The sequence below is a fragment of the Mesorhizobium sp. WSM4816 genome, from assembly GCF_055811535.1.
The window spans coordinates 1-56129 of the sequence record NZ_JBVVQR010000016.1 but is presented as its reverse complement, the minus strand read 5'-3'; the positions used below and the strand labels follow the sequence as shown (position 1 = coordinate 56129).

Here is a 56129-nt window from a genome sequence, read left to right as displayed (position 1 = left end):
ATCAGCGCGAGCGTGTACGCGCCGCGTTGTCGGGACTGGATGTGACTTTCGCTGATAATCCGGATTTCGCCGAGGGCCTGTCTTCATCGCTGAAGGCCGGCATCGCGCGGGTCAGCGGCGATGCTGCCGGCGCCATGATCGTGCTTGGCGACATGCCTGGCATCGCGTCAGCCGACCTCGACAGGCTGATCGATGCATTCCGCAAATTCGAGGGCCGATCGGTCGTGCGCGCGTCGCATGAGGGAAAGCGAGGCAACCCTGTGTTGCTGCCGCGTTCGCTGTTTGCGGCGATCGCTCATCTCGAAGGCGATACCGGCGCGCGCCATCTGGTCGAGGCCGAAGGGCTCGATGTCATCGATGTCGAGATCGGCAAGGCAGCGTCCATCGATGTCGACACCCCCGAGGCGCTGGCAGGCGCCGGCGGCGTGCTGCAGGATTGACAAACCGGGGCCGAAAAACGCATGCCTGAGGGATGGCTATTCGTACCGTCGCACCCCTTGGGGTATTCGTAAATCTCTACGCCCTTTTGACTGCAACGTTTGTTTTTTGTGCCGCCGCTTACGCCGATGCCGTCGAATTAAAGCCCTTCAAAGACGATCTGTTCGCCTATCCGGCCATCCTCTCTTCCGAGGGTGCCTATACAGTCGTCGACTATCGCGAGCTGCGCGATATCAACGCCCGCGACAAAGTGCCGGAGCGCCGCGCGCAGGCGCAGTATGTCGACACCGGTGTGCGCAAGGTGCAGCAGGATCTGCTGCTGAAGACCGACGCCGGCAATATCCGCCACGCCGCCGTCGGTCGCACACAAGGCGCCGGCATCATCGTGCTCTATCTCCACGGGCAGGGCGGCAGCCGTAAGCAGGGCGTCGACGATTTCACCTTCGGCGGCAATTTCAACCGCATCAAGAACCTGATGGCCGGCAATGGCGGCCTCTATCTGTCACCGGACTTTTCCGATTTCGGCGACACAGGTGCTGCCCAGATCGCCGCGCTGATCGGCCACTATGCCGAACGGTCGCCGGGCGCGAAGATCTTCGTCGCCTGCGGCTCGATGGGCGGCGCACTGTGCTGGAAGCTAGCCGTCCGCAAGGATACTGGCGGCCGCATCGGCGGGCTGCTGCTGCTCGGTTCGCTGTGGGATGAAAGTTTCTTCTCGAGCCCGGCCTTCAAGCGCCGTATTCCGGTCTTCTTTGGCCAAGGCAGCAAGGACCCAGTGTTTCCAGTCGAGAAACAGGAGGCCTTCTTCCGTGCGATCCTGGCCAAATCGAAGACCTATCCGGCCCACTTTGTCCGCTTCGAGACCGGCACGCACGGTACGCCGATCCGCATGACCGACTGGCGCGGCACGCTCAACTGGATGCTGTCGAAGGCCCCTTAAGGCGGTGTGTTGTAGTCCACGACCGTCTGCGGGTTGATCTCGCCGTCATAGGAGGCGTCGACATCGTACTGCACCAGCGAGAAATTGCCGTTGCGAAACAGATACGTGCCGGCCGACGCGGCATCGCCGACACCGCGCCACTTGTTGAGCGACGAGATCGTCTTGGTGGCGTCGTCATATCCGGAATTGACCAACTGGTCGTCGGTCTGGAAGCCGGTGACGTTGATCGCCTCGACCTTGCCTTCGCTATCGTTGTTCTCATAGTGGATATCGAGTTCCGGCAAGGCGAACTGCAGCTGCCGGACGCCTGACACATCGTCGTAGACATAGTAGACGGCACTCTCATTGTAGGCAGCCATCGAGCAGAAGAAACGAAACAGCCGCGTCTCGCGTTCGGGCTGATCGGCCTCGGCGCCCGCATCCTTGTAGCGCAGGGAGTAGGCGTCCGGCTCTGCCAAGGGCTCGCCGCCAGGCATTTCCTTGTCGCACTGGTCGCCATAAGCGGCCGCAAACGCCTTCTTGGCCTGCTCCAGCGCGGCATCCTTCTTCGGCGGCGGCGGTGCGTCGCCGCAGCTTGCCGGCACGGCGTCCTCGAATTCGGCCTTGGACGGTTTCAGCGCGCCCTTGTCGATGAAGATCGGGCGGAATGGCGGTTCCTGGATCGAGGCGTTGACCTGGCGCAGGGTGTAGCAGCCGGCAAAGACATTTTCGCTGCCGTCCTTGGCTGTCGCCCGGATGGCGACCGGAACATTGTAATAGATGCTGCCGGCCGCACCGTCTTCGGACACGCCACCGGTTTTGACCTCGACCCTTTCGGTGCCGTCATAGCCCTTGACGAAGGCGTCGAAATCCTGGACCGGCTTGGTTTCGCCGAAATAGTCCCAGGCGCGCGCGAATTCTTGCCGGTTGATGGCGCTGTAGAACGAGCGGATGACCGCTTCGGCGTCCGACCTGTCGTCGACATAAGGCGCTTCGGCGGCGAGCACCGGTTGGCCTGTCACGGCAAGGGAGAAAAAAGCGGTCGCTGCAAAAAGGGCGCTTCTCATCGGGAATCTCCACCGGATGGGAAATCCTATCATAGCGATTGCGGCGACGCGGTGACGCTTGAAGAATCGCTGGCGGAGGCGCTAGCTGCCGCCGTCGGCGTTCCCGCCGGGATAGGAGATTCACGTGACCATATCGATGTACGAAGCGTCCGTGCCGGTGTTCTCGGCCAGGTTGAAGGCGTTATCCAACGTGCTGAACATCGCCGAGCAGAATGCGCTCGACCGCAAGATCGATCCGCAGGTGTTTTTGACGTCGAGCCTGGCGCCGGACATGTATGCGTTGACCAGACAGGTGCAGATCGCCACCGACCACGCCAAAGGCGCGCCGTCGCGGCTTGCCGGTCGCGAGATGCCGAAATATGAAGACAACGAGGCGAGCTTTGCCGATCTCCAGGCGCGCATCGCCAAGACCGTCGACCTTCTGGCGACATTCTCGGCTGCCGATATGGACGGCTCCGATGACAGAATGATCGAGCTGAAGCTTGGCCAGCGCGAATTCTCGATGGCCGGCATGCAGTATCTGCTGCATCTCGCCATGCCCAATTTCTATTTCCACGTGACCACGGCTTACGACATCCTGCGCCACAATGGTGTGCCGCTGAGCAAGGCGATTTTCATGGGATCGCGTTGAAGAATGGCGAGGGAGATATCCCGGTCGAGCCGGGATATCCGTGACTAACGTGAGGACATTTCGCGGGCGACGCGCGGAAAATCGGCTGGTTTGATGCCGATGTCGGCACGGTCGGCATTGCTCATCGAATGAAGCAGCGCCAGAGCCGCGCGGTAGCGCAGACGTTCCTGCGGACGCGGACGGGCGAACATTTCAGTGAGGAAACCCATGATTCAAGCCCCTGTTGGTCCTCCCAAGCCCCAATATAGGCAAATCATGACAATTGTGCAGTGCACCATTTAGCATGGCAGCCATGCTGCACTGATCTTTGACTTCGCGAGCGCCATGCTTCGACCGTCCGGAAAAGTCGCTGGCCACTGTCGGCAGGGTTGGAGACTTCCGGCGCATTCCTGTATGCTGCGGCTTCCTTCCCGCGCAGCCGCGCAAAAGAGTTCCCGCCGGAGAAAACTCCATGCAAAAACGCCGCCTTGGTCGGACCGATCTTCTTGTTTCCCAGATTTGCCTGGGATCGATGACCTGGGGCCAGCAGAACACCCAAGCGGATGGCCACGCCCAGATGGATCTGGCATTTTCGCGCGGCGTCAACTTCATCGATACTGCCGAGCTCTACCCGATCCCGCCCAAGGCGGAGACGCAAGGCTGGACCGAAAAGATCATCGGCAGCTGGATGAGGGCAAAGGGCAACCGCGACCAAGTGATCCTCGCCTCGAAGGTGGTTGGCCGCACTGCCAACACATGGTTTCGCGGCGATCGCCCGTCGAAGCTGGTGCGCGCCGACATCTTCGATGCCGTCGAAAAATCGCTGACCAGGCTCAACACCGATTATCTCGACCTTTACCAGATCCATTGGCCGGAACGGGACGTGCCATGGGGCGCCAATCCGAACCGCGTCGGCGCCGTGCCGCTGCGCGCCGATTCCGCCGGTGCACCGGGCGGCGAGACGCCGATTTCCGAGACGCTCGCCGTCTTCGACGAATTGGTGAAGGCCGGAAAAATCCGCCATTTCGGCCTGTCGAACGAGAGTTCCTGGGGCGTCATGCGGTTTATCGGCGAAGCCGACAAAGGCGTCGGCCCGCGCCTGGCGTCGCTGCAGAACGCCTATAATTTCGTCAACCGCAGCTTCGAGGTGAACCTTGCCGAGGTCTGCGAGCGCGAACAGGTTTCCCTACTCGCCTATTCGCCGCTGGCGCAAGGCTACCTGACCGGCAAATACGATCATGGCGCGCGGCCGCAAGGCTCGCGTTCTCAGCTTTTCAACCGTGGCCAGCGCTACGAGACGCCCAATGCCGCGGAGGCGCAGCTCCAGTATAACGAACTGGCGCGCTCTTTCGGCATGGAGCCGGCATTGTTTGCCAACGCTTATGTCACGAGCCGGCCCTTCGTCACTTCGAGCATCATCGGCGCGACGACCCTTCCGCAACTCGAAATGGCGCTGTCTTCCGCCGATGTCGTCTGGACCGAGGATATGCAGAAGGCGGTCGATGCAATCCACCAGCGTGTCGGCAACCCGTGTCCGTGAGCTGCTTTCCGGCTCTGTAGGTGTGATTGCCAAACGATTTCAGTAGGGAGGGGGAAAAAGTGAATTTTCCGATTGAGGTCGTGCGCGAGAAATTTCCGGCACTGTCGCTGACCGACAAGGGCCGTCGCCGCATCTATTTCGATAACCCTGCCGGCACGCAGGTGCCGCAAGCGGTCGCAGACGCGGTGTCACGCTGCCTGCTGACAACAAACGCCAATCTCGGCGGCTTCTTCGAAACCACGATCATGGCGCAACAAATCGTCGATGACGCCCATGCGGCGATGGCCGATTTCCTCGGTGCTGCAAGCCCGCAGGAAATCATCATCGGCGCCAACATGACGACGCTGACTTACCACATGTCGCGCACCCTCGGCCGCACGATGAAACCCGGTGACGAGATCATCCTCACCCGTATGGACCACGAGGGCAACGTTTCGCCGTGGCTGCAGCTCGCCGAAGATCTTGGCCTTGTCGTGCGCTGGCTGGCTTTTGACCAGCAGAGCTGGCAGATCGAGGAGGCGGCGCTTGCTGCGCTGCTCACCGACAGGACGCGGCTTGTCGCCTTGAACTACGCCAGCAACCTGACCGGCTCGGTCAACCGGGTGAAGGCGCTGACCCGTATCGCCAGGCAGGCCGGCGCGCTGGTCTATGTCGACGCCGTGCAGTTCGCGCCGCACGGCCTGATCGACGTGCAGGACATTGGCTGCGATTTCCTGGCCTGCTCGGCCTATAAATTCTTCGGGCCGCACATGGGCATAGTGTGGGGCCGGCCGGATGTCATCGACGCGCTGAAACCCTACAAATGCCGCTGTTCGTCCAATGCTCTGCCGGAGCGGTTCGAGCTCGGCACGCCGCAGATCGAGCTGATGGCCGGACTGACAGCCGCGGTCGATTATTTTGCGGACTTGGGCGCCGCCGCCGGTAAGGATGGTTCGCGACGTGCTAGGATAGTCGAGGCGTTTGAAATTTCAATTGCTTACGAGAACAGGCTGACGCAAAAGCTGATCGACGGCCTGTCGGCCGTTTCGGGCCTGACCATCCACGGCATCACCGATCCGGCGCGGGTCGGCGAGCGCGTGCCGACGGTTTCGTTCACCGTCGACGGCATCGTGCCGGAGACGATCGTGCGGCAGATGAATGCGGAAAACATCTTCCTGTGGTCCGGCCACAACTACGCCTGGGAGATCGTCCATCAGCTCGGCATTCCAGCCGAGCACGGTGTCGTGCGCATCGGCATCGCCCATTACAATACGGCGGCCGAGATCGATGAGACGCTGGAGAGCGTGCATCGCGTTATCGCGATGCTGCGACAGGAGCGATCCTGAGGCATCCGGCTGATATTAGCGTTTCTTGCCGCCGCTGAACCCGGTGAGGAAGGCAGTAAGATTGTCGCCGAGTTCGTCGCAGAGATAGCCGCCTTCCTGGACGATGACCGTCGGCAGGCCGCGACCGGCGATAGCCTCGCCGATGCGCGAGAAGCCCTGCGTCGTCACCGATAGTCCGCCGAACGGATCGCCCTCGAAGGCGTCAAGCCCAAGCGCCACGACAAGCGCTTCCGGCGCAAAGGCGCGGATGAGCTGGAACGCCATGTCGAGTGCTTCGAGGAACCCAGCATCGCCGGATTTGCGCGCCAGCGGCAGGTTGAGATTGTAGCCGAGACCAGACCCTTCGCCGCGCTCGTCGGCATGACCCCAGAAGAACGGATAGAAGCGCACCGGATCGGCATGCAGCGAGACGGTGAGCACGTCCGGCCGGGCGTAGAAAATGCCTTGCGTGCCGTTGCCGTGATGCAGGTCGACGTCGAGGATCGCCACCCGTGCTGCATTCTTGCGCATCGTCTGCGCCGCGACCGCCGAGTTGTTGATGAAGCAGAAGCCGCCGGCGACGTCGGCAAAGGCGTGATGGCCGGGCGGACGGCACAGCGCATAGGCAGCCGGCGCGCCCGCCATCACCGCCTCGGCGGCCTCGACCGCGCTCCAGGCGCTCCACAGCGCGCTCGCCCAAGTCTCGGCGGAGATCGGGCAAGCGGTGTCGGCCATGTGGTAGCCGGCCTGGCCGACCGCCGAGGCCGGATAGGAGCCGCCCCGCGCGATCGGATGAATGTTGGGGATGACTTCGGCCGAAGCGCCTTCGATGCGCTGCCAGCGCGTAAAAATGTGCTTGAGAAAATCGAGGTATTCGGGCGTATGCACCGCGGCAACCGGACCAAGCCCGTGATCTCTCGGCCGTTCAATCGTGCAGCCGGCGGCCTTGGCGCCGGCGAGCAGCCGTTCGACGCGCTCCGGCTTTTCCGGATTGGGCTTTTGGGCGCCGCTGGAGAGGAACGCCTTGGGATCGTGGCGCTTCTGCTCTTCGGCATAAAAGGCTTTCATGATTTCCCTCATTCCTCTGGTGCATCGGCGAAGGCAAAGAACGCGTCGCCGACGATCTTCTGCACCTGCTCGTAGCTCGACCAGGCAATGCCCAGCCTTTCGTAAAAGGCCTTGGCGGTTTCATTGTCGCTGTCGACGGACAGTCTGAGATAGGCGCCGCCGTCCTCCCGGCATTCTCGGGCGACACGCCGCAGCAGGCGTTCGCCGATCCTGCGGCCGCGAAACCGATCTTCGACATAGAGATCCTGCACATAGACGCCGGGCCGCCCCATCCAGGTCGAGAAGATCGGGAAATGCAGGCACAGGCCGGCAAACTCGCCGCCGACTTCGGCAAGCAGAGTCGAGAAGGCAGGTTTTTCGCCAAAGCCATGGGTGCGCAGGTCTTCGGGCGTAGAAGTGATTTCCTGATGCGCGCCGGTATGGGCGCCGAGCCGCAGGATCGCGGCATGGATGGTTTCGACGTCCTCGATGCGGCCGGGGCGGATGATGACGTTTGTTGATGGCGTAGTCACGACAGGCAGGGCGCCCAGGCACCCCCCTCTGGCCTGCCGGCCATCTCCCCCTCAAGGGGGGAGATTGGCAGCTTCGGTCTTGTCGCCAATTCTGCAACGTCGGCATTTGGCGAAAGCCGCAGTGATGTCCAATCTCCCCCCTTGAGGGGGAGATGTCCGGCAGGACAGAGGGGGGTGCGGCGCATCAGGCCAATAACCATCAAAAAGCCACCCGGTCACCGCCCTTGAGCGCCAGCATCTCGCGCGCCTCGGTGGGCGTGGCGACGTCCAGCGACAGCCCGTCGAGCACGCTGCGGATGCGGCGCACCTGGTCGGCATTGGACTTTGCCAGCTGGCGGCCGTCGTAAAGGCTGTCCTCCAGCCCGACGCGGACATTGCCGCCCATCGCCGCCGCAATCGCAATCATCGGCATCTGGTGGCGCCCGGCGGCCAGCACCGAAAACTGGTAGCTATCGCCGAACAGTTTGTCGGCGATGCGCTTCATATGGACCAGATTGTCGGGATCGGCGCCGATACCGCCGAGAATGCCGAACACGAACTGGATGAACAGAGGTCCCGACACCAGACCTCGATCGCGAAAATGCGCCAGTGAATAGAGGTGGCCGACATCGTAGCATTCAAATTCGAAGCGTGTGCCGCAGCCCTTTCCAAGTCTTTCGAGCACGGTCTCCATATCGGCAAAGGTGTTTTTGAAGATCGTGTCGCGGGTCGCTTCCAGCAGTTTCGGCTCCCACTCGTGCTGCCACTCCCTTGACCGGTCGAGCATCGGGAACAGCGCGAAATTCATCGAGCCCATGTTGAGCGAGCACATTTCGGGCCCGGCCCTGAGTGGTGCGGCCAGCCGCTGGTCGAGCGTCATCAGCGAGGAGCCGCCGGTGGTGATGTTGATCACCGCTGATGTCGCCTGCTTGATGCGCGGCAGGAACTGCATGAACACATCAGGATCTGCGGTCGGCCGCCCGTCCTTCGGATCACGGGCGTGAAGATGCAGGATCGAGGCGCCGGCTTCGGCAGCCGCGATCGCCTCTGCGGCGATCTGGTCCGGCGTCACCGGCAGATGCGGCGACATCGACGGCGTGTGCACCGACCCGGTGACGGCGCAGGTGATGATGACTTTTCGCGGCGCCATGGCTCAGCCTTCGACCGGCAGGTCGAGTTCGCCGGCCAGCACCTGCAGCGAGTCACCGATGATGGCGACGATCTCGCCGATCTGCTCGGCCGTGACGATCATCGGCGGCGCCACCATGAAATTGTCGCCGTCGACCCCGCCCTTGACCTTTCGCCCATAGATGATCAGGCCGCGCTCATAGGCGAGGTCGAGCAGGCGCTGGGTGGCCTTCTTCGCCGGTGCGATCGGCCGCAGCGTATCGGGGTCGGCGACCATCTCGGCACCGAGCAGCAGTCCCTTGCCGCGCACGTCGGCGACGAACGGAAACCGTTTGGCCAGGCCCTTCAACTCAGCCATCAAAAAATCGCCCATGCCAGCCGCATTGGCGATCAGGTCGAGACGGTCCATTTCGCCAAGCACGGCGAGCCCGGCGGCGCAGGCGAGCGGATTGCCGGCATAGGTATGGCCATGCTGGAAGCCGCCGGAGGCGAGCAGCGGCTGCACCAGCCGCATGGATGCCGCCAGCGCGCCGAGCGGCGCATAGCCCGAGCCCAGCCCCTTCGACAGCGCGACGATGTCGGGCTTGCAGTCAAAATGGTCGCCGCCGAGGAATTTGCCGGTGCGGCCGGCACCGCTCATCACTTCGTCATGGATGAGCAGGATGCCGTAGCGGTCGCAGATTTCGCGGATGCGCGGATAATAGCTGTCCGGCGCCACCAGCGCCGCGGTGGCAGCGCCGCCGACCGGCTCCATGATGAAGGCGAGCACGCTTTGCGGCCCCTCGGCGAGGATCTTCTCCTCCAGCATGTCGGCGTAGCGGACGCCGCGCTGTTCCATCGAGAGATTGTCGCGGTCGCGCCAGGCGGCCGGCGCCGGCACGGTCGGCATGACCTGCATCATCGGCGCAAAGGTTTCGGCCAGCGCATCGTCGCCGGTGACGGCGAGCGCCCCGAGCGTGCCGCCATGATAGGATGGAAAGCGCGTGATCACCTTCCAGCGGCTGGCCTGTCCGGTGGCGACAGCCCATTGCCGCGCCAGCTTGACGCAGGATTCCGTCGCTTCCGAACCGCCCGAGACAAAGAAGATCCGGTCCAGGCCTTCGGGCAGCTTTCCCGCCAACTCCCGTGCCAGGTCCTCGGCCGGCTCGTTCTCGAAATGCAGCCGGTAGGCGAAGGTGGCGCGATCCATCTGCCGCTTCATCGCATCGAGCACGTTGCGGTTGGAATGACCGATATTGGCGACCATCGGTCCGCTCGACCCGTCGATGAAGCGGCGGCCGTCCTGCGTCCAGATGTAGATGCCTTCGGCGCGGTCGACCAGCGGCCGGCGCAGGCTGGACAGATAGAACAGATGCGACGGCAGGCGCGTCTCGGTATCCGGGGCAGGGGTCTGGGACTTCAGCATGTCAGGACTTTCCGAGATAGCGGTCGAGTACATTCCTGGTGACGCGCTCGACCATCGCGTCCTGCCTTAGCAGGCCGGCGACCCATTCGCAGCTTCCGGCGTGGAACACCTCGCCCTTGCCGCGCCGGAAATTGACGATCATGCCGTTGCCGCGCTTGACCTTGTCGAGATTGGCGTCGCTCGCCTCGCCGAACAGCGTTTCGGCGGTGAAGCGTCCATCCTCGTCGCCGAGAAACTGGTGTTCGAACGGGATGTCGGCGCTCTCCTCGACTTGCGCAGCCATGCCGACCGCAAGGATTTCCAGCCCATCCGGCGCGCCGCTGTCGGGCGTCGGGTAGGGCAGGCCGCCGTGGATCTCGTGGTCGAGCCCGTCGACCTCATAGCCATAGACATGGCTGTCGGCGCCGAGCAGGTCGCCGTAATAGATGCCTGTGCCGGTGAACGCCCAATGCTCAGGCCGGTAGACCGGAAAGCCGCGCACGCCGCGCGGTGCGCAACCGCCCCAGCCGGCGTAGATGCCCCTGGTCGCATTGAGCCCGAAGGTCGTCGCACCCGGCCGGCCGATTTCCGGTGCTTCCCAGGAGTTGGTGGCGCGGGTCACGTCGCCGCCGCGATAGACCGGATCCTCGGCGCGGGCGCGGTATTTGTAGCAGACCTGGCGGCGGCCCTCGTCCTCCAGTCTGGTCTGCCACATGAAATTGCCGGCGAAGCGCGCCGCATGGCCGCCGCGCTCGACATAGGCGTCGACAGCGTCGCGCATCTCCCAGGTCCAGTATTCGTCATGGCCGACGAAGACGACGCAGTCGTAGCCGTCGAGGATTTCGGGCGAGAAATGCAATTCGTGCTGGCTGGCAAGGTCGACCGCATAGCCGGCGCGTTCGGCAAAACGAAAGAAGTGGCTGTCATAGCTTGCCCAGCCGGACGAGGCGTATTTCTTCGAATGGCCGGTGGCGAAGGCCCATTCCATATGCGGATAGCGCGGCACGGTTTTGGGCGCCACGGCGACCTCGAGCGGCACGCGCGGCGCCTCCTTCGGCAGGACAACAAAGCCGCGGCACCATGGCCGCTGCGTCGACACCATTGGGGCATACTGGTCGCGGTTCGGGCCGGTGATGCCTTCGTAATGATTGGAGCCGCCCCAAGTGTTGTAGGCAAGCCAGGTGCCGGTGGCGGCGACCTGCAGCACACGACCCCGTTTCTTGCCGGGCTGCGGGGTAACGATGAAAAGATGGTGGCAGCGGACCGGCTTGCCATCGCGGCCATCCGCCGTCAGCGTGACGCGATGGGCCCCGGACGGCCAGTCGTCGCCGACGCGGAATTCAAACGACGCGTCCCAGCCGCAGCCTAGGACCGAACATTGGTCGGGTGTATCCTGCCAGCGTGCCGCGATCCCGGCCTTCTCGAACATTTTCGTCTCGATGCCGCCGTCGCGGACGATCGCCATGCTGAAGCTGGAGGCCGTCGAACTGACATGCAGCGTCACCGTCTCGCCCCGACGGTAGAAGAAACGGTCGCTGTAGCACCAGATCTCGCCATGTTCGCCGTCCATGCCCGGCCACTCCCAGTAGTGGCCGCGCACCGCTTGCCGGCGCTGGTGGGGCGTCAGTCCGAAATCGGGGAATTCGGTCGGCAAGTCAGTCATGGCTACCGGCATGATCGAAGATCGCCATTTCGGCCATCTGCTCGGCAAGCGTCAATCGGAAACGATCGGGCCAGCGATAGCTGACAGCCGGCCTTGGCCTTGCCGGTCAAACCGACTATCTCTCAAAAGGCGGCCTTTTCCGCCGCGGGAGCCGACATGCTGAGAGTGCAAAAGGTCAGGGTGGACGACATCTACGTGCCGACCGCGCGCAGGAAGACGCTGCATCCCGAGACCGTTCGGCATCTGGCCGAGGACATTCTGGAAAACGGCATGAAGACGCCGATCCAGGTGCGCCACGACGGCAAGCGCCATATCCTGGTTGAAGGCCTGCACCGGCTGGAAGCGGCGAAGTGGCTCGGCGAGACCGAGATCGACGCCTATCTGGTGCAAGCCAAGCGCCACTGACGGTCACGGAGCGATATGGTCCTCGCCGTGGAAGGCTTTGGTCGCGTGCTGATGTGACGCGCGCCTCGGCGATTAGCTGAAGCGTCCGTCATTTCGTCATCCTGGGGCGGTGCAAGGAGCGAAGCGACGCGGCGCAGACCCCAGAATCCATGCCGCGACTTCGGAGCGCTGCTACGGTGCTCATTTGCGCACCGCTGCATTCTTCGGCCGTGGTCACGGAATGGATCCCAGGGTCTCCGCGACGGAGCTTCGCTCCTGCTTCGCCCAGGGATGACGAAGTTGGAGGCTTGGCCAATCTAGAATGTTTATGATGGCCCACTGAAGTGAACGACGGAATACTTCCGACCCGTCAGATCCCTGCAGCGCCACTGGCAGATCGACGTAAAGTACGGATGTTGTCGACATTATTTCGTTGGCGGTGTCGGGCCGCGCTCTCGTGGCTCGTCCTTGGCACGAAGCCAATCAACTCTGAGGAGACCATCATGACGACCAAGCTCGACATCGCCCCCAGTTCCGACCGTGAACTGGTTCTCGCCCGCATCATCGATGCGCCGCGCGAGAACGTCTATCGCTGCTGGACCGAGCCGAAGCTCGTGACGCAATGGTTCGCGCCAAAGCCGTGGACGACGCCGCGCGCCGAAATGGACGTACGCACCGGCGGCTCCAGCCTGGTTGTGATGGCCGGTCCCGACGGCAACGAATTCCCGAACCCCGGGGTCTTCCTCGAAGTCGTGCCGGGCAAAAAGATCGTTCTCACCGACGCCTATACAAAGGCCTGGGAGCCTTCCGAAAAGCCGTTCATGACGGTCATGCTGACCTTTGAGGATGAGGGCGAGGGCAAGACCCGCTACATCGCCCGGGTTGCGCATTGGTCGGTCACTGACCGCGAAGAGCACGAGAAGATGGGCTTTCACGAGGGCTGGGGCCAGTGCGCCGACCAGCTCGAAGAAGTCGCCAGGCGGCTTTGATATCGGCGGGACGCAAGGAGACCGACATGTCCAGATCGATGTTTTTCGCCATTTTCGCCTCGGCTGCGGCGCTCTTCGCCGCGCCGGGCGCCAGCAAAGCCGAGGACGCAAAGCCGTCCATGACCAGCGAAACGAAAGCCATGCCCAAGCCGGCGAAATCCGGCCTGCTGCCGATCAACGGCCTGAATTATTATTACGCCGTCTATGGCCGGGGCGAGCCGCTGCTTCTGCTGCATGGTGGTCTCGGCACCACAGACATGTTCGCGCCGATCCTGCCGAAGCTTGCGGAGAACCGCACCGTCATCGGCGTCGACCTGCATGGTCACGGCCGCACCGCGCTCGGCGATCGGCCGTTGAGCCTTGAAACGATGGGCGACGACATGGCGGCGATCGTCAAGGCGCTCGGCTACGACAAAGTCGACGTCATGGGTTACTCGCTGGGCGGCGGCGTCGCCTTCCGCATGGCCGTCCAGCATCCCGAGACAGTGCGCCGGCTGGTGCTGGTCTCGACCGGCTATGCCTCGGACGGCTTCTATGCCGACATGCGTACTCAGCAGGCGCAGGTCGGCGCCGCGATGGCCGACATGATGAAGGACACGCCGATGTACAAATCCTACGTGGCGGTCGCGCCGCACCCGCAGGATTTTCCAAAACTGCTCGACCAGCTGGGCACCCATATGCGCAAGGACTACGACTACTCCGCCGACGTAGCGAAGCTGAAGATGCCGGTCATGCTGATATTTGGCGACAGCGACATGTACCGGCCCGAGCATGAGATCAAGTTCTATCAGATGCTCGGCGGCGGGCTGAAGGACGCCGGCTGGATGCGCGAGAACCTGTCGCAGAACCGCTTGGCCATCCTGCCGAACCGCACCCACTACGACGTGTTTTTCGCGCCGGAACTGGTGGCCGCCGCACTGCCCTTCCTCAATGGCGAGACCAAGGTCAAGACCTGGGACGAGATCGTCAGAGAAACGCACTGACCGCCTGACAACTGCCTGCCGGCCGTCCTCCCGCGAGATGGCCGGCGACGCTCGTTGCGCATCGCGCCTGATCGTACATTCGGCCTGCCGCATCACGCCAACAGATGGCGCCATCAAAGCTTTTCAATTGACGCTCCTATCCCGGCAGCTACCTTCCTGCCAATCTTCAGAAAGACGGGCTAAGGCAATGGCGAAATATCAGGGTGGCTGCCTGTGCGGGGCAGTGCGCTACCGCACTGAGGCCGCGCCGATCAACGAGCGCGTCTGCCATTGCCGGCTTTGCCAGAAGGCGCTGGGCGCGGCCTTCAACGCCCGCGTGCTGTTCCGTATCGACGATGTGACCATTGACGGGCCGGTGGCGACGGTGAATTCCTCGCCCGATCTCAAGCGCGGCTTCTGCCCGGGCTGCGGCACGACGATGTTTTCCCGACGCGACTCCGCCGGCATCATCGGCGTCACCTCCGGCTCGCTCGACGATCCTTCCATATTCAAGCCGCAGATGCATATCTGGACCGCCTCGAAGCAGCCTTGGGTGCAGTTCGATGACGGACTGCCGCAATATGAAGGCGCCCCGCCGCCCAACTGAGGCGCAGGGCGTGCCAAATTTTTTCGTCCGGGACACGAGATAGCCGGCAAAGCGTCATTGGCGAGCCATCATTGCCGCCTATCTATTGCCTGCGGGTCGGCAGTCGAAGGAGGCGACAGATGAACGACAGAATCAACACCCTGGATGAGCTTTTGAGCGATCCGATGGTCAAGCTGGTGATGGAGCGTGACCACGTGCAGCCGGCCGAGCTTCGCTCGCTGCTCGAAGAAAAGGTTCGCCGGGATGATGATGCGCCGGTCAATCCCGTCACCGATCGCCCCAACTCTGATCGCCTTGGCACCGACCGCTCCGTCCCGCCCGCTCATATGGTAGCCGAGAGCTGCCACAATCTATGGTTGTGCGGCTAGGCAGCGACCTGCTGGCGTCGCGATCCTTCGCGCCCTCTCGGTCCTGCAGCGTTTCCAGGCTCTCACCGCTACGGTAATAGAGCGAGCGCCTTGCCCAGCCCCTCTGCCCTAACAATTTGATTCAAACTTTGTTGGTAATTTCTTGTTAGTAATCCGGACTGGTTTGTCCGGCGGCGTTGTCTTGCCATCGGTCTGTTGTGTTCTGCGTACAGGTCCAGATGCGGTTATCAGGCGTCGTCATCTTCTCGATCGCGTCACTTTGCCTTGCCGGCTGCACGTCCACGTCCGGCGTCGACGCGCTGCAAGTGCCGTCCAGCGAGACGACCAGTTCGGTTGTGCGGCCGCCCGCGCCGGTGGCGTCGGTCGGCGCTGCCGATGTCGAACCCGACTTCGCGCCGGAGGAGGCGACGGAGCAGACTGTGGCCATGGCCACTCCGGAGCCTGCCGAAAGCATCGAGCCACCCGTCGAGCCGATTGCCCTGGTGGCGCCGAAGCGGCTGGCACGGGCAGCACCGATGCTCGCCGAGCCGGTCCAGCGCTATCGTTTCCGCGACGCCAAGCCGATCAATTTCGGCAGGGCATCGCCCAGGCACCTCGCCGTTCACGGCGTCGACGTCTCGCGCTGGCAAGGCAACGTGAACTGGGCGAAGCTGCGCGCGCAGGGCGCGAACTTCGCCTACATCAAGGCGACCGACGGCGGCGATCACCTCGACCCGATGTTCAGGAAGAACTGGCGCAATGCCGACGCCGCCGGCCTCAAGCGCGGCGCCTATCACTTCTTCTACTGGTGCCGCACCGCTGGTGAGCAGGCTGACTGGTTCATCCGCAACGTGCCGAGGGTCGAGGGCGCCTTGCCGCCGGTGATCGATGTCGAGTGGAACGGCGAATCCAGCTGCAAGCGGCGGCCGTCGCGGCAAAAGGTGCTGGAGAAGATGCAGGTGTTCATGGACAAGCTCGAGCGCCACTACGGCCAGCGGCCCATCATCTACACCGCGCCTGATTTCTACCGCGACAATCTCAGAGGCGCATTTCTGGACTATCCATTCTGGCTGCGCGCGGTGGCACAGCACCCGTCAAACGTCTATCCCCGCCGCAAATGGGTGTTCTGGCAGTATTCCGGCTCCGGTCTGTCGCATGGGGTGAGGGGCCGCATCGACCTCAACGTCTTCCACGGCGACGAGAGAGCCTGGCGGAACTGGGCTGGCGGGCGGCAGATGGTGGCCGAGGCGGAGTAGGCGGCCGAGGAAAGCGCCCATTCGCAGGCCAGCATGAGGTGAATATTGACGGACCTGACCGCCTGTCGCGGAAGTGTCATCGATCCGTCATCGCCTTGAAATGTCGTTCCCGCAAATCAGGTGGCTTCCATTCGAATAGGAGACGCCACCCGTGCCCCGCCATTCCGCGCTTTTCGTCCTGACGGCAGCGCTTGCTGCCTCGGTTTCGCTGCCGGCCCATGCCGACATGATGTTCAACCGGGTCGCGAGCTTCGCGGTGGCCGGAAACCTCCCGGCGGATGTCGAGAAGACCACGCCGACTTCGTCCGAGATCATCACGGCGAGCGAAGACGGCATGACGCTGGTTTATTCCGATAGCCCGCTCGGTGCGGTCGGCTTCATCGACATCGCCGATCCCAAGGCGCCCAAGGCCGGCGGCATCGTCAAGATAGCAGGCGAGCCGACCTCGGTTGTGGTCATCGGCGGCAAGGTGCTGGCCGGCGTCAACACGTCGGAAAGCAAAGCCAGGCCTTCGGGCAACCTCAGCGTTATCGATCTTGCCTCCAAGGCGATCGAAAGCACCTGCGACCTCGGCGGCCAGCCGGACTCGCTGGCGTTCAGCAAGGACGGCAAGTTTTTGGCCATCGCCATCGAGAACGAGCGCGACGAGGATCTGAACGACGGAGAAATTCCGCAGATGCCGGCCGGCGACCTCAGGATTTTCACGCTTGCCGAAGGCCAGCCTGATTGCGCGACGATGAAAACCGTCAACCTGGCGGGCATTGCCGAAGTCGCCGGGGAAGATCCCGAGCCGGAATTCGTCGCCTTCAACGAGGCCGGCGAGATCGCGGTCACGCTGCAGGAAAATAACCACATCGCCATCGTCAACGCCGAAACCGCCGCGATCGTCACGCACTTCTCCGCAGGCTCGGCCACTCTGGACAAGATCGACACCAGGAAGAACGGCGCCTTGTCCTTCGATGGCAAGATCGAAAACGTCGCGCGCGAGCCCGACGCCGTGAAATGGCTCGACAATGACCGCCTCGCCGTCGCCAACGAAGGCGACTACAAGGGCGGCTCGCGCGGTTTCACGATCTTCAGCAAGAAGGGCGAGGTGCTCTACGAATCCGGTCCGTCCTTCGAGTACCAGGTCGCCAATGCCGGCCATTATCCCGACGACCGCAACAAGAAGGGCGTCGAGCCGGAAGGTCTCGAGACCGGCACGTTCGGCGAGGACAGGCTGCTGTTCGTCGCTTCGGAGCGTGGCTCCGTTGTCGGCGTCTACAAGGACACCGGTGCGGAGCCAGGGTTTGCCCAGATCCTGCCGTCCGGCATCGGTCCGGAAGGCCTGGTCGCGATCCCGTCGCGCAATCTCCTGGTCACCGCCAACGAGGCCGACCTGGTCGAGGACGGGCTCGCCCGCTCGCACGTGATGATCTACGAGCGCTCCGAAGGCCCCGCCGCTTACCCGATGATCACGGCAAAGCTCACGGCAGACGGCACGCCGCTCGGCTGGGGCGCGCTTTCGGCGCTCGCCGCCGGCGACGCTGCCGGCAAGCTGTTCGCTGCCTCGGACTCGTTCTACGCCAACGCGCCCTCGATCTTCGAGATCGATGCCACCCAGACGCCGGCGCTGATCACCGGCAAGACCGTCGTCACGCGTGATGGCCATCCTGCACAGAAGCTCGACATCGAGGGTCTTGTCGCCGACGGTGAAGGCGGCTTCTGGCTGGCCAATGAAGGCGATCCGGCAAAGCTCGTCCCGCACGCCATCCTGCGCGTCGACGACAAGGGCGTGATCAAGCAGGAAATCGGCTTCCCGATGGAACTGCTCGCCCACCAGAGCCGCTTCGGTCTCGAAGGCATCACCGCGATCGGCGAAGGCGACGACCTGACGCTGGTGATGGCCGTGCAGCGCGAATGGGCCGACGACCCCAAGGGCCAGGTCAAGCTTTTGGCCTACAAGCCCAAGGCCAAGGAATGGTCGGCGGTGCGCTACCCGCTCGAAGCGACCGAAGCTGGCTGGATAGGGCTGTCGGAGATCACAACGCATGACGGCAAGCTCTACATCCTCGAACGCGACAACCAGATCGGCGACCTGGCCAAGGTGAAGCGCATCTATTCGGTGGCGCTCGACGCCTTCAAACCGGCCAAGCTCGGTGGCGACCTGCCGTTGGTCGAAAAGACGCTGGTGCGCGACATCGTCGGCGACCTGAAGTCAGCCACCAACGGCTATGTCGCCGACAAGGTCGAAGGTTTCACCATCGACAAGAACGGCGACATCTTCGTCGCCACCGACAATGACGGCGTCGACGATTCTTCCGGCGAAACGCTGTTTTTACGCTTGGGCAACGTAAGCGCCGTGAACTGAGGGTGGTTCTTGCCTTCTCCCCTTATGGGATCTTGTGGGAGAAGGTGGATCGGCGCGCAGCGCCGAGACGGTTGAGGGTGTTGGACGGAGTGCCGTCAGTGCCAAGCTGGAGCACCCCTCATCCGACCTCGCTTCGCGAGGCCACCTTCTCCCACAAGGGGAGAAGGGAGAGCGCGGTTTTTATGCTTCTACATATTCCGCCAGGCTGACACCTTTGGGCACATCCAGCCCATCGGCACGCAAGCCTTCGATATGAAAGCGTATTGCGTCGCGAATTTCGGTTTCCACCTCAGGCACAGTCGCGCCGGTCGCGATGCAGCCGGGTAGATCCGGCACGTAAGCGGAATAATTGTTTCCGGCTTTTTCGATCACCACCGCGTAACGCATGTCATCACTCCTTTAAACCGGACTGCTTGAGGATGCTGTTCAGTGTTCCCGGTGCAACCTCTTCAGACGGCTTGCCGGCCACGGTGACGCGGCCGGCTTTGATTTCATGCTTATATTGGCGATGACTGCCTTTGGTTGCAACCAGATACCAGCCGTCGGTTTCCAGCAGGCGAATGACTTCGCGGACCGTAAGCCGAGGTGGCATCAGGTCCTCAGCTACACCCGCTCGTCGCCCCACAAGTGTCGCACTTCTCGCACGTGCCGTTCCGCACCATCGTGAAATTGTGGCATTCGGAGCATTCGTTGCCAGTGTAGCCCTGCATCAGGGATTGCTGACGCCTTGTAGCGGCAAGCGCCTTGGCCTCGGCCGCTTCTTTTGCGGCATCGTCGGTGAACAGCCCAGTCGGGTCGGTTGCCTCCTCGTAGACGATATCCTCGACCAGTTCCTTCGCCCGCTCCTCGTAGTCTCGCTTATAGGCGATCGCTTCGTCGCTGGCCGGCTTCAGCGCCAGCACATTGGAGCCTGAGAACGCCGTCGGCGCCGAGCGAGTGGGAGCGGGAGAGGGACTTGAACCCCCGAACCCCTTGGGGTCGGCACCCATGCCCGACACCAGCTTGACCGGCGAGACGCCGCGGGTCAGTCCCTTCGAGAACGGCGTTGCCTTGCCTTCGTTGATGCCGCGGCCGAGCGCGGTCTTGTCGAAATCCGACTGGTCGACATGGGCGAGGTCGTGGCGGGCAAGATAGGAAACGGCAAGCTCGCGGAACACGTAGTCGAGGATCGACGTGGCGTTCTTGATCGCGTCGTTGCCCTGCACCATGCCGGCCGGCTCGAATTTGGTGAAGGTGAAGGCTTCGACATATTCCTCGAGCGGCACGCCATATTGCAGGCCGAGCGAGATGGCGATGGCGAAATTGTTCATCATCGCCCGGAAGGCCGCACCTTCCTTGTGCATGTCGATGAAGATCTCGCCGAGGCGACCGTCGTCGAATTCGCCGGTGCGCAGATAGACCTTGTGGCCGCCGACGACCGCTTTCTGGGTATAGCCCTTGCGGCGGTTCGGCAGCTTTTCGCGGTCGCGATAGAGGCGTTCCACGACGCGTTCGACGATCTTTTCGGTCACCTGCACGGCGCGCTGTGAAGCAGGTGCTGCGATCAACTGCTCGACGGCATCGTCCTCGTCGTCTTCGACGTCGGCAAGCAGCGAGGCATTGAGCGGCTGCGAGAGTTTCGAGCCGTCGCGATAGAGCGCATTGGCCTTCAGCGCCAGCTTCCACGACAGCATGTAGGCGCCCTTGGCGTCTTCCACCGTCGCGTCGTTCGGCATGTTGATGGTCTTGGAAATGGCGCCGGAGATGAAGGGCTGGGCTGCCGCCATCATCTGGATGTGGCTGTTGATCGACAGTGAACGCTTGCCGATCTTGCCGCACGGGCTGGCGCAGTCGAACACCGGCAGATGCTGGTCTTTCAGAAATGGTGCTCCCTCGAGGGTCATCGCCCCGCAGACATGGATGTTGGCGGCCTCGATGTCCTTCTTCGAGAAGCCGAGCGCCGGCAGCATCTCGAACGAGAAATCGTTGAGCTGCTCGTCCGTGAAGCCAAACGTCTCCTTCACCCAGTCGGCACCCAGCGTCCACTGGTTGAAGACGAACTTGATGTCGAAGGCCGACTTCAACGCTGCATTGAGCGCCGCGATCTTGTCGTCGGTAAAACCCTTTGCCCTGAGCGAGCCGGGGTTGATGGCAGGCGCCTGGTTGAGGTTGCCGTGGCCGACCGCATAGGCCTCGATCTCGGCGATCTGGCTTTCCGAATAGCCGAGCGTGCGCAGCGCTTCCGGGACGGCGCGGTTGATGATCTTGAAATAGCCGCCGCCGGCCAGCTTCTTGAATTTCACCAGCGCGAAGTCGGGCTCGATGCCGGTTGTGTCGCAATCCATGACCAGGCCGATCGTGCCGGTCGGCGCGATCACGGTCGCCTGCGCATTGCGGTAGCCATGCTCCTCGCCGAGCTCGATGGCGCGGTCCCAGGCAGCCCTGGCATGGGCGGCAAGCTCCGGCTGCTTCAGGTCGGAGGCGACCAGCGGCACCGGGTTGACGGCGAGTTTCTCGTAGCCGTCCCTGTCGCCATAGGCAGCACGGCGGTGATTGCGCATGACACGCAGCATGTTCTGGGCATTGCGGTCGTAGTCGGGAAAGGCGCCGAGCTCGGCGGCCATTTCGGCCGAGGTGGCATAGGCCGTGCCGGTCATGATGGCGGTGAGTGCTGCACAGATGGCGCGGCCCTCGTCGGAATCATAGGGAATGCCCGAGGTCATCAGCAGGCCGCCAATATTGGCGTAGCCGAGGCCGAGCGTGCGGTATTCGTAGGAGAGCTTGGCGATCTCCTTCGACGGGAACTGCGCCATCATGACGGAAATTTCCAGCACCATGGTCCACAGCCGAACCGTGTGCTCGTAGGCTGATATGTCGATGGTGCCGTCGGCGTTGCGATAGGGCAGCAGGTTGATCGAGGCCAGGTTGCAGGCGGTGTCGTCGAGGAACATGTATTCCGAGCACGGGTTGGACGCCCGGATTGCACCGGCCGCGGCGCAGGTGTGCCAGTCGTTCATCGTCGTGTTGAAGTGCAGGCCCGGGTCGGCCGACGCCCAGGCGGCATAGCCGATCTTCTCCCACAGATCCCTGGCCTTCAGCGTCTTCATCACCTTGCCGTCCTTGCGGGCGGTGAGATGCCAGTCGCCGTCCTGCTCTACGGCGCGCAGGAAATCGTCCTTCAGCGAGACCGAATTGTTGGAGTTCTGGCCCGAAACCGTGAGGTAGGCGTCCGAATCCCAGTCGGTGTCGTAGGTCTTGAACGACATCGAGGTGTAGCCCTGCCTGGCGAACTGGATGACGCGGTAGATATAATTCTCCGGCACCCCGTCCTTCTTGGCCAGCTTGATCTCACGCTTCAGCGCGGTGTTGATCGCCGGGTCGAAGCAATCGTCGTCCTGGCCTTCGCAGTTGATGCAGGCCTTCATGATCGCTTCGAGGTGCTTCTTGACGATCTTCGAGCCGGTGACCAGCGAGGCGACCTTCTGCTCTTCATTGACCTTCCAGTCGATGAATTCCTCGATATCGGGATGGTCGGCGTCGACGATGACCATCTTTGCAGCGCGGCGCGTCGTGCCGCCCGACTTGATGGCGCCCGCCGCGCGGTCGCCGATCTTGAGGAAGCTCATCAGGCCGGACGAACGGCCGCCGCCGGACAGTTTTTCGCCCTCGCCGCGCAGGAACGAGAAGTTGGAGCCGGTGCCGGAGCCGTATTTGAACAGGCGTGCTTCACGCACCCACAAATCCATGATGCCGCCTTCGTTGACGAGATCGTCCTGCACGCCCTGGATGAAGCAGGCATGCGGCTGCGGATGCTCGTAGGAAGACTTCGACTTGGTCAGCTTGCCGGTGAACGGGTCGACATAGAAGTGGCCCTGGCTCGGGCCGTCGATGCCATAGGCCCAGTGCAGGCCGGTGTTGAACCATTGCGGCGAGTTCGGCGCAACGCGCTGGGTGGCCAGCATGTAGGCGAGCTCGTCGCGGAAGGCGCGCGCGTCTTCCTCCGACTTGAAGTAGCCGCCCTTCCAGCCCCAATAGGTCCAGGTGCCGGCAAGACGGTCGAAGACCTGGCGGGCGTCGGTCTCGGAGCCGTAGCGCTCAGCCTCGGGCAGTTTTGCCAGTTCGGCCTCGTCGGCGACGGAGCGCCACAGGAAGGAGGGGACGTCATTCTCCTCGACCTTCTTCAGCCGTGCCGGCACGCCGGCCTTGCGGAAATATTTCTGCGCCAGGATGTCGGCGGCAACCTGGCTGAACTGCGCCGGCACATCGATATTGTCCAAGCGGAACACCACCGAGCCATCCGGATTCTTGATCTCCGAAAGCGCCTTGCGGAATTCGATCTCCGAATAAGCAGACTGCCCTTGCTTGGTGAAACGACGCTCGATGCGCATTGGTCCTATCCCTTTGTGTCTAGATATAGCGCCTTTCCCAAGGGATTTCTGCCCCCATTGCGAAACGCGCATGTCCGCCGTCTGCCGGCGTTCGAAAACGGCCGGCTCCTTTTCACAAGGCTCCGCCCGCCCTGCTGGTCGAACTCCTTGCGAAGTAGCCGTCCAACGCGCCGACAGACCCTGCGGGTCCCTCAAGACTGAAACTTTTTTGCGACTCCCTCGATGAGGGAATTTCACATTATCTAGCGTCGAACCTACCTGCAAACACTAAATATAGTATTAACAGACAATTTATTCCAGTCCGACATTTTTCCCTTTCGTCCCCAAAAAACCCCAAAATCCCGACGCCTCCGCCGACCCCGTAGCCAGGGCGGAAATGCGGCCAAACGCACATAATCCGGGAAAAAAGACCGGGCTCAAAACTTTCCGGTCGCGCTCTCAACAGGAGCGCATGGCCTATAAAAGGCGACTCGTTTTGCGCCGTCAAGGATTCGTTTGCGTAGCTTTTGTGACCAACATCTTGTGTGTCACATATGTGGATAACGGGGATAGAAGTGGCCGCAGGATTTCGATTTACCCACGTGCGGGCCATCAGCCGGACAACGCATGCCGAAGCTGGAGTGGCCGAATCGATTCCTTAGCCAAGAACATCGCCGGTGACGCGCGGCAGGTGCGCGGCTTGGCCGCCGCGTCTATGCTCGCTCAGGAGAATTGGTGCGGGTCGGCACAGAAATAGGCGATGATCTGGCCAAGATCCGGCTCGTTGACCATGCGCACGGCCTCGGCGGGGCTGACCCATTTTCGGATGCGCGACCGCTTTTCCTTCCACCGGTCGGCGATCTTGTCGACCCGCAGCGGAAACACCAGGACTTCGCAAGGCACTTCCTCGCCGGAAGCCAATGCCTTGGCATAGAAGTAGCGGCCGGCTTCGTGGTGGGACACCGTGCCGCGCAGCCCGGCTTCCTCGCCGGCCTCGCGCGCCGCCGCTTCGCAAAGCAGTTCCTTGGCCTCAGGCCAGCCCTTGGGAAGCACCCAGCGGCCGGTATCGCGGCTGGTGATCAGCATGATCTCGACGCCATGCCCGGTATCGCGCCAGGGCAATGCTGCAACCTGCAGGCGGCACGGCGCTGTGCCGAAGAGCCGCTGGACCCTTTCGGCCAAATGGTTGTGCGTTACTGGCCTCGTCAACATCGGAGAAGCTTGCCCCAGCCTCCAGAATCACTTGCCGTGTCGTGAATCCTACGGCTAATCATAAGCAATAAAAGTAAAAAACCTCATACGCACGAATTAACCACACACGAGACGTCGATTCAGGAATATCGTGCGCCGCTGCACTCTTTCAAGAAGTGCGCCGGCAAGAAGGCCGCGCCGGTATGTTCCGGGAGGAGAAAACGCAGCTGCCGCGAATCAGCCGGCGTGGTCGTCGGCGATCGGCTTCTGGTAGGTGAAGCCCATGTCCCACGGAAAATAGATCCAGGTGTCCTGGCTGACCTCGGTGACGAAGGTGTCGACCAGCGGCCTGCCTTTCGGCTTGGCGTAGACGGTGGCGAAATGCGCCTTGGGCATCATGGCGCGGACGATGCCCGCGGTCTTGCCGGTGTCGGTGAGGTCGTCGATGATCAATACGCCGGCCCCGTCATCGGCGAGCAGTGCCGGCGTGACCTCCTTCAGCACCTGCAACTGCCCCTGGCTGGCATAGTCGTGATAGGAGGCGACGCAAACCGTCTCGATCACCCGGATGCCGAGTTCACGCGAGATGATGGCGGCCGGCACCAGGCCGCCGCGGGTGATGCAGACGATCGCCTTCCATTGGCCTTTGTTGTCGCCGGCAAGCCGCCAGGCGAGCGCACGCGCGTCGCGGTGGAACTGATCCCAGGAGACGGGAAAGGCCTTTTCGGGAAGGGACATTTTTTTGCGCACTCCGCAGCGCGCGAAAAAAGCGCGCAGACACTTGAGGGAATGCGCGCGGAATTAACTGGAAAGCCTTGGTTTTGGCAAGGGGCGATGCAAGAACGGGGCGGCGGCAGGGCTTCAGGCAAAAGAGGGCCTTCGGCTCATGTCGGTGTGACCAGTCCTGGATGTTGGCGCCGCCCCTCATTGCCCTGCCGGGCATTTCTCCCCGTTAACGGGGAGAAAGAAGCTGGCCGCAACCTTGGCACCCATTCTGCAACGCTGGAGATTGGCGAAATCCCTTGCGAAGGCGTCTTTCTCCCCGTCACTATACGGGGAGAAATGCCCGGCAGGGCAATGAGGGGCGGCGCAACACTGAAGGATTGCCCTGCAAGCGATCCTTGCGGACCTACCGCGACAGGAAAGCTGCCACCGGCAGGGTGCGCAGCACCGTGCGGGTGACGCCGCCGAACAACAGCTGGCGCAGCCAGGAATGGCTGTAGGCGCCGAGCACGAGCAGGTCGGCGCCGGTTTCGGCAACCCTGGTGTGGAGCACCTCGTCGACCGAGTGGCCGGCCGATTGCAGCACCGAGACGCTGACCGTGGCGCCATGCCTGGACAGGGCGGCGGCGATTTCGGCGCCGGCCGCCTCCGGGGCCTCGTCGAGCGTGTCCGGCGGGTCGATAACGACAATATCGGTTCTTTCGGCCTCGATGATGAAGGGCAGGGCGTCGAAAGCGGCGCGCGCCGCCTCCTTGCTGCCGTTCCAGGCGAGCAGGACATGCTTGAAGCTGGTGATCAGCGGGCCTGAGTGCGGCACGACCAGCACCGGCCGGCCGGCGTCATAGACCAGTGTGTCGACATCGGCGTTTTGATCGCCGCCCGACTCGCGCTGCGCGGCGATGATCAGGTCCGCGGTGCGAACGGTCGGGATGCCGGTCAGCGCGCTGTCTCCGGAAAAGCTCTCAAGGCTGCGCCACTCGAATGACAGGCCGGACTCCTCGACATGCCGGAGGAAAACCGCCCGCAATTTCTCAGCGCGCTCCTTGTTCATGTCGGCCGAAACCTGCAGGAACTCGGTGTCGGGAAAGCCGGTGGCCGAGGTGTAGGGGACGGGAAGCGCTTCGGCATGAATGCCGACGAGATGGCTCTCGAACTTGTCGGCAAGCGGTATGGCGCATTCGAGCACGCGCTCCGCGTCCTGTTCGTTCTGCAGTATGGCGACGATGGTCTTGAATTGCATGGTAACCCCTCAATTTGCGGGCGAGCGAAACTCGCCCGCATGAAACGTTACAGCACTATGCTTGGTTCCTGCTAACCCGGATACGGGCTAATGCATGTCGCCCAAAAGCATACTTTGGGCACGACGGTGCGCAGCGGATTTGGGATCGCGCCGTGCATAAAGACAAGAAACCTAAAGCGCGTCGCATGAATCCTCTCGGACGCGAGGCGCTTTAGATCAACTGGCCGCGCTGGTGAGGCCTGCGACCATCGCTTCGACATCGGCGCGGGCGGCGTCCAGCGCTTGCTGGCTGCGGGCACGCACGACCAGCTCGGTCCAGAACTTGCCGTCGCCATATTTTGGATAGGAGCCGATGATCGTGTCCGGATGCGCCTTCTGGATGTCGCCCAGCGGTCCGCCGACCAGGCCTTCGCCGAACGGACAGTGCACCGTGGCCGACAGCATTTTGGTGCCGGCCTTCAGCGTCGGCACGACATTGTCGAGCATCGCCTGGAAAATCGCCGGCACGCCGGCCATGACATGGACGTTGCCGACGCGAAAGCCCGGCGCGATCGACACCGGATTGTCGATATGGTCGGCACCGCGCGGCATCCGCGCCATGCGCTTGCGCGCCTCGGTGTATTCGATGCCGCGCGCCGCGTAGTTCGCTTCCAGCATGGCATAGGCCTTGGCGTCGTAGTCGCAGGGCACGCCGAAGGCCTTGGCAATGGCATCCGCGGTGATGTCGTCATGCGTCGGGCCGATGCCGCCGGTGGTGAAGACATAGGTGTAGTGAGCACGCAGGGCGTTCACTGCGGCGACGATCTCGTCTTCCTCGTCGGCAACGATGCGCACCTCCTTCAGGTCGATGCCGATCGCCGTCATGATGTCGGCGAGGTGGCCGATATTCTTGTCCTTGGTGCGGCCGGACAGAATCTCGTCGCCGATGACGAGCATGGCGGCGGTGACGATTTCGGGCATTGGCAGGCTCCGGCAGAAGGTCGCGTTAGGCAGGCAGGTCGCCCGAGGCAGACAGGGTCGCCTGGGCAGACAAGGTCGCCTGGGCAGACAGGGTCGCCTGGGCAGACAGGGTCGCTTGAGATAACGCGGCGGATGGTTGGCGGCAATGCCCGTATTGATAGCGCTGCTGCAGCAGAGCAATCGCATTGCTTGGCGCCGCCCCTCATCCGCCTGCCAGCCCCTTCTCCCCGTATAGTGACGGGGAGAAGGGGCTGGCCGCGGCCTCGGCACCCATTCTGCAACGCTGGAGATTGGCGAAATCCTTTGCGAAGGCGTCTTTCTCCCCGTCACTATACGGGGAGAAATGCCCGGCAGGGCAATGAGGGGCGGCGCCGACTTCGACAATTGGCCGGTAGAGCGCCAACTGCGGCAGCCGCTATTCCTTCACCGCTCCGGTCATCGAGGAAACGTAGTGCTCGACGAAGAACGAATAAAGCACCACCACCGGCAGCGAGCCGATCAGGGCTCCGGCCATCAGCGCTCCCCACTCATAGACGTCAGAGCGGACAAGCTCCGTCAGCACCCCGACCGGCACCGTCTTGTTTTCGGACGACTGGATGAATGTCAGCGCATAGATGAATTCGTTCCATGACAGGGTGAATGCGAATATGCCGGCGGAAATCAGGCCGGGCACTGACAGCGGCAGCACGATCTTCATGAGGATTTGCCAGCGGCTCGCCCCGTCGATGAGCGCGCATTCCTCCAGTTCGAACGGGATCGAACGGAAGTAACCCATCAGCAGCCAGGTGCAGAAAGGCACCAGGAAGGTCGGGTAGGTGAGGATGAGCGCAAACGGGGTGTCGTAAAGCCCAAGGTTGAACACCATCACCGACAGCGGGATGAACAGGATCGACGGCGGCACGAGATAGGCGAGGAAGATCGCCAGCCCGACCTGCCGCGCCCCGGAAAACCGCAGCCGTTCGATCGCATAGGCCGCGAACACCGCAGCCAGCAGCGACAGGAACGTGGCGGCGGTGGAGATGATGATCGTGTTGAGCAGCCAGCCCGGATAGGACGTATCGAACAAGAGATAGCGGATGTGCTCGAAGGTCGGATGCACGACCCATAATGGATTGAAATTGGCGTAGTCGGTCATCTCGAGGTTGGGTTTGATCGCCGTGATCGTCATCCAGTAGAACGGGAACAACAGCACGATGACCAACACCAGCAACGGCAGATAGACCGTCACCACGCGCCGCGGCAGGCTCTGAAGGTAGCCCATGCCGCCTTCGTCGAGTTCCGGACGTTTCGTTTTTTTGATCGTGGCCATGTCAGTCTCCGCCGCCTTGCTGCCATTTGCGGCGTTGCAGGCCGAAATAGCTGAACAGGATCGCCGCAAGCAGGAACGGGATCATGGCGACCGCGATGGCGGCGCCCTCGCCAAGCTGGCCTCCCGAAATGCCGCGCTGAAACGACAATGTCGCCATCAGATGGGTGGCATTGACCGGTCCGCCGCGGGTCAGCACGTAGATCAGCTGGAAATCGGTGAAGGTGAACAGCACCGAGAACGTCATGGTGATGGCGATGATCGGCGTCAGCAGCGGCAGCGTCACAAAACGGAACAATTGCCAGCGACTGGCGCCGTCGAGCGTGGCGGCCTCGTAGAGCGACTGCGGTATAGTCTGCAAGCCGGCCAGCAGCGTGATCGCCACGAACGGAATGCCGCGCCAGACATTGGCGGCGATGACCGAAGCGCGCGCGTTCACAGGATCGCCGAGGAAATTGATGCGATGGTCGATCAGGCCCATTTCCATAAGTGCCCAGGACAGGATCGAGAACTGCGAATCGTAGATCCACCAGAAGGCGATTGCCGACAGCACCGTCGGCACCACCCACGGCAGCAGGACGATCGCGCGGAAGAACGATTTGAAGGGAAGGTTCTGATTGAGGATAAGCGCAAGCCAGAGGCCGAGCGCGAACTTCAGGATCGAGGCACTTATCGTGTAGAGCAAGGTGTTGAATACGGAGAGCCAGAAGACGGCGTCATCCGACAGATATTGGTAGTTTTCGATGCCTATGAAGATACCGGGGCGGCCGATGCGGGCATCGGTGAAGCCGAGCCAGATGCCGAGCCCGAGCGGATAGGTGAGGAAGACCAGCAGCAGCGCTGCCGCCGGCAGCATGAAGCCGAAGCCAAGCGCATTCCTGCTGTCGGCCAGGAGCGACAGGCTCCGCGACAGGATCGACGGACGCGGCTGAACGGCAGCGGACGACACGGCCATGGGACGGCTCCTCATAAGCTCTGCTGACACGGTGGCCTGAGTGGCCGCCACACGATTCTGGGAAACAGACCGGGCAGCGCGGTCGCGGCTGCCCGGCTGCGCTGCGATCAAACGCGATAGTAGCGGTTGGCGCGTTTCTCCGCCTCTTCCATCGCCTCCTGCGGCGTCGCCTGGCCGGTCACCGCCTTGGCGAACATGTCGACCAGGACGTAGTCGGCCATGGTCGCCGCCGAGGCGTAGCCGAGCGGCCCGGCATAGCCATTGGGACGCAGCGTCGCCGAGGCCTTGGCGTAAGCGGCATTGTTCGGGTCGGCCGTCCACACAGGATTGTTGTCGAAGGCCTTGAGTGTCTGGCAGCAATAGCCGGCCGAGGAGGTGATCCACTCCGCCATTTGCTGTTCCTCGAACATGAACTGCAGATAGGCCTTGGCCGCATTGGGGTAGGGTGTGTAGTCGAAGATCACCGCCGTGGTCACCTGGAACAGCTCGACCGATTTCCCGACAGGACCGATCGGCAGGTTGGTCGTGCGGATGTCCTTGGCGATTTCCGCCAGTTTCGGATCATTGTCCTTGTTGATCTTGGCCGTGTTGTAGGCCGAAATGCCGTTGGCGATGACGCTGAGCTCGCCGGCCAGGAAGGCGCGGTTGTTGTTCACGTCGAGCCAGCTTTCGGTGCCGGGAATGAAGGTCTTGTAGAGTTCCTGCGCGTACTCGATCGCCTTGAGCGTCTCGGGGCTGTTGATCGTCACCTTTCCGCTCTCGTCGACCATTTGGCCGCCATGGCTCCACAGCAGCCAGTGAGCGTAGTTGTTGCCGTCGCCGACGCCATGGCCGTGCGTGAAGCCGGCCGGGTGTCCTTTTGCCTGCAAGGCCTTGCAAAGCTCGAGCAGGCCTGCGGTGTCCTTCGGAAACCCCGAGAAGCCGGCCTCCTTCACCCAGCTTTCCCGATAGACGATGGCATTGCCGATGGTGGCCAGGGGCAGGCCGAGGAATTTTCCCTCCCGCGTCGCATATTGCTTTGGTCCGTCGTGCCAGCCGCCGTATTTCGTGCCGAGATACTCACCCAGTTCCGACACGTCGTGCAGCTTGTCGGGGTACTGGTGCGGGTCGTCGAACCAGACCAGCATCAGATCTGGACCGGAGCCGACATTGGCGGCAACCGCCGCCTTGGGGCGAATGTCCTCCCAGCTTTCCTTGTCGACGCGGACCTCGACGCCGGTCGCCTCGGTGAACCGCTTGGTGTTGGCCAGCCATTGGTCTTCATCGCCCTGAACGAATGGCGACCAGCGCAGCATGCGCAGCTTTGCGCCGTCTTCGGGCTTGTACGTCAACCCCTCCTGGGCAAAGGCGGAAGAGCCGACGAAGCGGCTTCCCAAGGCTCCCGCCGCCACGCCGGCGGTCGTGCGGATCACGTCACGTCTGGTGAATTTCATGCTCGTTTCCTCCTGTTTATTGTCTTGCCTTATGGTTCCTACTGCCGGGTGCGCAGTTCGAAGCGCTGCCCGGTTTCGCCATGAAAGAGATGGATGAGGCCCGGCTCGGCCGTGAGCCGTACGGTCTCGCCCGGCGTGAAGGAATGGCGCTCGCGGAAATTGGCGACGATCTCGTCACCGCCGGCCGTCCGGCCGATGAGCTGCACTTCCGACCCGGTCGGCTCGACCACCACGACAGTGACGGGAATGCCATCGTCTTGGGATAGCCGCAGATGCTCGGGGCGTATCCCCAGCACCACCTGCTCGCCGCTGCCGGTCGACGGTACTGCGGCCAGCGGCAGGGAAATCCCCCCGGAGCCGCGAAAAGACGGTGAGCCGCCGTCCGTCGCGATTTCGCCCCTCAGCATGTTCATGGCGGGCGAGCCGATAAAGCTGGCGACAAAAAGGTTGTTGGGCCGGTCGTAGAGTTCCAATGGCGGCCCGATCTGCTCGACGATGCCGTCATGCATGACGACGATCTTGTCGGCCATGGTCATGGCCTCGATCTGGTCGTGGGTGACATAGACCGTCGTGGTCTTCAGGCGCTGGTGCAGTTCCTTGATCTCGGCGCGCATCTGCACCCTGAGCTTGGCGTCGAGATTGGAAAGCGGCTCGTCGAACAGGAAGACCGCCGGATCGCGCACGATCGCCCGGCCCATGGCGACGCGCTGGCGCTGGCCGCCGGAAAGCTGCCTGGGATAGCGCTCCAGCAATGGCACCAGCCCCAGGATTTCGGCGGCGCGCTTGACGCTGGCAGCGCTTTCGGCTTTCGCAACACCCTTGAGCATCAGCGAGAACGCCATGTTCTCGGCCACGGTCATGTGCGGGTAGAGCGCATAGTTCTGGAACACCATGGCGACGTCGCGTTCTTTTGGCGCAACGTTGTTGACGACGCGCTCGCCAATCGCGATCTGGCCGCGCGAAATCTTTTCCAGGCCGGCGATCATCCTGAGAAGGGTCGATTTTCCGCAGCCCGACGGCCCGACCAGCGTGACGAACTCGCCATCCTCTATATCGACGCTGACACCGTGGAGAATCTCGACGGTTCCGAATGATTTGTAGACATCGCCAATCGCGACAGACGCCATCGATTTCCTCCCGAATGCTTCCTGCGACGTCTTCGAAGGAAACCGCTTTCCTGACTGGCCGCGGCAGTTCCCAAAGCTCCTCCCTGGTCACGCGCGATGATGAAACGGTAGCGCTACCAGACTGCCCTGTAAAGCGGCTGCGTGGCAAGCACGCTTCTTCGCCGCGCCTGATCGTGTTTGTCCCCAATGGGATTGGAGTTCGCCATATCCAGGGTCGCAGCAGGAGCATGATTTGCCCAGCACCAGCCCTTGAAACCGGAGGTGCGAGAAGCCATCAGCTACGACACCAGCCTAATCGGAAACTTCGGTTTGGGGCCGGTCGCGGCCGTCGGCGAGTTCGTCGTGCCATTTGCCTTCGGCGTCCTCGTACTGGATGCCGTCGGTGGTGCCGGCGACCTGCTGTTCGGCCGAAGCGATCTCGGCGGCGCGCAGCGCATCCTCGTGCGTAGGGAATGTCTCCGAAAATGTCTCGCCGACCTTATAGGCCCAGCCCCCGTCATGCTCGACGATCTTGTAGGTCAGCTTTGCCATGAAATCCTCCAGTGGAAAAAGCTCGGTTTGCTCAATGCAGTTTGCCTTGAGGCAGTTTGCGGTCGGGCAGTTTGCCTTGGGGCAATCTCTCGTCGGGAACCAGCACGTCCGATTCCTTCGCGGCCTCGACCAATGCCCGGCGCGCATCCGCTGTCGAACGATAACCTTCCAGCACTTTTAGGCAAGTGTCGAGAGCATCGCGATGCCGCGGGCCACGATTGAGCGGCCAGACGGTCATCAGGCACTCCGCAGCTTCCTGGGTGCTGCGGATCTCACGGTATTTGCCGACACGGCCAAGTTCGACCACGACCGGCTTTTCAAAAGGCTTGCTGTCCATCATCGCCGCCAACGCGGAGCCGCCGATTTGGTTGCACGCCCCTCGGCGTGGGTAAATGTCTCGGGGGTAGCGGTCGTTGCGGCGGCAGCCCTGCAATCGGGCCGGTCAGCCGGCCGCCTTCATCCAGTGCTGCATCGTCGTCACCGAGCGGGCAAGCTGCGGCGCCGGCTGGATTTTTTCGCCGAAGGTGGCCGCGGCGCGCCATGCCCAGCGCGGATCGGCGAGGAAGGCGCGGGCCAGGGCAACCATGTCGGCACGGCCCTCGGCAACGATCGCCTCGGCCTGCTTCGGATCGTCGATCAGGCCGACGGCCCGTGTCGGGATGCCGGCGCCGTTGCGAACGGCTTCCGCCAGGTGCACCTGGTAGCCGCGACCTGCCGGCAGCTTCTGCAGGGGCGAATTGCCGCCGCTCGAGCAGCAGAGATAGGCGACATCAGCCGATTTCAGCGCCTTGGCCACTTCGATTGCGTCGGCGACGTCGAAGCCGCCATCGACCCATTCCTTGACCGACAGACGCGCCCCGAGCATCAGCCCGGGCACTGCCTTTCTCACCGCCTTGGCGATCTCGACGACAAAACGCATGCGGTTTTCCAGCGAGCCGCCCCAGCGGTCGGTGCGCTGGTTGGAAAGCGGCGACAGGAACTGGAAGATCAGATAGCCGTGCGCGGCGTGCAATTCGATGAAGTCGAAGCCGGCACGCTCAGCCCGCCTTGCCGCATCAGCGAAGCGTTCGATGATCTGCAGGATCTCCTCATCCTCCAGCGCCCTCGGCACCTGCCAGCCGGTGTCGTAGGCGATGGCCGAGGCCGACACGATCGGCCAAGGGTCCTGATCGGCGTTCAGCGGCCCGCCGCCTTCCCAAGGTTTCTGGTTGGAGGCCTTGCGGCCGGCATGGGCAAGCTGCGTGCCGAACCTGGTGCCGGGAGCGGCGACGCGCCTGGCCGCATCGAGCGCGCGCCGGGCGGCCGCCTCGTTGTCGTCGGAATAAAGGCCGAGGCAACCATGCGAGATGCGGCCGCGCCGCTCGACGTCGGTCATCTCGACGGTGACCATGCCGGCGCCGGACATCGCCAGGTTCATCCAGTGGTACAGGTGCCAGTCGCTGGCCGAGCCGTCTTCGGCGGAATACTGGCACATCGGCGCCACCGCAATCCGGTTGGGAAAGGTGAGGCCGTCAAGCGTGATCGGCTGGAAAAGGGAAGGGGTCATCAGGAAACTCCGGGGAGGGGCTGTCGCTATTTAGGCAATGGTTTGCGCCTGCGCCATACACGAGGCGGTGAAGCGCTGCCCGTCTGCCCCTGCCGGGCACCTCAAACGTTCCGCAGCAGGCACCGTCGGCCAAGCTGCTGTCGGGATTGCGCACAGGCTGGATCACCGCTACGCCTCGCCGGCAACACGGAGTTCACCATGGAAGACCGCATTCGCATCCGTTCGGAGGAAGTCCTTTCCGACGACTGGGCAGTCCTGAAAAAGACCGTCCTCGATTATCGCCGGCGCGACGGGCAGTGGGAGACGCAGATCCGCCAGACTTACGATCGCGGCGACGGTGCGGTGATCCTGCCTTACGACCCGGAGCGCTCGACGGTTCTGCTGGTGCGGCAGTTCCGCTACGCGGCCTACGCCACCGGCCACCGCGAGCCGCTGATCGAGGCCTGCGCCGGCCTGCTCGATGAACACGATCCCGAAACCTGCATCCGCAAGGAGGCGGAAGAGGAACTCGGCTATAGGCTGAAGGACGTCGAACGGCTGTTTTCGCCATTCATGAGCCCTGGCAGCGTGACCGAGCGGCTCTGGTTCTTCGTCGCCCGCTATTCACCGACCGACCGCATCTCCGACGGCGGCGGCGCACCGGGAGAAGGCGAAGACATCGAGGTCCTGGAAATGCCGCTCGACGAGGCGCTGGCCGGCATCCACGACGGCAGCATCATCGACGCCAAGACGATTATCCTGATCCAGCATCTGAAGCTGAACCCGATCCGGGTGTGATCCAAGCCCGAACCTGGATGCGCCAGCGCAGTGGCGCCGGCGTTGCTGGTGCGGACGACGGGAATCGAACCCGTACGATCAGAGATCGAGGGATTTCAAGTCCGAGGTGAGGTGGTGCGAGCGACGGGGATCGAACCCGTAAGCCATTGTAGTGGCGGCAGATTTTAAGTCTGCTGAGTTTACCAGTTTCTCCACGCTCGCTGGCACAGTTGGCCCTGTTTGGCACAGCCGTGTCACTGTGTCACGAAGGTTTCTCAGCAGGATTGGCACGGGCAAACTTGGTGCGCTGCTGCGGTGCAGAACCTTTTGATGGCGGAGCGAGGCGCCCCCCTCTGTCCTGCCGGACATCTCCCCCACTTGGGGGGAGATCGGCAGCTTCGCGGACAGCGTCCTTTTTTGCCAGGTTGGTGCTGGCGAAATCAGTGATGAAGGCCGATCTCCCCCCTCGTGGGGGAGATGTCCGGCAGGACAGAGGGGGGCGCGAAGGATCGCTACGGAGCGCGTTTATTCTGAGCCGTTGCATTCTTCGGCGGATGTCACGGAATGGATCCCAGGGTCTGCGCCGCGTCGCTAGGATGACGAAGGCGCGGCGGCTTTCGGCCAATCGCAGACGTTGGAGAATTGGCGGCTGCAGGCCGGTCAGCAGCGACGGGCCATCCACTGATTCAAACTTGATCAAAATCATCCCGGAACCATTTCGGAGCGGCTGAGTTTCGGGCTAAAGCTACTGGAACCCCTAACATGGCAGAGTTTGACACAGGACAAGGGAAGTCTGTTGCCAACGCGGTACGGCAATTGCTGCGTTCCGAAGACTATCGCCGGCACTTGCACGGCGTGCTGAAACTTGCCGTCGATCCACGACTGCCCAGCACCTTTGTCCTATTGCTTGAGGCGCTTGGATCAGGCCGGGCGGGAACCGTTTTCGCATTCCCGGAGCCCAAACGAGCGATAACCGAGAAAACGCGCTGATCTTCTCCTGCACCCGCTAATCTCTCCTGCACCCCATGACTCAACGCTACGACACTGAGAAGACACCTGAAGGCACATGGGACATCATCGATGTGTTCACGGGGCAGCCGGTTGTCGAGGTCGGCGTCCCGTTGATCGACATGCCGATCGAAGAGGCCGACGATCTGGTCGAGCTTCTCAACTGCCGCGACAGGGAACAACGGGGCGATACTTGAGCGCCCGATTTCCTGATCGAAACTCCCGAACAAGCTGATTTCCCGCAACCGGACTCGTCTTCCGGTTGAGGCATTTTGTCGTGGATGGCGCCTCGCAGCGCCGCCGACGGCGCCTCCGGCAACGACAGGTGAAGACCGCGTAGCCGCACACGACCCACAAGTTCCCCGCTGGTCAAAATCCGCGCGGCTTGGCACAGTCGGGAAAACAGGAGTCTCCTCATGGCGAAGACCGCGCGTGCGACGAAACCAAAACCCTGGGCCGAGGCGGCGACGCATCTGGTCGACGTCGCCATGGGCAGGAGGCCCGCCGATCTCGTCATCCGCAACGGGCGCTGGGTCAACGTTCATTCCGGCGAGATCATCGCCGGCACCGACATTGCCATTGCCGGAGGCCGTTTCGCCTATTGCGGGCCGAATGCCGGCCATGCCATCGGCCCGGGCACCAAGGTGGTCGACGCCGGCGGGCGCTATCTGGTGCCGGGCCTTTGCGACGCGCACATGCATGTCGAGAGCGGCATGGTGACGGTGACGGAGTTTTGCCGCGCGGTCATCCCGCATGGCACCACCTCGATGTTCATCGACCCGCACGAGATCGCCAATGTGCTCGGCCTGCCGGGTGTGCGGCTGATGCATGACGAGGCCGTCGCCATGCCGATCAACGTGCTTGTGCAGATGCCGTCCTGCGTGCCTTCCGCACCTGGGCTGGAGCATGCCGGCGCCGAGCTGACGGTTGCCGATGTGACCGAGGCGATGGGCTGGGAGAACATCGTCGGACTTGGCGAGGTGATGAACTTTCCCGGTGTCGCTGCCAACGATCCAGTGATGGCCGGCGAGATCGCCGCGACGGTGAGGGCGGGCAAGACCGTCGGCGGCCATTATGCCTCGCGCGATCTCGGCCTGCCGTTCCATGGCTATGTCGCCGGCGGCCCCGAGGACGACCACGAAGGCACGCGCGCCGAGGACGCCATCGCTCGCGTCCGCCAGGGCATGAAGGCAATGCTGAGGCTGGGCTCGGCATGGTACGACGTCGCCTCGCAGATCAAGGCGGTGACGGAGAGCGGGCTCGATCCGCGCAACTTCATCCTGTGCACCGACGACAGCCATTCCGGGACGCTCGTCCATGAAGGCCATATGGACCGGGTGGTCCGCCACGCCATCGGCCAGGGGGTGAAGCCGGTGACCGCGATCCAGATGGCGACGCTCAACACCGCCCAGCATTTCAGGCTGGAGCGCGAGCTGGGGTCGATCGCGCCGGGGCGGCTCGCCGATCTGCTGATCGTCTCCGATCTCGCCGCAATGGCCATCGACGAGGTCTATGGCCGCGGCGTCAGGCTGGCCAAGGGCGGCAAGCTCGACATCGACATTCCGGCCTATGACTATCCGAAGACGGCAAAGAACACCGTCAAGCTCGGCAAGAAGCTCAAATCGGGGGATTTCGACATCGTGGCGCCTGTCGGCGCCAACGAAATTCGGGTGCGGGTCATCGGCGTGATCGAGAACCAGGCGCCGACGCGGGCGCTCGAGGCCGACCTTCCGGTGGAGGACGGGCTGGTCGCCATGGACCGTCGCAACGACGTCTGCCAGATCGCGCTGGTCGAGCGCCACCGCGGCACGGGCGGCGTCACCAACGCCTTCGTCTCCGGCTTCGGCTATATGAGCGACTGCGCCATGGCCTCCAGCGTGGCGCATGATGCGCACCACATCATCGTCGTCGGCACCAGCAAGCAGGACATGGCATTGGCGGTCAACCGGCTGGGCGAGGTCGGCGGCGGCGTCGTGCTGTTCTCCAGGGGCAAGGAACTGGCGCTGGTCGAAATGCCGATCGCCGGCCTGATGTCGGATGAGCGCGCCGAAATCGTCGCCGCCAAGGCCGACAAGCTGACCGAGGCAATGCGCCAGATGGGCTGTTCGCTGAACAACGCCTACATGCAGCACTCGCTGCTGGCGCTGGTCGTCATCCCGGAACTGAGGATTTCCGACGTCGGCCTGATCGACGTGACGACGTTCCAGAAAGTCGAACTGTTCGTCTGACAACGACCAAGGGCGTGTCCGCTCTCATCCGCCGGTGGCGATGGTCAGCACCTTGAACGGCGTGGTGATGACGATCTCGGCGACGGATCCGACGGCCTTGCCGATGCCCTGGCCGAGATTGTTGATCGGCTGCGCCGGATCGACCTCGTCCGATGCCAGGCCGGCCGGCGCGCGCAGCCGGTCGCCGAGCAGTTGCACCAGGAATGGGTTGTCAGCGAATTTGGCGTGGTTCAGGCGGTCGCCGCCTTTGGTCTTGCTCAAGTCGACCACCGACACGCCATAGCTGGCGAGGTCGGCCGCGTCGCCATAGTCGCCGACGCGCGGCTTGTCGCCCGAGATCAGCGAGGACAGTCTGAGGGCGCGATCGTCGCCCGAAAGCAGGATGGCGAAAGGCTTGTCGGGCTTGCCGTAACGGATCATCTGCTTCTTGAATACATCGACATCGATGTCGGGCGAGGCCAGGATGACATAGCCGAGCTTGTCGCCGAGATCACGGTCGCCGGTGATGGCAAGCTGGCGCAGCGCCTCCATCGTCACCCAGGTGCCCATCGAATGAGCGATGATGTCGATGCTCTTGGCCTTGGTCTTGGCCAGCATCCGCAACGTCTCTTCGAGATCGTCGCGCGCCGCGTTGGCGCTTTCCTTGTCGTAGATATAGCCCGTGGTCTTGCCGCTCGACGCCCATGAGAACAGCACCGGCGTGCCGGAGTATTTGGTGTCGTGCGCGATCTGCGTCAGCCGGTAGATGCCGTCGTCGAAACCGTTGTTGAAGCCGTGCACGAAAACCAGAGCGCGGTCGCCGCGCATGGCGATGTCGGCGCCGACCGGCTTGGCGAATTGCGGGGCGCCTTCGTAGAATTCGACCTCGGTTGCCGTGAAGTCCTTCGCCGGGTTGCTGTTGGCGGAACCCCTGACCCGCTCGATGGCGCCGACCTGATGGGTTTTAGGGACGGTGACTTCGACACTGGCAAAACTGGTGGTCGGTGAACGGTCACCGTCGAACACCTGCCGCGGGTCCTTCGTCGCCTTTTTTCGGGTGGTGGCGACGAAGATCTCATGCGTGGCGGCGATGTCGGAGGCAGGCACCGTCACGGTCGTCGTGTTGAGAAGGTCGTGGGTCTTGCGGCCGGCGCAGCCGGTCACCGCGAGCGCAAACGCTACGACGAGAAAAGTCTTCGAACGCACCTCACTGCCCGAGCAGGCTGATGCGGTCGCTCACCTCGCGGTCGCTGGCAAATCCGTCATCCTCGCGCAGCCGCTGGCCGAGCATCTTCACCAGCTCTGGATTGTTGGCGAATTTGGTGTGGTTGAGGCGATCCGATCCCTCGACGCTTGAAAGATCGACGACGTTCACGCCGTAGTCGGCTAGGTCGGCGGCGTCCTTGTAATCGCCGACGCGCGGCCGCGAGCCGGCGAGCAGACCGGAGAGCCGCAGCGCCCGGTCGTCGTCGGACAGCAGCAGGATGAAGGGATTGGTCGGTTTGCCGTAGCGGCGCATCTGGCTCTTGAACACGTCGACATCGATGTCGGGCGAGGCCAGCACCACGTCGCCGAGCTTGCCGCCGAGATCGCGGTCGCCATTGATGGCGAGCTGGCGCAGCGCTTCCATGGTGACCCAGGTCCCAAGCGAATGGGCGACGATGTCGATGCGCCGCGCGCCGGTCTGCGCGAGCATTCTCAGCGTCACTTCCAGCTGGTCGCGGGCAGCACTGGCGCTTTCCCTGTCGTAAACATAGTCCCGGGTCTTGGCGCCCGACGCCCAGGAAAACAGCACCGGCGTGCCCGGGTAGCCGGAATCATGGGCGATCTGGGTGACGCGGTAGACGGCGTCGTCGAAGCCGGTGTTGTAGCCATGGACGAAAAGCATGACGCGGCCGCCGCGCGCGGCGATGTCGGCGCTGAGCGCGCTGGAGAATTTCGGCCCGGTGTCATAGCCGACGACGTCGGAGGCCATGAAATATTTGGTCGGGTCGTTCGACCTGCCGCGCGAGCGCCGCTCGATCCGACCGGTTTCGTGGGTCCCCGGCACGGTGACGTTGACGCGGGCATAGTTCAGCGTGGCCGAGCGCTCGCGGTTGAAAACCTTGCTGGGATCGTCGGCGCGCTTGCGCGTCGTGGCGATGAAGATCGAGTGGTTGCCGGCGATTTCCGTCACCGGCGCCGACACCATGGCGCTGCCGAGCAGTTCCTCGGTCTGCCGGCCGCCACAGCCGGCAACGAGCAAGGCAAGGGCAAGGATACAAATCTTCTTCAACTCTAGAATTCCACTCCGGCCGAAAGGCTTGATCCAACCTCCGCGACCCCTCCCGGACAGCCGAAGTGCGGCAGAAGTAAGTCGTTTCCTGCCGAAATGCGCTCAGCGGCTTGCGACAGTCATCGCACTGTTGCGCGAAAGCCAGAACGATTGCCCTGATCAAACACGTACGGCGTGTGCTAGCTTCGCGAACACCACAGACGATCCGGGGTAATTTTTTCGATGACCAGTTTCTCTTCCCGCGTCGCGGTCGCCGCTGCCGCGATCCGCCAGATCTTCCCGGAAACACCGCTGCAGGAAAACGATTATCTGTCGAAGAAGACCGGCGCGCGCGTGCTGCTGAAGCGCGAGGATCTGTCGCCGGTGCGCTCCTACAAGATCAGGGGCGCCTTCAATTTCTTCCGCAAGTCGCTCGCCGCCGGCAACGATGCCGAGCTGTTCGTCTGCGCTTCCGCCGGCAACCATGCCCAGGGCTTTGCCTTCGTCTGCCGTCATTTCGGCAAGCGAGGCGTGGTGTTCATGCCGGTGACGACGCCGCAGCAGAAGATCGACAAGACGCGGCTGTTCGGCGGCGAATTCGTCGAGATCAGGCTGGTCGGCGACTTTTTCGACGACTGCTACCGCGCCGCCTCCGAATTCACCGAAAGCGCCGGCGCGCACATGGTGCCGCCGTTCGACCACAAGGACATCATCGAGGGGCAGGCGACGGTCGCCTACGAGATATCAGGCCAGATGCCGGGCGCGCGCATGCCCGACATCATCATGCTGCCGGTCGGCGGCGGTGGCCTGGCTGCGGGTGTGACGCATTATTTCGCCGACCAGCGCCGCGACACGCGCTTCGTCTTCTGCGAGCCGGCCGGCGCGCCAAGCCTGCGCGAGAGCCTCGCCGCCGGCAAGCGCATCAAGCTTGCCAAGGTCGACAATTTCGTCGATGGCGCAGCGGTGGCCGAGATCGGCCGCGAGCCGTTGCGGCATCTCAGGGCGTTTGCCACCGAGGCGGTGCGGCTGATCCCGGAAAACCGGCTCTGCGCGACAATGATCGAGATGCTGAACGTCGAAGGCGTGGTGCTGGAGCCGGCCGGCGCACTGGCGATTGACGCGCTGAAGGATTTTTCGAAGAAGGAAATCAGGGGCAAGACCATCGTCGCGGTGGTTTCGGGCGGCAATTTCGATTTTGAGCGGCTGCCGGACGTGAAGGAAAGGGCGCTGCGTTTCGAGGGGCTAAAAAAGTATTTCATCATCCGCTTTCCGCAGCGGCCGGGCGCGCTGCGCGACTTCCTCGAATTGCTCGGTCCCGACGACGACATTGCCCGCTTCGAATATCTGAAGAAATCGGCGCGCAATTTCGGCTCGGTGCTGATCGGCATCGAAACCAAGGACCGCCGCAATTTCGAGCTGCTCAACGCCAATTTCGAGGCCGAGGGCGTTCAGTATCAGGACATCACCGACAACGAGACGCTGGCCGGGTTCATCATATGAGCGCCCGAATATGAGTGCCCAGGCGAAGATTTTCGTTGCGTTGTTTTCCGGCATCAATGTCGGCGGCAACCGCATCGTCAAGATGGCCGAACTCCGGTCGTTCTTCGAGCAGCTCGGCTTTGGCGACGTCGCCAGCTATGTGCAGAGCGGCAATGTCGTGTTCCGTTCGGCAAAGGGCGATGCGGCCACGCTGACCAAACAGATGGAAACGGCCTTCGAGAAGAAATGGGGATTTCACTCGCGCATCATGGTGCGCGATCTCGGCTGGTTCGAGCGGCTGGTGGCGGAAAATCCCTATCCAGAAGTCGCCGGGGAACCGACGAAGCTTCACGCCTATGTGCTGGAGCGCCCGCCGACCGCCGACGAGGTCGCGCGGCTGGCCGAAAAATGCATCGGTCCCGAACGGTTCGAGGTCAGGGGCGACGTGCTTTACCTGCACGCACCGGAAGGCCTCGGCAAATCGGTGTTTGCCAACCTCATCCCGCGCACGCTGAAAGTGCCCTGCACCGCGCGCAACTGGCGCACGGTGCTGATGCTGCTGGAAATGGCCGGCCGCAATGGCGCAGCGTAGTCGCCTACGCTGCCGAAGCCTTTTTCCAGTCGAAGGTCAGCTCTTCGCGGAAAGCGAAGCGTTTGATGTGGTCGGCGACGACCGTTTCCAGCCGCTCCAGCGAGCCGGCTTCGTCGGCGGTCACCGCGATATGCAGCGCTGCCGGGTCGGCATCGAGAACCGTGCGGCCCAGTGAGAGATCGATCGTGCCGTGGTTCGGATCGAACGCGACGGGAAACTTGTGCGCCCAGTGCTTGCAGAGCTGCTGCAGATAGCGGCTCGCATGTTCAGTGACGACAGTGGCATGGCTGGTCGGCATGAATGGATTCTTCCCTAATGTCGCTGGTTACCAGCTTCCAGTGTTCGGCATCGACGCCCAGGGCTCGGCCTTGGCCTTGGCCGGGCCTTTCTGCAAAAGCTCGATCGAGATGCCGTCCGGCGATTTGACGAAGGCCATGTTGCCGTCGCGCGGCGGCCGGTTGATGGTGACGCCTTTGTCCATCAGCTGCTGGCAGGTGGCGTAGATGTCGTCGACCTCGTAGGCGAGGTGGCCGAAATTGCGGCCGCCCTTGTAGTCTTCCGGATCCCAATTGTGGGTGAGCTCGATCAGCGGCGCCTTGTCGGTGATGCCGCTTTGCTCGTCTTCGTCCGCTGCAAGGAAGATCAGCGTGTAGCGCCCCTGTTCGTTTTCGTGGCGGCGCACTTCCTTGAGGCCAAGCTTGTTGCAGTAGAACTCGAGCGAGGCATCGATGTCGGCGACACGGACCATGGTGTGGAGGTAGCGCATGTGATTTTCCTCGAATTGTTGCTTTGCGGCGGAACATAGGGGCCACCCGGCCAAAGGGCAATTCCCGATAGCCGCTCCTGCCGGCAAACAACAAATCCGGTATTCCCGCAATGAACCGTGAAAAAACGCAGCTCAGGTCTTGCACACACCGGAAACGGAAGTGTTAATCTAACGTCAAGAATCAGTTGCGGTATTCTTGGAAAAAGGGGGGCGTTGTTATGGGGGAAAAAGCCTCTTTCATGGGGCGGGACGGAACCGGTCACGACGCCTTGCAAAGAGACGAGAGCGGCGACACGGCCGGTCTTGTCGAGATTGCTGGCGCTATCAAATGGTTCGACGTGGCCAAGGGTTACGGTTTCATTCTTCCCGATGACGGCTCTTCCGGCGATATTCTCCTCCATGTGACATGCCTTCGAAAAGACGGTTTCCAGACCGCCTTGGAAGGTGCGCGCGTTGTCTGCCTGGTCAAGCAAGGTGAGCGCGGATTGCAGGCGTTCCGCGTGCTCTCCATGGATCTCACCACGGCGACCCATCCGGCGGAGATGCAGGAGCAGCGCACCCACGTCTCGGTGACGCCGGAAAGCGGCCTCGAACGGGCGCTGGTGAAATGGTTCAACCGCACCAAGGGCTTCGGTTTCCTGACCCGGGGCGAGGGCACCGAGGACATTTTCGTCCACATGGAGACGCTGCGCCGTTACGGTATTACCGAGCTCAGGCCGGGGCAGGTCGTGCTGGTCCGCTTCGGGCGCGGCGACAAAGGCCTTATGGCTGCCGAAATTCACCCGGATATGGGTACTTTGCCCGTCTCGCACTAAAGTCCCACCTCGATCGAATCGGGACGCGACCTGGTGCTTTCCGCTTGACCGTGATCTTTTTCGAACCGTAGGTTCGGGATCATGGTCCAGGTGGTTTGAGATTCAGGTCAGGCCGACCTCACCTGAATATCAACATACCTAGGACGACGGCCGAGGATTCTGAATGACTTACAGGAACTGGCTGACAACGGGCGTAGTCTGCGCCGCGATCGCCTTTGTCATCGCCGCAGGCGCTTTCTTCCATTCGCAGCGACCGGCTTCGGCAGACAGCCGGGCGATGATCCTTGCCGTCGACCCGCAGCCGTTGGTCGCGGTGACGAAAGGCGGCGAACGCTCATTCTCCGTCGAAATCGCCGACACCTCGGCCGAGCGCGAGGCTGGCCTGATGTTTCGCCAGGAGATGGCCGACGATCATGGCATGCTGTTCGCGTTCGAGGAGGCTCGGGATGTCAGCTTCTGGATGAAGAACACGCCGATGCCGCTCGACCTGATCTTTGTCGGTCAGGACGGCAGGATCCGGGCGATCAAGCAAGGCGAGCCGCAATCCGAGGCGATGATCTCGCCCGGCGAGCCGGTTCGCTTCGTGCTCGAGCTCAAGGCGGGCACCGCCGCCAGGAGCGGCATCGAGGACGGCGACCTGTTGCGTCACCCGGCAATCGGCACTGCGCGCAACTGAACGCGCAGGATCCATCGCAGATGCAGTTTTTCTCCCATGACGGTTTTGACCTTGCCTTCCTCGACCGCCAGCCGGCATCGGGGCAGGGCGATCCGGTGCTCATGATCCACGGCTTTGCCTCGACCCATTACGTCAACTGGGTATCGCCCGGCTGGTTCAAGGCGCTGAACGATGCCGGCTACCGCGCCATCGCCTTCGACAATCGCGGCCACGGCGCCTCGTCGAAGAGCTATCAGGAGGCCGATTATACGCCGGCAAGAATGGCTTCCGACGGGGCAGCGTTGCTGAACTATCTCGGCATCGAACGCGCCCATGTCATAGGCTATTCGATGGGCGCGCGGATTTCCGCGTTCCTGGCGCTTTCCGACCCGGATAAGGTGGCGACGCTGGTCTTCGGCGGTCTCGGCGTCGGCATGATCGACGGCGTCGGCGACTGGGATCCGATCGCCGCCGCCCTTCTGGCCGACGATCCAGATAGCACCAGCCATCCACGCGGCCGCTCGTTTCGCGCCTTCGCCGACCAGACCCGCAGCGACCGCCGGGCGCTGGCCGCCTGCATTGCCACCTCACGGGAATTGCTGGCCGAGGCCGACATTGCGCGCATTGCCCAGCCGACGTTGATTGCCGTCGGCACCAGGGACGATATCGGCGGTTCGCCCGACGAACTGGCCGCCTTGATGCCGAACGCCAGGGCGTTCCACATCGAGGGCCGCGACCACATGCTGGCCGTCGGCGACAAGTCCTTCAAGCAGCGGGTGCTGGAGTTTTATGCCGATAATCCGCTGTGAGTACATCGGTGGTTGAGTTGGGGTGACCAAGGCCGGCATCAAAGGTGCTGCACCCGCAGCAGCGCTCATGCCCCGAGCGCTTCGAGCGAACGCGCCATGTTTTGCCGGGCCTGAGCCTCGAACCGCTGCCGGAACTCCTCGGTGTGGAAGATGTGCGGGCGGGCGAGGAAACTCTTCAGAACAGCACTGCGGCCGGCGCGCCACATCGGCTCTTCCACCCAGCCATATTCGCGGCGCACCGCCTGTTCATAGGCGTCGAACGCGTCAGGCGGCGCCCCCAGGATCGCCAGGTCCATGTCGAGGAACAGCGCTGCGTCGCGGGCGGCATTCTCGTCGTCAAACTGCGGCAACTCATGTGTGGCGGTGGCTGATATCATCGCGGTGATGCAGCCAAGGCGCTGCGCATCGGTGCGGCCGGCGAGCTTTTTCTCGGCAAGGGCGGCACTCCTCGCCTCGTTGTCCTTGGCCCGGCTGTCATGGATGGCGTCGTGGAACCAGATCGCCGCCTCGGCCGCCTCGGGGTCGTGCAACGATGCCCGATAGTGGCCGGCCAGCGCCAGCATCGCCTCGATATGGGCAAGGCTGTGATAGTGGCGTCCTTCGGCCTGGTAGAGCGCGGAAAGCTCGCGCTTCAGCGGCTCGTCGATCAAGGCTTGGTTTTCCATGGCCGCTTGAATTTCCGTGAACCAAATCCATTTGACGATGCACTAAAGAAAATTGAGTTCAACCGTGCTATGATCTGGCTTATAGAGCATGTCGCGCAAATGTGCGCAGCGGTTTTGGTGCCAAGCCGGAGACATTAGGCCGGAGACCATTGATGAACAGCGTTACGATTGCCCGCCCGACCATGGTGAAGCCGATCGACCCGATCTGGCGCTCGATCCGCGACGAAGCGATGGAGGCGGTCAACCGCGATCCGCTGCTGGCGGCGTTCCTCTATTCGACCATCCTCAACCAGGAAAGCCTGGAGGAGGCGGTCATCCATCGGCTGGCCGAGCGGCTCGCCCATCAGGATATCGGTTCCGATCTCATCCGCCAGACATTCAAGGCGATGGCAGCCGACGACAAGGATTGGGCATCGACGGTGCGTGTCGACATCCAGGCCTATTTCGACCGCGATCCGGCCTGCGACCGCTTCATCATGCCGGTGCTCTATTTCAAGGGTTTTCATGCCATCCAGACGCACCGGCTGGCGCATTGGCTGTGGAACCAGGGCCGCCAGGATTTCGCGCTCTACCTGCAGAGCCGGTCGTCCTCGGTGTTCCAGACCGACATCAACCCGGCCGCCCGCATCGGCAAGGGCATCTTCCTCGACCACGCCACCGGCCTCGTCGTCGGCCAGACGGCGGTGATCGAGGACGACGTGTCGATCCTGCACGGCGTGACGCTGGGCGGCACCGGCAAGGCCGGCGGCGACCGCCATCCAAAAATCCGCTACGGCGTGCTGATCGGCGCCGGCGCCAAGATCCTCGGCAACATCGAAGTCGGCCATTGCTCCAAGATCGCGGCAGGGTCGGTAGTGCTGTCGCCAGTGCCGCACAACAAGACGGTTGCCGGCGTGCCGGCCCGCGTTGTCGGCGAGACCGGCTGCGACCGGCCCTCGCGGCAGATGGACCAGCTTTTGCCATCGCAGTCGATGGACCACGTCGTCAGCTTCGATATTTGAGCGCTCGGGCAGGGGCCCTTTCTCCCCGTCACTATACGGGGAGAAATGCCCGACAGGGCAATGAGGGGCAGCGCAAACCTCAAGCGATTGCCCTGGTTCTCTCGCCGGCTTGCCTTTACATCGCCATTGTCGACGTGCCAGAAGCGCGGTCAAACGAGCAAGACCGACGATCGGAGAAGACTTTTGAAGCCGGACGAAATCAGAAAGCTGGACGCCTATTTCAAGCGCGTCTTCCAGAACCCCAAGCTTGAAGTGAAGGCGCGGCCGCGCAAGGATGATTCGGCCGAGGTCTATGTCGGCGACGAATTCCTCGGCATCGTCTTCAAGGACGAGGACGACGGCGACTATAATTTCTCGATGGCGATCCTCGACATCGACCTCGCCTGAGCCGGGAGGCGATCGGTGCCGGCCGACCTTGAGCCAGCTTGCTCGCCGCACCTCTTCTTCAACGTTGGCGATTGGCGAAAGAAGAACGAACAGCCGATCTCCCTCCTTGAGGGGGAGATGCCCGGCAGGGCAGAGGGGGGTGCTGTCCCGCCGACGTCGCGCAAATTTCTGCGCTGCTGCGGCGCTCAAAAGTCACTGAGCGGATCCTCGCGCGGGTTGCTTCATCATCATCCTAATGCCCGGCCTTCAGCATTCGCGCAGCCTTGGCGGCGATGGCTGCGTCGAGCGCCTGCCAGTCGCCCAGAAATTCCATGGGAAAGCGGTAGGTGAGGCTGAGATTGTCGCCGACCAGAATGTCGCGTCCGCAGGGCGCCAGCGATTGCGCAGCACTTGGGCCGCTCAGGCAGCGGGCCACGAACGGGTCGTTGCCCCGGCGATTGCCGACCGCCAGCACCTCGTTGAAATAGCCCGATTTCTCATTGAAGCCGTAAAGCGTCGTGCCGCCCGGACCGGGCGTGCCGGGCTCGACGATCAGGGCGCTGTAGATCGGCGCGAAGCGGCCGCTCATGTCACGCGACATGACCTGTCGTTCGAACGACAGAAAAATGATGCTCTTGGCTGATCCAGTGTGGTTGAAATCGTCGCGGGCCGCCTCGCTGTAGCCGTCCATTTCGGGATAACGCAGATAGAGGTCGAGGCGCGAGGCGATGCCGTCGCGCCGCGCCTGGTCGAAGCGGATGACATTGGCCGGCACGGCGATGACGTTGTTGCCGATCACCACCTCGTGGACTGTCGTGTCGTCGGTATATCCGGCCATGGCGATCGAGCGGCCCAACCATTTGCCGCCAAGGCTGATCGTCATCGAAAGCACCACCAGCGCCGCGAACACGTAGAACACCCGCTTCATCAGCTTGGAATCGACGACGGTGAGTTGCGGACCGTTGGCGGTGGCTGCCTGCTTCATCGCGATCCCCGATTATAGGCAGCCTGTCTCAATGTGTCTGTTCCCTTGGGCTGTCCTTGAGCGACCCATGTGCGTGGCACGGCTCTTGCGGCACGCCTGTCGAAACACGACTGTGCGATTTCATGGTAAATGGAAGGTGAAGATGGGTCCGGTTGGACACACACTTGTTGCTTTTAGTGTTGCCTGACGGCGCTGATCTCTTGCGGTTGCACGGCGACGATCTTTGGCGTTGGGCGTCGTGCTGATCGACATTGCATCCCAGGCAGGCACTCTCCTAGGGTCGACCGATCTTTCAGCCTGACGATTCGGAGGAGAAAAATGCCGCTCTATGCGATCGATGGAAAAGCCCCCGGTTTCGAGGACGCCGACAGCAACTGGATCGCGCCCGACGCTAGCCTGATCGGCGACATACAGATCGGCCGCAACGCGGGCTTCTGGTTCGGTGTCGTAATCCGCGGCGACGACGAGCCGATCATCATCGGCGCCGATTCCAATGTGCAGGAACACACGGTCATGCATACCGATGTCGGTTTTCCCCTGACCATCGGGCAAGGCTGCACGATCGGCCATCGCGCCTTGCTGCATGGCTGCACGATCGGCGACAACAGCCTGATCGGCATGGGCGCCATCGTGCTGAACGGCGCGAAGATCGGCAGGAATTCGCTGGTCGGCGCCGGCACCCTGGTCACCGAAGGCAAGGAATTCCCCGACAATTCGCTGATCATCGGCTCGCCCGCCCGTTTGGTGCGAACACTGGACGATGCCGCGGTGGCAAGCCTGCGCGCTTCGGCCGCCCACTACGTCGCCAACGGCAAGCGCTTCAAGGCGGGGCTGACGAAGACCTGAGGCCAGCCTTGTCAAATCTTCGGCTATATGGTTCACCGGCATCGTCGCCCAGCTCACCGTCCATTGGAGCCGCGCCTGGTCATTGCATCGCACAGCAACGAAGCGCCGGCTTCAAAGCCGGCATTGTCGGCGTCCTCGAGGGCTGTCGTATAGTCGTCGATGCGGGTTTCGAGCGATGGGTCGGCGCCTGCCGCCAACAGCAGGCGGATGGCATCGACGCTACGGATGGCGACCGCATAGTGAAGCGGCGTCCAGTCGTTTACGCCCCGCATGTTCAGGTCTGCGCCCCCATCGATCAGGGTTCGGACTATTTCCAGTCTGTCAGCCCGGTCGGCGGAGAATGCCGCAATGATTGCCGGAAAACCGCCGTGGTGGTGATAGTTCGGGTCCGAGCCCGCATCCAGTAAGATCGAGATGAAAGCGGCGGGGCTCCAATAGATCGCATACTCCAGTGGATGCCCAAGGCCGAGTTCAAAGGGCATCTGCTCGTCGAACCAGCCGGGTGAGCCGCCGAGAGCCACACCCGAGGGCCTCGAAGTCGCCCGCCTTGAACGCGTCGTCGATGGCCTTGAACAGGCGGTGGCGCTCGCATCGATCTTCCGGGATTTCCAACATCGCAGCGATCCGGAGGTTGAATTGGCCGCCATATTGCTCCCGCCTGGCGCTGTCTGAAAGACGTAATTCGGCAGCTGATACTTTGCGCCGCTGGTACGCCGAACTTACCGCATCGACATCAAGTTCGTGATCAGACCTGCCTTGATGTTGAGCACGGGTCGATCGACCTCCGGATGACCGATGTCGTTCAGCTGATCGGCCGTCAAGTCGGCCAGTGCCCTGCGTCTTGCGACGGTGCGCCGCCACCCCCTGAAGCCGGCTATCATCATTGCTGCGCCCTTCAGGCTAGGTCCAACCAAATGTCTTTTCGAGGTGCGGGCGGCGCGAGTTTGCGTGTCAGCCATTTTTAGTCTCCCATTTCGAGATTTGCGGATGAGAGCGTGCCATGCGGCTGTTTTCGGGCTGTTCGGCTGTGCGTGAAAAAACGGAAAAGCCCGACGAGCTGCCGTTAAATCGGTGTTAAATCCATCTGCCGGAATGCTATTCTGCCGCGGCGGTGAAAGTCTGGAGACGGATCTGTGCGCATCAGGTTGCTGGGCGGCCTCGAGATTACCTCCCCGGAGCGCCGGCCCGTCCGCTTCGCCACGCGCAAGACTTCGCTGCTTTTTACTGCCTTGGTGCTGGCGGGCCGCCGCGGCCATCGTCGCGAGTTGCTTTCCGAAGCCTTTTGGCCGGGACGAAGTAATGGGCAGGCGCGCAATAGTTTGCGGCAAGCGCTGGTCGACATCCGGCGCTCGTTCCCGACCAGCAAGGATGCCACCGTCTACATCGACGGGGATCAGGAAGTCATCGCGCTGATTGCCGGTCCGGATGACGCGGACATTTCGATCTTCGACCGCAAACTGGAGGACGGCCGGGTGGCGGATCTCGCCTACGCCGCCGACCTCTACCGCGGTGGGGTGCTTGCAGGGGAAGCCATCCCTGAGGAACTGGATGAGTGGTTTGGACCCTATCTGGACAGGTATCAGCGCAAGGCGCTGCAGTTGGTCGATCGGCTGAGCCTCGCGCTGCCGATACCCGGCTCAGCGGAAGAGACGGCCTGCGAAGGGCTGGCAGAGAGATTGCTTGCCTCAGATCCTACCGCGGAGGCCGCCCATCGGGCGCTGATCCGGATCCACGCTCAACGCGGTCACGAAAACGCCGCCTTGCGCCAATTCGAGCTCTGTCGCAATGCCCTGAGAAAGCATCTGGATGCGGAGCCGGAGGCTGAGACAAGCTCGCTGGCGGCTTCTCTGCAATCCCGCGAACGAATTGGATATCAGCGGCCCGGGCCGAGCTCTGGCGTCGTGTCGCTGCCGCAGGTCCTGTCAGTCCCAGCGAGACACGACGATCGACCGTCGGTGGCAGTGTTGCCGTTTCAAAATCTGAGCGGTGATATGGAGCAGGAATATTTTGCCGACGGTATGGTGGAAGACATCGTCACCGCCCTGGCTCACTTTCGTCACCTGTTCGTAGTCGCACGGAATTCGAGCTTTGCCTACAAGGGACGCTCGATAGACATAAAGCAGGTCGGGCGTGAACTGGGCGTGCGCTATGTGGTCGAGGGAAGTGTGCGGAAAGCGGGTGAGCGCCTGCGCATCACCGGACAACTCCTCGACGCTTCGAGCGGCCTCCACCTGTGGGCTGACCGTTTTGAAGGTACTCTAGCCGAGGTTTTTGATTTTCAGGACCAGATCGCCTCGAGCATTGTCGGCGCGATCACCCCAAAGGTCGAGGAGGCGGAAATTGAGCGCGCCAAGCGCAAGCCGACTGAGGACCTCGACGCCTACGACTATTATCTGCGCGGGTTGGCGTCCCACGACCGAGCGGTCAACACCAAGGAAACCATAGATGACGCTCTGCGGTTCTTCATGAAGGCGATCGGCGGTGACCCGGTGTTCGCTGCCGCCTATGCCCGGGCGGCGCGCTGCTATGCGGCGCGAAAGAGCAACCGCTGGATGATCGATCGCTTAGAAGAGACTGCCGAGGCGACCCGACTGGCAAAGAGAGCGATCGAACTTGGATGGGACGATGCAATTGCCCTTTCGTACGGCGGATACGTGCTCGGCTATGTAGGCGGCGATGTGGAGGAAAGCGCGGCGTGCATCGAACGCGCGCTTGGCCTGAACCCGAACTTGGCTGCGGCGTGAGGTTACAGCGCGTGGGTTCAAGCGTGCTTAGGTGAGCCGGAGAAAGCCGTCGAGCGCGCCGCGCAGGCAATGCGCCTCAGTCCGTTGGATCCTCGCTTTTTTGTTTGGGAATTTTGCACCGCGCTCGCTCACTTTTGTGCCGGGCGCTACAACGATGCTGCTGAGTGGGCGAAAAGGTCTTTGCGTTCGCAACCAAACTACGCGAGTGCGACGCGTGTGGCGACGGCAAGTTACGTCTTGGCCGGTCGGCTTTCGGAAGCCGAGAAGATGATGGCTCGCCTGCGCGAACTCGACCCTACGTTGCGGCTTTCGAATCTCGCCGAGGTGCTGCCGCCGTTTTATCGGCCGGACGATCACGGCAGATATATCGAAGGCCTTCGCAAGGCGGGCCTGCCCGATTAACGCCGTGTCAGCGTGAAGGCAGACGGCTTCGACACCAGATCGTGTTGCTCGGTTCGACTTAACCATGATCAGCATGATTTAGTTGGCCAGCTCGCGGGCGCCCGAATGGCTGTGTTGCATGGCCGAAGTGCTGCCGATGGATGCCTAATATCAGGTGACGGTTGACCGTGGAGGCCTGTGACCTAGCTTAAAGCTTAGCCAGGCCGTCCAGAGCCGGAATGGCGGGGTGGTACGCTACCGTAGGCAGAACTCTCGGGACGTTGAGATGCAGAGGTGCAAGTCGGCTTTTCAGAGCCTGTGCGCCCTTGGCGGCCGACAATCGGCGGCCACGGCATGTCAAGTTTCGTTTCACACAAAAGTCATCTGCGCCGGCACGACTATCAACGCGCGACCGCCGCTCCGCCATGCAACAACAATTCGAGCACTGGAGGGCCCTCGAAGCAAGTGACAGCTTCGAACGCGATCAAAGGCTTTAGCCAGCACCAAGGCGAGGGGCCAACACCGCTTCACGATCTTAAGAACACACCCAAGACGGCACAGGCACGGCAATGTCAAATCCTCTTGCCGAAATTTACGCAAACGACGCAGATCTCGCCATCCTGGGCGGGATAGCAACGTTTGCCTCGGTGAGCCTCTATCTTGTGCTCCGGCATATCCATATCGCGGTGCAACGGCGTCGCCTCAAATCAGATGTGAGCGAAGGCGGATCTGACCTCCCCGAGCAGGAGGAGGTTTCTTGGGATTGGGAAAGCCCGGTCGACCTTGCAACCGAGCCTGCTTCTTCTTCTCAGGTTGCCGTGCCCTCAGACACGGCAGACTTGGGTATTCGGCGTCGGGATGCCAATAGCCTTCGGTTCGGGGTGCAAATCGAGTATTTCGACGTGATCTCCGAAGCTTGCGAGAGTTCGTCTGTGACCCAGACCAACGCTTTCGCTTCCGCGACGAACATAGCGCAACCCGGCCGACTTGCGACATCGATCAGGGAAATCGCTGGCTATGTCCATAGGCAGGTGGCGGCTGATCTTGCCGCCCTAGCTAGTCCAGTCAGGGCTCTGAGCCGTATGCCGACACAACTCGCCCTCGCGAAGGATCCTGACCCCACCACAGCGATGGCCTCACGTCCTCGGGTTCACAGGCCGGTCGGTCTTGTGCCCCGCTTTGGCGTCGCCGCAATCTGTCTGGCCGTGCCGCTTAGCTATGCGATGACGAGACAAAACTGGGTCGAAAGCGCCCCCGCCATTTCGCGGGTCGAGGGCAACGCCAATCCTTCGCGACCCATCGAGCTTCCGGCGAGTGCTGCATTAGATGTGCGTGGGCCAGCCCAGGGAGACGAGCGCACGAGTGTCGAATTGCTCAGCCCGGATCTCACGGCTGCCCGGGCGCAAGTCGGAGCAGCTGCTGCTCGGGCAGCCGCAGCGAGGGAATTGGCCGGGCAGGAGCACCAGGCGGCGGAAGGCGAGCGCGCCAGGAGCGCCGCTCTGCAGCGAGCGCTGCTCAAGTCGCGCAAGGAGATCGACGCGCTGAGGACAAGGATGGCAGCCGCCGATCGCGTACGACAGGAGCAATTGCTCAACGAGCTCGCGGCAGCCCGCACAGTTGACGCATTGCGGCGCATTGCGGGAGATACCCGCACGATGCTGCGCGAGGCCACCAACTATGTCTTTACGGAGATGCCCGCTGCTCATCTGGAGCGTCGGCGAGCCGGATCGGTGGCGCGCGATCTATCGCGAGCGCAGGCGCAAATTGAACAGCTTGAGGCCGAGGCCGCCGAGGATCGCGCCAAGGCCAATGCTTCGCTTGCGCACGCGACCGGAATGCTCGACGACGAACGCCGGAAGTCAGAGGACCTTCGTGGCGACCTCGGCGAAGTGAAACGGTCCAGTGCCGCGCTCATGGAGCGCGCCGACGCGGCTGAGCAGGAACGGACCGATGCAGTCACAGCGAGACAACGAGTGGAGCAGACCGCAGCCGAGACGGAGGGCGCGCTGGCTCGAGAACGCGCTGCAGCAGTGTCGATTCGTGAGGAGCTGAAAAAAGCTCGCCTCGAGCGCGACGCGGCTGAACAGGAACGAGCCAGAGCAGTCTCAGCGAGAAAGCGTGCCGAGCAGACTGCAACCGAGACAGCGCAGGCTTTGGCGTTAGAACGCGCTGTAGCAGTCTCGACGCGAGAGGAGCTGAAAAGAACTCGCCTCGAGCGCGACGCGGCTGAGCAGGAACGGGCCAGAGCAGTCACAGCGAGAGAACGAGTGGAGCAGACTGCAACCGAGACGGCGCAGGCTCTGGCACGACAACGCGCTGCGGCAGTCTCGACCCATGAGGATCTCGATAAAGCTCGCCTCGAACGCGACGCCGCCCGAGCACTTTCGGTAGGGGTCGCCAGGCTGAAGGAGGCTCTGGACAAGCAACGTGAAGTCACTGTTTCTCTTGCCCGCGACCTGGCCGCCGCGCGCGCGGACAATGACAGGTTCAGGGCTGAGCGTCGCAGCGCGCAGATTGAGCCGCCGCTGAAGCCGCGCGCTGGCCGCGCAGCAGCCGCTGCCGGGGGGGTGAAGGCCGTCAGCCAGAAGACTGCACGCAGCAAGGTTCGCGTCCCGGCGCGGATTACCCGGGTGCAATCTCTCACACTTCCCTATCCCCTCAGGCCAAGACAAGCGACCTTGGAGTGATTTCTAAAACGACTGTGCGATCCTCCCGTTGAAGGCCCAAGGCCTTTGGGAGGCATTGCATCGCACCCTCTCACGACGCCGCGGATGAATTGAATTCATCCTGCTCTCGTCGGCGAGGAGTCTGTGCCATGCGCTATGTCAGCCCGATCACGCCGCCAGTCGCGTCCAATTCGCATCTGATCGGCGCCTGCCGCGTCTCCACCTTGCCTTGCCGTCCATAGTCGATGCTGACTTCAACGGGAGCTGAGATCGTATCCGGGCTCAACCGACGTATGGAACCTGCGCTGCTGACGCGCACACTGGTCGCGCCAAACGGGGCGGCGGCCGACTCGATTGCATCACGGCAGGCGCGAACGACTTCATCCGGGACGCCCGGCAGCACCTTGATTGGACTGACCGTCGATGGACTGTTGCTGGCGCTGGGAGGCTGGAGGCTGGCCGGGAGGTCGAGCGACTGTCCGGCCCCTGCGGACCGGGCGACACTGACGGCAGTGGCGGCCGTAGTTGCCGCCACTGCCGCCGTTGCAGCGGTGCTGGTCTCATCGTCATCCACCGGTGACCTACTGCGGGAGCCGCTGGGCTCGCCGCCAGGTCCTTTGCGCGGGCCGCCTTTGCGGCCTTCACCGTGATGGCTGCCAGCGCTATTGCCTCCGCCACCGTGGCTGCCAGCGCTATTGCCTCCGCCACCATGGTTGCCACCGCTATTGCCTCCGCCGCGCTCGCCGCCGGCGGCAGCTCCTGCGCAAGCTACCGCGATCGAGCAAACGAATGCGAAATATGCCCAGCTGGAGTCAGGGGATTGACGCACGACCACCTCCATAAAGTGCGTCGGTCGAACCGTCTTTCCGCAGCATGCAGTCAGGACGGCACAACCGCCGCTGCCCCCAGGCAAAACAGCGACCAAGGCGCCCACGGAGGTAACTAGGGGATCACTCCGGTGCATCAAGGACGCGGTAAGCGGTACCGGCGTCATCCCGGTTGCTGGCGGGAGGGGAGGCCACGATCTGATCCCGTCGCTGCCATTCTGAGGTGCAGCCTAAGCGATTCCGTCGCGCCGCGGAGACGCCGTTCAACATGGCGCTGGAGGCTCGCCCCTAGTGTGCGGACGCTACCTGGCGCTGCCGTCACAAATTCATGTCGCGCAAAAGTGCGCGGCGCTTCTGCGACAGCGTGCCGCTTGAAAAAGGTGGAGCCGGCCCGGGGACGGGGCCGGCTCCTAAACCCGGTCGTTGGGGACGGGGAGGGTGG

Annotated in this window: 54 protein-coding genes, 1 tRNA gene and 1 pseudogene (1 of these 56 running past the window's edge); 26 read left to right on the top strand and 30 right to left on the bottom strand. The window is 62.7% G+C overall.

Annotated features, from left to right (window positions below):
- Positions 1-440, top strand: partial view of an NTP transferase domain-containing protein gene (locus AC0L3H_RS18300; RefSeq protein WP_473586392.1) — the final stretch only. 1183 nt of this gene lie to the left of the window's left edge; only the last 440 of its 1623 coding nucleotides appear in the window; its start codon lies off the left edge, out of view; its stop codon occupies positions 438-440.
- Positions 441-472: 32 nt separating this feature from the next.
- Positions 473-1378: an alpha/beta hydrolase family protein gene (locus tag AC0L3H_RS18295; protein WP_473586391.1), complete on the top strand. Its 906-nt coding sequence runs from the start codon at positions 473-475 to the stop codon at positions 1376-1378.
- On the opposite strand, the gene AC0L3H_RS18290 is transcribed toward AC0L3H_RS18295, so the two are convergent.
- On the bottom strand, positions 1375-2424 hold the full coding sequence (locus tag AC0L3H_RS18290) for a DUF1176 domain-containing protein (protein ID WP_473586390.1): 1050 nt from the start codon (positions 2422-2424) through the stop codon (positions 1375-1377). The genes AC0L3H_RS18295 and AC0L3H_RS18290 overlap by 4 nt on opposite strands.
- A 124-nt stretch (positions 2425-2548) precedes the next feature.
- Here AC0L3H_RS18290 and AC0L3H_RS18285 point away from each other — a divergent pair, with 124 nt between their 5' ends.
- A complete protein-coding gene (locus tag AC0L3H_RS18285) occupies positions 2549-3055 on the top strand; it encodes a DUF1993 domain-containing protein (protein WP_473586389.1) in 507 nt (168 codons plus the stop codon).
- A 44-nt stretch (positions 3056-3099) separates the two neighbouring features.
- Here the strand turns inward: AC0L3H_RS18285 and AC0L3H_RS18280 are convergent, their stop codons facing one another.
- Positions 3100-3264 carry a hypothetical protein gene (locus tag AC0L3H_RS18280; protein ID WP_095489547.1) on the bottom strand — a complete coding sequence of 55 codons (165 nt, stop codon included), beginning with the start codon at positions 3262-3264 and terminating at the stop codon, positions 3100-3102.
- Between the two features lie 242 nt (positions 3265-3506).
- On the opposite strand from AC0L3H_RS18280, the gene AC0L3H_RS18275 reads away from it, so the two are divergent.
- Both AC0L3H_RS18275 and AC0L3H_RS18270 read left to right on the top strand, forming a co-directional pair.
- Positions 3507-4574, top strand: coding sequence for an aldo/keto reductase (locus AC0L3H_RS18275; protein ID WP_473586388.1), 1068 nt, complete (start codon positions 3507-3509; stop codon positions 4572-4574).
- Between the two features lie 59 nt (positions 4575-4633).
- Positions 4634-5899 carry a cysteine desulfurase-like protein gene (locus tag AC0L3H_RS18270; protein ID WP_473586387.1) on the top strand — a complete coding sequence of 422 codons (1266 nt, stop codon included), beginning with the start codon at positions 4634-4636 and terminating at the stop codon, positions 5897-5899.
- 15 nt (positions 5900-5914) lie between these two features.
- On the opposite strand, the gene AC0L3H_RS18265 is transcribed toward AC0L3H_RS18270, so the two are convergent.
- The 5 genes from AC0L3H_RS18265 to AC0L3H_RS18245 all read right to left on the bottom strand — a co-directional run bounded on the left by AC0L3H_RS18265 (position 5915) and on the right by AC0L3H_RS18245 (position 11612).
- A complete protein-coding gene (locus AC0L3H_RS18265) occupies positions 5915-6946 on the bottom strand; it encodes a histone deacetylase family protein (RefSeq protein ID WP_473586386.1) in 1032 nt (343 codons plus the stop codon).
- A gap of 8 nt (positions 6947-6954) precedes the next feature.
- Positions 6955-7458: a GNAT family N-acetyltransferase gene (locus AC0L3H_RS18260; protein ID WP_473586385.1), complete on the bottom strand. Its 504-nt coding sequence runs from the start codon at positions 7456-7458 to the stop codon at positions 6955-6957.
- A gap of 199 nt (positions 7459-7657) precedes the next feature.
- Positions 7658-8587, bottom strand: coding sequence for a 3,5-dioxohexanoate:acetyl-CoA acetone transferase (gene kce / locus AC0L3H_RS18255; RefSeq protein ID WP_473586384.1), 930 nt, complete (start codon positions 8585-8587; stop codon positions 7658-7660).
- Between the two features lie 3 nt (positions 8588-8590).
- Entirely contained in the window at positions 8591-9970 is a 1380-nt protein-coding gene (locus AC0L3H_RS18250; protein WP_473586383.1) for an aminotransferase family protein, read from the bottom strand.
- Position 9971: 1 nt separating this feature from the next.
- The gene (locus AC0L3H_RS18245) at positions 9972-11612 is read right to left on the bottom strand and encodes a N,N-dimethylformamidase beta subunit family domain-containing protein (protein WP_473586382.1); all 1641 of its coding nucleotides are present in this window, start codon (positions 11610-11612) and stop codon (positions 9972-9974) included.
- A gap of 156 nt (positions 11613-11768) precedes the next feature.
- Between AC0L3H_RS18245 and AC0L3H_RS18240 the strand changes: the two genes are divergently transcribed.
- The 7 genes from AC0L3H_RS18240 to AC0L3H_RS18210 all read left to right on the top strand — a co-directional run bounded on the left by AC0L3H_RS18240 (position 11769) and on the right by AC0L3H_RS18210 (position 18507).
- Positions 11769-12017, top strand: coding sequence for a ParB N-terminal domain-containing protein (locus AC0L3H_RS18240; RefSeq protein WP_077371468.1), 249 nt, complete (start codon positions 11769-11771; stop codon positions 12015-12017).
- Between the two features lie 482 nt (positions 12018-12499).
- Positions 12500-12985: an SRPBCC family protein gene (locus tag AC0L3H_RS18235; RefSeq protein WP_473586381.1), complete on the top strand. Its 486-nt coding sequence runs from the start codon at positions 12500-12502 to the stop codon at positions 12983-12985.
- Between the two features lie 26 nt (positions 12986-13011).
- Positions 13012-13968: an alpha/beta fold hydrolase gene (locus AC0L3H_RS18230; RefSeq protein WP_473586380.1), complete on the top strand. Its 957-nt coding sequence runs from the start codon at positions 13012-13014 to the stop codon at positions 13966-13968.
- A 187-nt stretch (positions 13969-14155) separates the two neighbouring features.
- On the top strand, positions 14156-14554 hold the full coding sequence (locus AC0L3H_RS18225) for a GFA family protein (protein ID WP_473586379.1): 399 nt from the start codon (positions 14156-14158) through the stop codon (positions 14552-14554).
- 119 nt (positions 14555-14673) lie between these two features.
- On the top strand, positions 14674-14922 hold the full coding sequence (locus AC0L3H_RS18220) for a hypothetical protein (protein ID WP_023798212.1): 249 nt from the start codon (positions 14674-14676) through the stop codon (positions 14920-14922).
- Between the two features lie 218 nt (positions 14923-15140).
- Positions 15141-16157 (top strand): glycoside hydrolase family 25 protein, encoded by a 1017-nt coding sequence (locus AC0L3H_RS18215; protein ID WP_473586378.1) that lies wholly within the window; start codon positions 15141-15143, stop codon positions 16155-16157.
- 151 nt (positions 16158-16308) lie between these two features.
- Positions 16309-18507, top strand: a complete 2199-nt coding sequence (locus AC0L3H_RS18210; RefSeq protein ID WP_473586377.1) for an esterase-like activity of phytase family protein — start codon at positions 16309-16311, stop codon at positions 18505-18507.
- A gap of 180 nt (positions 18508-18687) precedes the next feature.
- Here the strand turns inward: AC0L3H_RS18210 and AC0L3H_RS18205 are convergent, their stop codons facing one another.
- The 14 genes from AC0L3H_RS18205 to AC0L3H_RS18140 form a co-directional block, all read right to left on the bottom strand.
- On the bottom strand, positions 18688-18894 hold the full coding sequence (locus AC0L3H_RS18205) for a type II toxin-antitoxin system HicB family antitoxin (RefSeq protein ID WP_473494267.1): 207 nt from the start codon (positions 18892-18894) through the stop codon (positions 18688-18690).
- Between the two features lie 4 nt (positions 18895-18898).
- Complete coding sequence (locus tag AC0L3H_RS18200; protein WP_128246603.1) at positions 18899-19099, bottom strand: type II toxin-antitoxin system HicA family toxin; 201 nt, start codon at positions 19097-19099, stop codon at positions 18899-18901.
- A gap of 7 nt (positions 19100-19106) precedes the next feature.
- On the bottom strand, positions 19107-22874 hold the full coding sequence (locus AC0L3H_RS18195; RefSeq protein ID WP_473586376.1) for a vitamin B12-dependent ribonucleotide reductase: 3768 nt from the start codon (positions 22872-22874) through the stop codon (positions 19107-19109).
- A 702-nt stretch (positions 22875-23576) separates the two neighbouring features.
- Entirely contained in the window at positions 23577-24065 is a 489-nt protein-coding gene (locus AC0L3H_RS18190; protein ID WP_287234681.1) for an NUDIX hydrolase, read from the bottom strand.
- A gap of 216 nt (positions 24066-24281) precedes the next feature.
- Complete coding sequence (gene gpt / locus AC0L3H_RS18185) at positions 24282-24782, bottom strand: xanthine phosphoribosyltransferase (protein ID WP_473586375.1); 501 nt, start codon at positions 24780-24782, stop codon at positions 24282-24284.
- Between the two features lie 391 nt (positions 24783-25173).
- The gene (locus AC0L3H_RS18180; protein ID WP_473586374.1) at positions 25174-26007 is read right to left on the bottom strand and encodes a universal stress protein; all 834 of its coding nucleotides are present in this window, start codon (positions 26005-26007) and stop codon (positions 25174-25176) included.
- A gap of 216 nt (positions 26008-26223) precedes the next feature.
- The gene (locus tag AC0L3H_RS18175) at positions 26224-26967 is read right to left on the bottom strand and encodes a competence/damage-inducible protein A (protein ID WP_473586373.1); all 744 of its coding nucleotides are present in this window, start codon (positions 26965-26967) and stop codon (positions 26224-26226) included.
- Positions 26968-27382: 415 nt separating this feature from the next.
- The gene (locus AC0L3H_RS18170) at positions 27383-28276 is read right to left on the bottom strand and encodes a carbohydrate ABC transporter permease (protein WP_473586372.1); all 894 of its coding nucleotides are present in this window, start codon (positions 28274-28276) and stop codon (positions 27383-27385) included.
- Between the two features lies 1 nt (position 28277).
- On the bottom strand, positions 28278-29129 hold the full coding sequence (locus tag AC0L3H_RS18165; RefSeq protein ID WP_413468443.1) for a carbohydrate ABC transporter permease: 852 nt from the start codon (positions 29127-29129) through the stop codon (positions 28278-28280).
- 206 nt (positions 29130-29335) lie between these two features.
- Positions 29336-30661, bottom strand: a complete 1326-nt coding sequence (locus AC0L3H_RS18160; RefSeq protein WP_473586371.1) for an ABC transporter substrate-binding protein — start codon at positions 30659-30661, stop codon at positions 29336-29338.
- A 38-nt stretch (positions 30662-30699) separates the two neighbouring features.
- Entirely contained in the window at positions 30700-31788 is a 1089-nt protein-coding gene (locus AC0L3H_RS18155; protein WP_473586370.1) for an ABC transporter ATP-binding protein, read from the bottom strand.
- A 291-nt stretch (positions 31789-32079) separates the two neighbouring features.
- Positions 32080-32319 carry a DUF2188 domain-containing protein gene (locus AC0L3H_RS18150; protein ID WP_023798198.1) on the bottom strand — a complete coding sequence of 80 codons (240 nt, stop codon included), beginning with the start codon at positions 32317-32319 and terminating at the stop codon, positions 32080-32082.
- A gap of 31 nt (positions 32320-32350) precedes the next feature.
- Entirely contained in the window at positions 32351-32659 is a 309-nt protein-coding gene (locus AC0L3H_RS18145) for a DUF982 domain-containing protein (protein WP_473586437.1), read from the bottom strand.
- Between the two features lie 102 nt (positions 32660-32761).
- The gene (locus AC0L3H_RS18140) at positions 32762-33865 is read right to left on the bottom strand and encodes an NADH:flavin oxidoreductase/NADH oxidase (protein ID WP_473586369.1); all 1104 of its coding nucleotides are present in this window, start codon (positions 33863-33865) and stop codon (positions 32762-32764) included.
- Between the two features lie 198 nt (positions 33866-34063).
- On the opposite strand from AC0L3H_RS18140, the gene AC0L3H_RS18135 reads away from it, so the two are divergent.
- Positions 34064-34642, top strand: a complete 579-nt coding sequence (locus AC0L3H_RS18135; protein ID WP_287061968.1) for an NUDIX domain-containing protein — start codon at positions 34064-34066, stop codon at positions 34640-34642.
- A gap of 112 nt (positions 34643-34754) precedes the next feature.
- Here the strand turns inward: AC0L3H_RS18135 and AC0L3H_RS18130 are convergent.
- Positions 34755-34843, bottom strand: a tRNA-Leu gene (locus AC0L3H_RS18130).
- Between the two features lie 540 nt (positions 34844-35383).
- Between AC0L3H_RS18130 and AC0L3H_RS18125 the strand changes: the two genes are divergently transcribed.
- From AC0L3H_RS18125 to ade, 3 genes are all read left to right on the top strand, one after another.
- The gene (locus tag AC0L3H_RS18125) at positions 35384-35611 is read left to right on the top strand and encodes a hypothetical protein (protein WP_473586368.1); all 228 of its coding nucleotides are present in this window, start codon (positions 35384-35386) and stop codon (positions 35609-35611) included.
- A 35-nt stretch (positions 35612-35646) separates the two neighbouring features.
- Positions 35647-35826: a hypothetical protein gene (locus AC0L3H_RS18120; protein ID WP_023798193.1), complete on the top strand. Its 180-nt coding sequence runs from the start codon at positions 35647-35649 to the stop codon at positions 35824-35826.
- Positions 35827-36045: 219 nt separating this feature from the next.
- Positions 36046-37857, top strand: coding sequence for an adenine deaminase (gene ade / locus AC0L3H_RS18115; RefSeq protein ID WP_473586367.1), 1812 nt, complete (start codon positions 36046-36048; stop codon positions 37855-37857).
- Between the two features lie 24 nt (positions 37858-37881).
- On the opposite strand, the gene AC0L3H_RS18110 is transcribed toward ade, so the two are convergent.
- Both AC0L3H_RS18110 and AC0L3H_RS18105 read right to left on the bottom strand, forming a co-directional pair.
- Complete coding sequence (locus tag AC0L3H_RS18110; protein ID WP_473586366.1) at positions 37882-39042, bottom strand: alpha/beta hydrolase; 1161 nt, start codon at positions 39040-39042, stop codon at positions 37882-37884.
- A 1-nt stretch (position 39043) separates the two neighbouring features.
- A complete protein-coding gene (locus tag AC0L3H_RS18105) occupies positions 39044-40111 on the bottom strand; it encodes an alpha/beta hydrolase (protein ID WP_473586365.1) in 1068 nt (355 codons plus the stop codon).
- Between the two features lie 222 nt (positions 40112-40333).
- On the opposite strand from AC0L3H_RS18105, the gene ilvA reads away from it, so the two are divergent.
- Both ilvA and AC0L3H_RS18095 read left to right on the top strand, forming a co-directional pair.
- Positions 40334-41590, top strand: a complete 1257-nt coding sequence (gene ilvA / locus AC0L3H_RS18100) for a threonine ammonia-lyase IlvA (RefSeq protein ID WP_473586364.1) — start codon at positions 40334-40336, stop codon at positions 41588-41590.
- A gap of 10 nt (positions 41591-41600) precedes the next feature.
- On the top strand, positions 41601-42161 hold the full coding sequence (locus tag AC0L3H_RS18095; protein WP_473586363.1) for a DUF1697 domain-containing protein: 561 nt from the start codon (positions 41601-41603) through the stop codon (positions 42159-42161).
- A gap of 4 nt (positions 42162-42165) precedes the next feature.
- Here the strand turns inward: AC0L3H_RS18095 and AC0L3H_RS18090 are convergent, their stop codons facing one another.
- Together AC0L3H_RS18090 and gloA are read right to left on the bottom strand one after the other, a co-directional pair.
- The gene (locus AC0L3H_RS18090) at positions 42166-42459 is read right to left on the bottom strand and encodes a DUF2218 domain-containing protein (RefSeq protein ID WP_473586362.1); all 294 of its coding nucleotides are present in this window, start codon (positions 42457-42459) and stop codon (positions 42166-42168) included.
- A 27-nt stretch (positions 42460-42486) separates the two neighbouring features.
- A complete protein-coding gene (gene gloA, locus AC0L3H_RS18085; RefSeq protein ID WP_473586361.1) occupies positions 42487-42927 on the bottom strand; it encodes a lactoylglutathione lyase in 441 nt (146 codons plus the stop codon).
- 239 nt (positions 42928-43166) lie between these two features.
- On the opposite strand from gloA, the gene AC0L3H_RS18080 reads away from it, so the two are divergent.
- The 3 genes from AC0L3H_RS18080 (at position 43167) to AC0L3H_RS18070 (ending at position 45206) form a co-directional block, all read left to right on the top strand.
- Positions 43167-43742: a cold-shock protein gene (locus AC0L3H_RS18080; protein WP_329608822.1), complete on the top strand. Its 576-nt coding sequence runs from the start codon at positions 43167-43169 to the stop codon at positions 43740-43742.
- 163 nt (positions 43743-43905) lie between these two features.
- Positions 43906-44418, top strand: coding sequence for a DUF192 domain-containing protein (locus tag AC0L3H_RS18075; RefSeq protein ID WP_473586360.1), 513 nt, complete (start codon positions 43906-43908; stop codon positions 44416-44418).
- A gap of 20 nt (positions 44419-44438) precedes the next feature.
- Positions 44439-45206 carry an alpha/beta fold hydrolase gene (locus AC0L3H_RS18070; protein ID WP_473586359.1) on the top strand — a complete coding sequence of 256 codons (768 nt, stop codon included), beginning with the start codon at positions 44439-44441 and terminating at the stop codon, positions 45204-45206.
- Between the two features lie 65 nt (positions 45207-45271).
- Here AC0L3H_RS18070 and AC0L3H_RS18065 read toward each other — a convergent pair whose 3' ends face one another.
- Positions 45272-45871, bottom strand: a complete 600-nt coding sequence (locus AC0L3H_RS18065; RefSeq protein ID WP_473586358.1) for an HD domain-containing protein — start codon at positions 45869-45871, stop codon at positions 45272-45274.
- Positions 45872-46023: 152 nt separating this feature from the next.
- Between AC0L3H_RS18065 and cysE the strand changes: the two genes are divergently transcribed.
- Together cysE and AC0L3H_RS18055 are read left to right on the top strand one after the other, a co-directional pair.
- The gene (cysE, locus tag AC0L3H_RS18060) at positions 46024-46872 is read left to right on the top strand and encodes a serine O-acetyltransferase (RefSeq protein ID WP_473586357.1); all 849 of its coding nucleotides are present in this window, start codon (positions 46024-46026) and stop codon (positions 46870-46872) included.
- A 183-nt stretch (positions 46873-47055) separates the two neighbouring features.
- Positions 47056-47259: a DUF3126 family protein gene (locus AC0L3H_RS18055; RefSeq protein WP_013531334.1), complete on the top strand. Its 204-nt coding sequence runs from the start codon at positions 47056-47058 to the stop codon at positions 47257-47259.
- 232 nt (positions 47260-47491) lie between these two features.
- On the opposite strand, the gene AC0L3H_RS18050 is transcribed toward AC0L3H_RS18055, so the two are convergent.
- The gene (locus AC0L3H_RS18050) at positions 47492-48223 is read right to left on the bottom strand and encodes a hypothetical protein (protein WP_473586356.1); all 732 of its coding nucleotides are present in this window, start codon (positions 48221-48223) and stop codon (positions 47492-47494) included.
- Positions 48224-48541: 318 nt separating this feature from the next.
- On the opposite strand from AC0L3H_RS18050, the gene AC0L3H_RS18045 reads away from it, so the two are divergent.
- Positions 48542-49069, top strand: coding sequence for a gamma carbonic anhydrase family protein (locus tag AC0L3H_RS18045; protein ID WP_473586355.1), 528 nt, complete (start codon positions 48542-48544; stop codon positions 49067-49069).
- A 53-nt stretch (positions 49070-49122) separates the two neighbouring features.
- On the opposite strand, the gene AC0L3H_RS18040 is transcribed toward AC0L3H_RS18045, so the two are convergent.
- A complete protein-coding gene (locus tag AC0L3H_RS18040) occupies positions 49123-49590 on the bottom strand; it encodes an ankyrin repeat domain-containing protein (protein WP_473586354.1) in 468 nt (155 codons plus the stop codon).
- 198 nt (positions 49591-49788) lie between these two features.
- Entirely contained in the window at positions 49789-50028 is a 240-nt protein-coding gene (locus tag AC0L3H_RS18035) for a DUF1127 domain-containing protein (RefSeq protein ID WP_128246576.1), read from the bottom strand.
- A 174-nt stretch (positions 50029-50202) separates the two neighbouring features.
- On the opposite strand from AC0L3H_RS18035, the pseudogene AC0L3H_RS18030 reads away from it, so the two are divergent.
- Positions 50203-52215 (top strand): annotated as a pseudogene (locus AC0L3H_RS18030) (BTAD domain-containing putative transcriptional regulator).
- Positions 52216-52763: 548 nt separating this feature from the next.
- Positions 52764-54881 (top strand): hypothetical protein, encoded by a 2118-nt coding sequence (locus tag AC0L3H_RS18025; RefSeq protein WP_473586353.1) that lies wholly within the window; start codon positions 52764-52766, stop codon positions 54879-54881.
- Positions 54882-56129 lie beyond the last annotated feature (1248 nt).

What these genes read in the sequence shown, in the direction of transcription:
- AC0L3H_RS18295 (WP_473586391.1), top strand. Translation starts at nt 473, where the DNA reads ATGGCTATTCGTACCGTCGCACCCCTTGGGGTATTCGTAAATCTCTAC.
- AC0L3H_RS18290 (WP_473586390.1), bottom strand. Translation starts at nt 2,424, where the DNA reads ATGAGAAGCGCCCTTTTTGCAGCGACCGCTTTTTTCTCCCTTGCCGTG.
- AC0L3H_RS18280 (WP_095489547.1), bottom strand. Translation starts at nt 3,264, where the DNA reads ATGGGTTTCCTCACTGAAATGTTCGCCCGTCCGCGTCCGCAGGAACGT.
- AC0L3H_RS18275 (WP_473586388.1), top strand. Translation starts at nt 3,507, where the DNA reads ATGCAAAAACGCCGCCTTGGTCGGACCGATCTTCTTGTTTCCCAGATT.
- AC0L3H_RS18265 (WP_473586386.1), bottom strand. Translation starts at nt 6,946, where the DNA reads ATGAAAGCCTTTTATGCCGAAGAGCAGAAGCGCCACGATCCCAAGGCG.
- kce (WP_473586384.1), bottom strand. Translation starts at nt 8,587, where the DNA reads ATGGCGCCGCGAAAAGTCATCATCACCTGCGCCGTCACCGGGTCGGTG.
- AC0L3H_RS18250 (WP_473586383.1), bottom strand. Translation starts at nt 9,970, where the DNA reads ATGCTGAAGTCCCAGACCCCTGCCCCGGATACCGAGACGCGCCTGCCG.
- AC0L3H_RS18245 (WP_473586382.1), bottom strand. Translation starts at nt 11,612, where the DNA reads ATGACTGACTTGCCGACCGAATTCCCCGATTTCGGACTGACGCCCCAC.
- AC0L3H_RS18240 (WP_077371468.1), top strand. Translation starts at nt 11,769, where the DNA reads ATGCTGAGAGTGCAAAAGGTCAGGGTGGACGACATCTACGTGCCGACC.
- AC0L3H_RS18235 (WP_473586381.1), top strand. Translation starts at nt 12,500, where the DNA reads ATGACGACCAAGCTCGACATCGCCCCCAGTTCCGACCGTGAACTGGTT.
- AC0L3H_RS18230 (WP_473586380.1), top strand. Translation starts at nt 13,012, where the DNA reads ATGTCCAGATCGATGTTTTTCGCCATTTTCGCCTCGGCTGCGGCGCTC.
- AC0L3H_RS18225 (WP_473586379.1), top strand. Translation starts at nt 14,156, where the DNA reads ATGGCGAAATATCAGGGTGGCTGCCTGTGCGGGGCAGTGCGCTACCGC.
- AC0L3H_RS18220 (WP_023798212.1), top strand. Translation starts at nt 14,674, where the DNA reads ATGAACGACAGAATCAACACCCTGGATGAGCTTTTGAGCGATCCGATG.
- AC0L3H_RS18215 (WP_473586378.1), top strand. Translation starts at nt 15,141, where the DNA reads ATGCGGTTATCAGGCGTCGTCATCTTCTCGATCGCGTCACTTTGCCTT.
- AC0L3H_RS18205 (WP_473494267.1), bottom strand. Translation starts at nt 18,894, where the DNA reads ATGCGTTACGCGGTGGTGATCGAAAAAGCCGGAAACAATTATTCCGCT.
- AC0L3H_RS18200 (WP_128246603.1), bottom strand. Translation starts at nt 19,099, where the DNA reads ATGCCACCTCGGCTTACGGTCCGCGAAGTCATTCGCCTGCTGGAAACC.
- AC0L3H_RS18195 (WP_473586376.1), bottom strand. Translation starts at nt 22,874, where the DNA reads ATGCGCATCGAGCGTCGTTTCACCAAGCAAGGGCAGTCTGCTTATTCG.
- AC0L3H_RS18190 (WP_287234681.1), bottom strand. Translation starts at nt 24,065, where the DNA reads ATGTTGACGAGGCCAGTAACGCACAACCATTTGGCCGAAAGGGTCCAG.
- gpt (WP_473586375.1), bottom strand. Translation starts at nt 24,782, where the DNA reads ATGTCCCTTCCCGAAAAGGCCTTTCCCGTCTCCTGGGATCAGTTCCAC.
- AC0L3H_RS18180 (WP_473586374.1), bottom strand. Translation starts at nt 26,007, where the DNA reads ATGCAATTCAAGACCATCGTCGCCATACTGCAGAACGAACAGGACGCG.
- AC0L3H_RS18175 (WP_473586373.1), bottom strand. Translation starts at nt 26,967, where the DNA reads ATGCCCGAAATCGTCACCGCCGCCATGCTCGTCATCGGCGACGAGATT.
- AC0L3H_RS18170 (WP_473586372.1), bottom strand. Translation starts at nt 28,276, where the DNA reads ATGGCCACGATCAAAAAAACGAAACGTCCGGAACTCGACGAAGGCGGC.
- AC0L3H_RS18165 (WP_413468443.1), bottom strand. Translation starts at nt 29,129, where the DNA reads ATGCTGCCGGCGGCAGCGCTGCTGCTGGTCTTCCTCACCTATCCGCTC.
- AC0L3H_RS18160 (WP_473586371.1), bottom strand. Translation starts at nt 30,661, where the DNA reads ATGAAATTCACCAGACGTGACGTGATCCGCACGACCGCCGGCGTGGCG.
- AC0L3H_RS18155 (WP_473586370.1), bottom strand. Translation starts at nt 31,788, where the DNA reads ATGGCGTCTGTCGCGATTGGCGATGTCTACAAATCATTCGGAACCGTC.
- AC0L3H_RS18150 (WP_023798198.1), bottom strand. Translation starts at nt 32,319, where the DNA reads ATGGCAAAGCTGACCTACAAGATCGTCGAGCATGACGGGGGCTGGGCC.
- AC0L3H_RS18145 (WP_473586437.1), bottom strand. Translation starts at nt 32,659, where the DNA reads ATGATGGACAGCAAGCCTTTTGAAAAGCCGGTCGTGGTCGAACTTGGC.
- AC0L3H_RS18140 (WP_473586369.1), bottom strand. Translation starts at nt 33,865, where the DNA reads ATGACCCCTTCCCTTTTCCAGCCGATCACGCTTGACGGCCTCACCTTT.
- AC0L3H_RS18135 (WP_287061968.1), top strand. Translation starts at nt 34,064, where the DNA reads ATGGAAGACCGCATTCGCATCCGTTCGGAGGAAGTCCTTTCCGACGAC.
- AC0L3H_RS18125 (WP_473586368.1), top strand. Translation starts at nt 35,384, where the DNA reads ATGGCAGAGTTTGACACAGGACAAGGGAAGTCTGTTGCCAACGCGGTA.
- AC0L3H_RS18120 (WP_023798193.1), top strand. Translation starts at nt 35,647, where the DNA reads ATGACTCAACGCTACGACACTGAGAAGACACCTGAAGGCACATGGGAC.
- ade (WP_473586367.1), top strand. Translation starts at nt 36,046, where the DNA reads ATGGCGAAGACCGCGCGTGCGACGAAACCAAAACCCTGGGCCGAGGCG.
- ilvA (WP_473586364.1), top strand. Translation starts at nt 40,334, where the DNA reads ATGACCAGTTTCTCTTCCCGCGTCGCGGTCGCCGCTGCCGCGATCCGC.
- AC0L3H_RS18095 (WP_473586363.1), top strand. Translation starts at nt 41,601, where the DNA reads ATGAGTGCCCAGGCGAAGATTTTCGTTGCGTTGTTTTCCGGCATCAAT.
- AC0L3H_RS18090 (WP_473586362.1), bottom strand. Translation starts at nt 42,459, where the DNA reads ATGCCGACCAGCCATGCCACTGTCGTCACTGAACATGCGAGCCGCTAT.
- gloA (WP_473586361.1), bottom strand. Translation starts at nt 42,927, where the DNA reads ATGCGCTACCTCCACACCATGGTCCGTGTCGCCGACATCGATGCCTCG.
- AC0L3H_RS18080 (WP_329608822.1), top strand. Translation starts at nt 43,167, where the DNA reads ATGGGGCGGGACGGAACCGGTCACGACGCCTTGCAAAGAGACGAGAGC.
- AC0L3H_RS18075 (WP_473586360.1), top strand. Translation starts at nt 43,906, where the DNA reads ATGACTTACAGGAACTGGCTGACAACGGGCGTAGTCTGCGCCGCGATC.
- AC0L3H_RS18070 (WP_473586359.1), top strand. Translation starts at nt 44,439, where the DNA reads ATGCAGTTTTTCTCCCATGACGGTTTTGACCTTGCCTTCCTCGACCGC.
- AC0L3H_RS18065 (WP_473586358.1), bottom strand. Translation starts at nt 45,871, where the DNA reads ATGGAAAACCAAGCCTTGATCGACGAGCCGCTGAAGCGCGAGCTTTCC.
- cysE (WP_473586357.1), top strand. Translation starts at nt 46,024, where the DNA reads ATGAACAGCGTTACGATTGCCCGCCCGACCATGGTGAAGCCGATCGAC.
- AC0L3H_RS18050 (WP_473586356.1), bottom strand. Translation starts at nt 48,223, where the DNA reads ATGAAGCAGGCAGCCACCGCCAACGGTCCGCAACTCACCGTCGTCGAT.
- AC0L3H_RS18045 (WP_473586355.1), top strand. Translation starts at nt 48,542, where the DNA reads ATGCCGCTCTATGCGATCGATGGAAAAGCCCCCGGTTTCGAGGACGCC.
- AC0L3H_RS18035 (WP_128246576.1), bottom strand. Translation starts at nt 50,028, where the DNA reads ATGGCTGACACGCAAACTCGCGCCGCCCGCACCTCGAAAAGACATTTG.
- AC0L3H_RS18025 (WP_473586353.1), top strand. Translation starts at nt 52,764, where the DNA reads ATGTCAAATCCTCTTGCCGAAATTTACGCAAACGACGCAGATCTCGCC.